Origin of the sequence: Lysinibacillus sp. NPDC092081 (assembly GCF_044755845.1) — a bacterium.
Taxonomy (GTDB): domain Bacteria; phylum Bacillota; class Bacilli; order Bacillales_A; family Planococcaceae; genus Lysinibacillus.
In genome coordinates this window covers 1-57,671 of record NZ_JBIVRU010000019.1, presented here as the reverse complement: position 1 = coordinate 57,671, position 57,671 = coordinate 1, and the positions used below count along the sequence as shown (strand labels likewise).

Below are 57,671 nucleotides of genomic sequence, written 5' to 3'. Positions count from 1 at the left end.
AATGTCACAATCATTTGGATAACTCATAATTTACAGCAAGCACTGACAATCGGACACTATACATGGGTCATGATGGACGGGGAGCTTATCGAAACAGGAAAAAGCTCCTTACTTAACGCACCTAAAAATCCACGTGTCGCTGAATTTGTACAGGGGGTGAATGTATGACGTATACTTCGCTTTCCTTAACGTTAATTTTTGTTTTAATTCCTCTTCTATTGTCAAAAACCTTAAAGCTAGGACTTGAAAAAGATACACTCATAGCTACTATTCGTTCTATTATTCAACTACTTGCCGTCGGATACATTTTAAAATTTGTCTTTGATGCTCAAAGCTATATTTATATTGTACTTATGGTGGCATTAATGATTATAGTAGCAACACTAAATGCTCGTAAAAAAGGGAAAGGTATTAAAGGTATTACATGGAAAATAGCACTGACTCTCATTGTAGTAGAATTTGTTACGCAAGGAGTATTGCTTGGTTTTGATATTGTACCTGCAACAGCGCAGTATATTATTCCAATTAGCGGCATGATGATTGGTAATTCAATGATATTATCGGTTCTCTTTTTAAATCGTTTTACATCGGAAATTGCAAGTCATCAGAACGACATTGAGTTAATTTTATCGCTTGGCGGCACACCAAAACAGGCAATTCATCGACAGCTAATGAATGCGATAAAGGCAAGTATGATTCCTACAATTGAAAGCCAAAAAACAATTGGTCTTGTTCAATTACCAGGTATGATGAGTGGCCAAATAATCGGCGGAGCAGACCCTATTCAAGCGGTGCAATTCCAACTATTAATCATTTTCGCCCTGCTCACAGCAGCGACATTATCGAGCATAATGATAGGTTTTTTAAGCTATCCTGCACTTTTTAATGAGCGCATGCAACTACTTGAAGTGAAATAATTGTTATAGTAAAAACAATGTTTATTTTCTAAATTGTGCTATAATATAGAAAAAAGAAATGCAGTGAGGAGAATGACCATGTTATTACGCGATTTTTTCATCCATTTATCTGAAAACCAACTATTAAATAGTACTGCAAAAAAATACGGACTAAAATTAGGAGCACAAAGTGTAGTAGCTGGTACAAATATTGAAGAAACGATTGCGAGCATCAAAGAGCTGAACGCACATAAAATCTCTTGCACAGTAGATAATTTAGGGGAATTCGTTTCAACTGAAGAAGAAGCAACAAAAGCTAAAGAACAAATCCTTGCTGTTATTGAGGCTATTCATGAAAACGGCGTTGATGCACATATTTCATTAAAGCCATCTCAATTAGGTTTAGATATTGATGTTGATTTTTGCTACGATAATTTATATGAAATTGTAGAAAAAGCAGCAGCATATGATATATTCGTTAACTTTGACATGGAAGACTACGGTCGTTTACAAACATCCTTTGATATGGTGGAAGAGCTATCCAAAACATTTAATAATGTTGGCACTGTTATCCAATCTTATTTTTACCGTGCTAAGGACGATATCGAAAAATTCAAGGACTATCGCCTTCGTATAGTAAAAGGTGCTTATAAGGAGCCTGTAGAGGTTGCTTTCCAAGATAAATTGGATATTGATTTAAATTTCATCGAGTTACTCGAATATCATTTACTACATGGTAAATTTACGTCCATCGCAACACATGACCATAATGTTATTGCACACGTAAAACGTTTTGTAGCTGACAATAATATTCCACTTGATAAATTCGAATTCCAAATGCTTTACGGCTTCCGTACAGATATGCAAAAAGAGCTTGCAAAAGAAGGCTATAACTTCTGTGTATATGTACCATTCGGCGAAGATTGGTACGGCTACTTTATGCGCCGTTTAGCGGAGCGTCCTCAAAATCTTAATCTTGTTACAAAACAAGTATTTACGAAAAAAACGAACACAGTCCTTGCTGTAGCAGCAGGTGCATTCGTTCTTGGACGTTTAACAAAACGTAAAAAATAACCTTTAATAACCTTATCGTCTCTTTTAGGCGATAAGGTTTTTTAGTGTTGGCAAACAAAATGACCAAGGAGTTACGGCACTTTAAATGAGGGTGATTTCCTTCTAAGCTACCGCTTTCGTACGGATTTGCTGAAGTTTCGTTTAGTTTTATAACAATAAAATAAAGTAACATGCCATAAGATACATAACTATGCGTAGTGGTTGATTGGAGTGGAGGCTGGGCGACTCCTTGAGGATCAGCAATAGAGGAACGAAGGCTAAATGCATCACGTCCTGTGATAACGCCTTCGTGACCAACATCGTGTTGGCCCAAGCGGCTCATCGGACGTCCCCAGGAAGCTTTGCTCTGTGCGAAAGCGTAGTGCTAACGTAGCGGCAGCAACAAAGCGCCCAGCCGGAACGGAAATCAACTCCTCGTTTTGCCGAAGAGCCCTACTTTTTTTTTATGATACCTTAATTCATTTACATAATAGTTTTTCAACAACACAAAACCTTATCGTCTTTTATGCGATAAGGTTTATGATGTTTTTTACTTATTCCACCCTTTTTCCTTAAAACGTGCAATGGCTTCAATACGATTTCCAACATTTAATTTTTCTAAAATAGTGGAGATATAGTTGCGGACAGTCCCTGCCGATAAAAATAATTCTGCAGCAATTTCTTTTGTCGTCTTCCCCTCTGCAACAAGTGTCAGTACTTGGCTCTCACGGTCAGTTAAAGGATTTTCACTATCATCCTCATAAACAAAATCAACGAGTTCAGGCGCATATATTCTTTTGCCGTCCATAATAGTGCGAATAGCGCTGACCAATTCTTCTATCGGACTTTCCTTTAGGAGATAGCCACGAACACTAGCTTTTCTTGCACGCTCAAAATAACCCGGCCTTGCAAATGTCGTTAATATAATCACTTTACAATCAGAACCTGTGCTATGAAGTTCCTCGGCAGCATCCAATCCAGTTTTCACTGGCATTTCAATATCCATAACACAAATGTCAGGCTGATACTCTTCAACAAGCGCCAATGCTTCCTCACCATTTTTCGCTAAGCCGACGACCTCCATATCATCCTCCATACTAAGTAATGAACGAAGTGCGCCTAATAGCATACCCTGATCTTCAGCAATTACAATTCGTATCATGTCACACCCTCTTTTCTATATGTTCTTCAGATTCTCTTTGACCTTTTGATGCGTAATCGCCACTGGAATCGACACAGTTAATGTTGTGCCCTCTTCACTTTCGATTTTAAATGAACCGTTTATAAACTCTAACCGTTCTCGCATTCCCTTTAATCCGTTACCAGTTTTCCAAGCTTGCTTTTTGGTGATTCCTTGCCCATTATCACGAACAACTAAATATACTTCCTTAAAATTTTGATGGAAGGCAATTTCGCATTTTTTAGCACCACTATGTTTAACGACATTATTAACGGCCTCTTTTAAACACATAGATAATACATTTTCTACAAGTGGTGGAACTTGTAATTTATCTTTATCACCATCAAATACAAACTCCATTTCAGCGGCCTTTAATATTTGGGAAATGCGCATAAGCTCGTCCTCAAATCTAGTTGTTCGCATACCCGATACTAATTCACGTACCTCTTTTAATGCGATACTCGCCGTTTGACGAATATCCTTAATCTCTATTAGAGCTTGCTGTGGATCACGTTCAATTAACCTTGAAGCTAAGTCACTTTTTAAGCCTATCATCGATAACTTTTGACCGAGCGTATCATGTAAATCCCGAGCAATACGTTGACGTTCCTCAAAAACAATTAGCTCAGCTATTCGTTCATTAGCAGTTTCAAGCTGACCCTCTAAATTTTCGCGTTTATTTTTTGAATAAATCGTTAGTGGGAGAAGCACAACTGCTAGAATCGTTATAACAACAAATGGTAGTTGTGATAAAAATAAATGTAGCTCAACGAAGAAACCAACAACTGTAGAAATAACCGTAAAGCCAATATGTAGTCCATACATAATGTAGAATCCAACAGGTTTACGAATATTTCCAATGAAGAAAGCTGTGAAAATTGATAAGTACACATAGCCATACAATATGGTCATAACGATATTAATGACCATTTCAAAGCTAATCCACATATAAACAAGACCGTTATTCGAATTCATGGAAAATCGATAGAAAATAAAATATAGCATTAAAAATGTAATACCAATTGATATTTCTATATAGGATGATTTTCTAAAAATGAAGAAAAACGGTAGGAAACAGAAAATAATCCATAAATATACACTGAGCATTGGACTATTCGGAATAATACTGTGCCATTTCCTCATTATAATCTCACGCTCTTTCCTACTTTTCCCTCATTATAACAAGAAAATTAATATTATGCCTGCACATGGTTATTAGCGTGACAGCCGTACAATGGCATTTTGCATAGTAATTGCTTCATCTGCCATATACAACTCATTTATGTAAAACAGCCATCCCTTAGAAGAGATGGCTGAAATAATTTTTTACTAAGCAGCAAAACTGTCTTTTGCTTTACGTTTGATTATTTCACTAACGTCTTTAAAAGTGACAAACTTACCTTGATCTTCATCATATAACTTATAGCGTAATGATTCTAAGCTTGTACTTAACGTAATCGTCGTTGCAGTGTGTAATGGCGGTATTTCATTATGAGCTTTTTCAAGATTATAGTTTGGTACACGAGGAGCTAAATGATGTACATGGTGGAAGCCGATATTGCCTGTAGCCCATTGTAATAACTTTGGCAATTTATAATATGAGCTACCTTCGACAGCAGCCTTTACATAATCCCACTCTTTATCATGCTCAAAATAAGAATCCTCGTACGTATGTTGGATATAAAATAACCAAATACCAAGAGAACCAGCAATAAATAATGTTACACCCTGTACTAATAAAAATGCTTGCCAACCCATAAAGTAAACTAAAGATATACAAATTCCGGCAATAACGACATTCGTTAAATATGTGTTAAAGCGTTCCTTCTGTTTAGCGTCCTTACGATTAAAACGGTTTAATATTAAAACCATAAATAATGGTCCTAAACCGAACATCACAAAAGGATTACGGTAAAAACGATACCATAAACGTTGTCCTTTAGATGCTTGTAAATATTCTTCCACTGTCATCATATCAATATCACCGATACCACGCTTATCTAAGTTCGAGCTAGTAGCGTGGTGAATTGTATGTTCACGCTTCCATTTTTCGTATGGGAATGATGTTAACACTCCAGTTACAAAACCAACCCGGTCGTTTGCTTTTTTACTTTTGAAAAATGAACCGTGTGTACAATCATGGAAAATAATAAATGATCGTACGACAAGGCCAGAAGAAATTACACTTAACCCAACTGTTAACCATGGTGAAATATCCATTAACATATAGCCAGCTACCCATAGAGCGATTAACGGTACAATCGTATTGACCATTTGAAAAATACTTTTAGCTGTATCAGATTTCGCAAATGGTGCTACATCCTGGCGCAGTCTTTTTGTTTTTTCTTTATCTGTTGCCATCATTTTTACTCCCTCGTTTCCTTTTCCTTATGACCTCATCATAAAACAAGAATATAATCAAGCACAGACGCAAACATCATAAAAAGGATATGACATTTGTCATATCCTTTTATCTTTTGAATAAACATTAAATAATTTGTATCAATAAACAAAGGTTGATTTTCACTCCGAGTTGGCGCTTTCCGCGGGCTTGGCTTCAATCTCCTTGAAAAATCAACAACTCCTCATCATTAGCATAGGTAGACAAGCTAATCCAAAAGAATATTACTATTTATTACAATATCATAAAGATTAACTATGGAGGAAAATAATACTTTTCGATGCTCCTCACAAAATGCTGAATGTCGGGGTCAATTATTATTCAGCTTTATGCAAATAAACTAGAGTTTGCCTTCAGTTATGAAAGGATATGACATGCCATACCCTTTCTATGCTTTTGGTCCAGTTAACTGTAGTTGATAAAATACAAGATCTAGCCACTGTTCAAATTTATAGCCTGCATTTTTAATTGTACCTGCATATTCAAAGCCTAGTTTTTCATGTATTTTAATGCTTCCGTTGTTTTCACCATCAATACCCGCTACGAGTGTCTTCACACCTTGCTCTTTAGCAGTTCGAATAAGTTCAAGCATTAATTGTGTAGCTATTCCCTTTTGATAATGATCCTTATGCACATATACAGAGTGCTCCATTGTATGCTTATAACCTGGATATGGACGGAACTGACTATATGTTGCAAAGCCGGCTACATTGCCATTTTCGTCAAAGACTAGCAGTGGATTCCCAATCGTTTGCTGCTCCTTGAACCATTGTCTTTTTTCTTCTAACGATTGTGTTTCATATCGATAAACAGCTTTGCTCGTTAAAATAATGTCATTGTAAATATCTAAAACCTCAGGTAAATCTTTCTCTTCCATTAATCGAATCATCATGCTCACGTCCAAACTTTAGAAGGGGTTAATTACTATTAGATTTTACTACTTTTTCTGGCATCACACATTAAAGTACCTCGCATCTGGATGTGCAAAGACGATTGCTGAAACAGAAGCTTCAGGTTCCATCATAAAGCCTTCCGTTAAATGCACTCCAATGTCCTCTGGTTTTAATAAGCCAAACAATTTCTCTTGATCCTCTAAGTTCGGACATGCTGGATAGCCAAATGAGAAGCGCTGTCCTTGATATTTTGCCGCGAAACGATCACGCATCGTAAATTCTGTCGCATCTGGGAAGCCCCACTGGTCACGAATTTCTTGGTGCATACGTTCCGCAAAGCCTTCCGCAAGCTCAAGGGCTGTAGATTGTAATGCATGACTTTCAAGGAATTTCCCTTCCTCTTTTAGCTGACGAGCCTTCGCCATAACCCCTTGTCCTGCCGTTACCACCATTAAGGCAATATAGTCCATTTCACCGCTTTCAACTGTTGTTAGGAAATCTGCAAGACATAAAAACGGTTCAACTTGCTGACGCGGGAAGGTAAATCGTTCAATTTCTGTTTTGCTATCTGCTGGATCGTAAACGACTACATCATCCCCATCGGCTTGGGCAGGGAAAAACTGATACATACCTGATGGTTTCAACAGATCCCTTTGTAAATAATCGTCGACTAAATCTTTTAACTCCGTTGCTCTTGCATCGCCAGCATCAAGTAATTGCTGTACTTGACCCTTTAAACCTAGGTGATGTCCTAGTAATGTCCGCATATTAACATATGGATATAAATGCGAAACAGCATATTCTCTCTTTACATGGCGTCGCACATCAGCTGGAAGAAAGACAGTCGCTTCCTTTACCGTGCGCACAGGCTTTACAGTTATTTCTTTTGCAGGGCGAGCCGCTCTTTTTTCGTCTGCCTCTAAGCGTTTTTCACGCGATTCCTTAATTTCAGCTAAGAAATCTGCACGTGTATCTATCCCCATTAACCGATTTGCCTGCTCTAATCCTTGCATCGCATCCTTTGAATAAATGACAGGTCCATTATATTCGCCGGCAATTTTTGTTTCAGTAAAGCGACGGGATAATGCCGCTCCCCCTACTAAAATAGGTACGTCAATACCTGCTTCCTTGAAATCTTGAGCTGTAATAACCATTTGCTGCGCTGATTTTACAAGTAAGCCTGAAAGCCCGATGAAATCTGGCTTTTCCTTGCGAATCGCTTCTATTAACTGGGCAGGTGTTACTTTGATGCCAAGATCAATCACCCTATAGCCATTATTACTTAAAATAATATCAACAAGGTTTTTCCCAATATCATGCACATCGCCTTTTACAGTTGCAAGTACCATCTTCCCCTTGCCAGCACTCTCTTCATCTTTCTCCATAAATTGCTCTAAATGTGCCACCGCTGCCTTCATAACCCCTGCTGATTGTAATACTTCTGCTACGATCAGCTGATTATCGTTAAATAAGCTGCCAACCTCTGCCATTCCATCCATTAATGGTCCATTAATAATAGCAAGCGGTGTTTCGAAAATTTCACGAGCAGCCTCTAAATCTTCAATAAGCCCTTCTTTTGTACCCTCTAAAATATAGTAAGCTAAGCGACCTTCTACTGTTTTTGGAATATCTGCCTCTGTTTTTTCCTTCTTTTTATCACGATAGAAATCCGTAAAGACTGCTAATGTTTCATCATTTGTATGAAAGAGTAGATCATTTGCTAGCTTAATTTCCTCCTCAGGAATGGATGCATAACGTTCTAGCTTCTCCGTATTCACAATTGCATAATCTAAACCAGCCTGTGTACAGTGATATAAATACACAGCGTTTAATACTTCACGACCTACTGGTGGTAATCCGAACGAAATATTACTTACACCAAGCACCGTTAATGTACGAGGCATTTTTTCTTTAATAAGGCGAATTCCTTCCACTGTTTCAAGCGCTGAGCCAATATACTGTTCATCTCCTGTACCTACAGGGAACATTAGTGGGTCAAATATAATATCTTCAGGAGCAATACCCCATTTTTCTGTTAACAATTTATATGAACGCTCAGCAATCTCTAGCTTGCGGTGTCGATCAACCGCCATGCCTTGCTCATCAATTGTCCCCACAACTAAAGATGCACCATATTTTTTCACTAGCGGTAAGACTGCGTCAAAACGCTCCTCGCCATCCTCTAAGTTAATCGAATTAATGATAGCTTTCCCTTGAGAAAACTTAAGTGCTTCCTCAATTACTTTTTCATCTGTTGAGTCAATCACAAGAGGTACTTTTACTTTTTTTACAACCTCCTGCATAAAGCCACGTATATCCGCTAGTTCATCGCGGTCAGGATTTGCTAAACATATATCGATAACATGTGCTCCATTTTTCACTTGAGCTCGCGCAATTTCTGCCGCTTCCTCAAACTTCCCATCAATAATTAAATTTTTAAACTTACGAGAGCCGATGACATTTGTCCGTTCCCCAATAAATAATGGACGCATAGAATCGTCATACACTAATGGCTCTATACCTGATACTACATGACCATGTGTTGCATCTGGTAATTGACGAGGCTTTTTGTCCTTTAGCACTTCTCGAATAGCGGCAATATGCGCTGGCGTTGTACCACAGCATCCTCCAACTATATTCAGCCAGCCCTTTTCTGCAAAGCCTTTTAGCTTTTGTGACAGTGATTCAGGTGATTCATGATAGCAGCCTTCCTCATCAGGTAAGCCTGCATTCGGATAACAGCTAATATAGCCTGTTGAAAGCTCTGCTAGTGAACGGATATGATCCGTCATAAACTCTGGTCCGGTCGCACAGTTTAAGCCAACTGACAATGGTTTAATATGCTCGATAGAAATGTAAAAAGCATCAATTGTTTGACCAGCCAGTGTCGTTCCCATCGGTTCAATTGTTCCCGATATCATCACAGGTAGCTCTTTTCCAGTTGCTTCAAAGGCACGAGATACTCCCAATGTTCCTGCCTTAACATTTAGCATATCCTGACTAGTTTCTAGCAAAAGGACATCTGATCCGGCTTCGATTAATGCCTTTGCCTGAACATAAAAGTTTTCCTCTAACTCATCAAATGTAATACCACCTGTAACCGACAAGGTTTTTGTAGTTGGTCCCATAGCCCCCGCAACAAAACGTGGCCAATCGGATGTAGAAAACTCATCCACTACTTTGCGTGCAATTTCCACAGCACGTTTATTAATTTCTTCTGCCTTCGCACCAAGATCATATTCATTTAATACAAGTGGTGTACTTCCAAATGTATTTGTACAAATAATATCTGCGCCAGCCTCTAAATATTTTCTATGAACTTTTTCAAGCACATCTGGTCTAGTTAGCACAAGATTTTCATTACAGCCATCATATTCCTCGCCGCCAAAATCCTCTGCTGATAAATTTTCATTTTGTAGCATTGTACCCATTGCGCCATCAAGAATTAAAATTCGTTTCTCTAGTTGCTCTTCAATCAAGTGCTTAGCCATTTATACTTACCCCTTTTTTCTGTTCATCCAATTGCTCAATAAATTTCATCAATTCTAGTGTCATATCATAGCGTAAAAACGGTGTGATGAGGTAAATACCATTGAAATACTCCGCTGCTACTTCTACTAATTCCTTAGCAATTGCAATCCCTTCTAGTGTTGCGCGTTCCTTATCATCGCCACAAGCCTTCATACGGGCTAACGCTTCATCCGATAGTTTGATACCCGGCACTTCATGATGCAAGAACTCCGCACTTTTATAGCTCGTTACTGGCATAATGCCTATATAAATTGGTGTTTCTAAATGCTTTGTTGCCTCGTAAATTTCCACAATTTTTTCCTTTGTATAAACAGGCTGTGAAATAAAATAATCTGCCCCATGTTCAATTTTCTTTTCTAATCGAGAGACAGCGCGATCGAGCACACGTACATTAGGATTAAATGCAGCCGCTACAGAGAAATTCGCCTTTTTACGAAGTGGTTTCCCTGAGAAAGATACACCTTCATTTAACTGTTTTATTAATTGGATGAGCTCCATTGAAGAGACGTCATAAACGCTAGTAGCCCCTGGAAAATCACCTACCTTTGTCGGATCTCCAGTAACTGCTAAAATATCATGAATCCCTAGTGCATTTAATCCCATTAAATGTGATTGTAGACCAATTAAATTACGATCTCGGCATGTTATATGTGTCAATGGGCGTACCCCATGCGTTTCTTTCAGCAAGGCACCCATTGCGACATTACTAATCCTTGGAGAAGCGAGTGAATTATCTGCCATCATGACTACATCCGCGCCAGTTTCATATAACTTTTTTGCACCTTCAATAAAACCTTCGATTTCTAAATGTCTTGGTGTATCTAACTCCACAATAATCGAGCGTTCACGTTTTACTTTTACATGTAATGGCTCATAATTTGCTGGCTCTGCCTCACGTACAACCTCTACTTTTTCTGGCTTTGCATACTTTTCCTCGACCGGGGATAGCTCATCTAAGTACTTTTTCGCTGCAGCAATATGCTTTGGTGTCGTACCACAGCAGCCACCAATTAAACGTACCCCCTGATCACGAAGCTCTACAGCTGCTCGACCAAAATAATCTGCCTCCGACTCATAAACAACACGGCCATCCTCCAAATCAAGGAGAGAGGCGTTCGGATATGCTGACATAAATGCCTTCTTAGGAAGTTCTACTCCTTCGAATGCTTGTATAGTATGGTGAGGACCTAAGCGACAGTTAACACCTACGATATCAGCACCTAGCGCTTCAAGTTTATGTAAGGCGTTATTTAAGCTCATTCCATTTTGCAAAATTCCGGGTTCGTGCATAGAAACTTGAGCAATAATCGGTAATTTCGTTTTACCTCGTAGCATTGTTAAAGTCGCTGTTAGCTCTTCAAAATCATAATAAGTTTCAAGTAAAAGGCCATCTGGATTTCCTGCAAGTAAAACAGTTGCCTGCTCATCAACTGTTGCTAAAATTTCCTCTAACGTTGCGTCACTTTTACGAATACCACGGATTCCCCCAATAGTACCTAAGACAAATTGTCCACCATCTACCGCTGCTCGTTTTGCAATCGTTATCGCGGCTTCATTAAACTGCTGCACACGAGATTCTAATCCATAGCGGGCTAATTTTATGGCATTAGCTCCGTAAGTGTTCGTTTGAATAATATCGGCACCAGCTGCTATATATTCTCTATGAATCTTTTCAATTAATTCCGGTCTCTGTACATTCATTTCCTCATGGCAGTACTCCAAGCCATAGCCGTATAAAACCGTACCAATTGCGCCATCTGCTGTTAGAACATGCGTTTTTAACCTTTCAAGCAATCCCATAAAACTAGCCTCTCTTCCCTTTTCTATCAATTATGCCTCGGCATAATTGCGTCTGGAATCGGCTTTGTGCTTAGGCCTGCATGATGCAGGTTAGTTAGCCGTTATCGCATGGATGCGATGATTTTAGGCTAACATCCTTTTTAGCACTCCTTTCCGATTTCCATGACATCCGCCGGAGGCTTTAACTTCTTTCGGCGGATGTTTGGACACCCGCTGAAACAAGTTAAAATAAAAAAGCCTTCTTTTATAAAAAAAAAGAAGGCTTTACGTTTCGTAATTGTTTTTCCTTCTCATCTTCGACACAACGGTCTTCTGGATTTAGCACCTGACAATAAGTTGGTTGCTGAAGCTTCATAGGGCCAGTCCCTCTGCTTCTCTTGATAAGAATGTAGTATGAATTTTTTAAATAATTAAAAGAATCATATCCTTTACGAACGATTGAGTCAAGACTATTTCACAGAACAGAGGATAATTTTACGAAAAACATTATATTTTGATTCAATTCAAACAATTATGATAGTTTTTCAGCAAGTTCCTCACCAATTTTTTTACCATTTTGAATACATGCACCTATGCCCACTCCAAAATAAGAGCATCCCGCTATTGATAAATTTGGATAGTTTTTCTCAAGCTCTTGAACGAGGCCTTGCAACGCTTCACGATGTGCCAAGTCGTACTTGGGCATTTGGTCGATCCATTTTGTCACGTCAACAACAGTTGGTTTTTCCTCGATCCCCAAGCTTATTCTTACATCCTCTAGAGCAACAGCTGCTAACTCTTCATCAGTCATCATACGCAATCTCTCATACTCAGGGTTAATGCTCTTATAAAAAAGTCGTACAAGTAATTTCCCTTCTGCTGAGGTGTGTTTCCACTTGTGACTTGTCCACGTTGCTGCATTACAAATAACATCCGAATTATGTGACACAATATAGCCTGTTCCATCTGCTGGTAATCTATTATCGGGTACATCAAATCCTAAGTAAATTGTAATGGCGGATGCAGTATTGAATTGTTTAAAATAGCAGTTCAAAGATTCATCCTGCAATAAACTTTGTACCGCTTCATTTGGCAGTGCCATTACAACATGATTTGCTTCCATCATTTTACCGTTTGCTAATGTAACAGAGTATTGATTCTCCTGCTTTTTAACACTAGTAGTGGCTACCCCTTTTATAATTTCTACATCCGTTAATGTTTCTTCAAGTCGATCTATTAGTGATGATAAACCATTTTTAAATGAAATAAATTTTTTATTGGCTGCTTTCACAAACTGTTCTCTGTTTGCATCGAAACCTTTAATAATACTACCGTAATCATTTTTGTAATCGATTAAATAAGGTAACGTGGAAGCAATGGAAAGCTGATTTAAATCTCCTGAATATACACCTGCAAGTACGGGCGCTATTTGGTTTTGAACAAGCTCCTCACCTAAATAGTATGTTAAAAATTCCCCAATAGAGCTTTCCTTTGTAAACACTTCATTTGGCATTGTTAAATCTTTTAATGCTTCTTTTTTACCTTTCTCTGATACAAGCGTGCTTTCTTCAAGAGATTGTAAGCTCATAGGAATACCAAACGTTGAGTCTGCAGGGATGGCATGTAGCTCATTATTTGTGTATATATACGAAATGCCCGTTTCGTTATACACAAGATTTTGTTCAAAATTAAGTTCTTCTACTAACTCCATGACACCTTTATGACGCGCTACAATAGAATCTGCTCCTGTTTCCATGATGAAGCCTTGTTCATATGCAGAGTGAAGCTTGCCACCAAGGTATGTACTCTTTTCAACGAGTACAAGCTTTACATTTAAGTCTTTCTCCTGAACTTGGCGTTGTAAATAATGCATCGTACACAATCCCGTAATTCCGCCACCTAATACAACAACTGTTTTCATATTAACCGCCCCTATTTTTAGTTCTTTATTTCAGTATAAACTTTTTTTATCGAAAATTATGTTAAACCCTTTACAAATTTAGCAAAAATGGAGCTATCCAGCACATTGGATAGCTCCATCTTTTTCATATTCAAATAGCCTATACTCGCTAGAGGCTTTTATCTACCTAACGGAATTTATATATTAACAGTTGATATAGTGTTATTTGTGCCCTAAGTGTGTAGCGCCTAAAAAAAATAGGAAACAACAATTTCTTTGCCTTAATTAATTTAAATTTTGTGTAAAGCTAGCTAATTTTCCAGCAGAATTTTTCACTTCATTAAAGGCAATACCTAATTCACTTAGTACTTCTACTATTGCTTGTACTTCTTTTTCCATCCGACCATTTTGATCTTTGGCTTCAGTCATAGCTTCTAATATGTTAGTAAATTGTCCTTCTGTTTGAACCATATTTTCCTCACCAGAGGCTACCTCTTCTTGAATATTACTAAGCGAATGAACAAGTTTATCTGTCCGTTCATTCGTTTTATGTAGTAAAGTCGCTACCGATGTGACAGATTCCTTTGTTTGAATCGATAGTTTCCTTACTTCATCTGCAACAACACTAAAGCCTTTACCCGCTTCTCCAGCACGAGCCGCTTCTATTGCCGCATTTAATGCCAACAAGTTTGTTTGATTAGCAATATTTGTCACAACATTCATAATCGATTCCATTTCCTTTGACATATCTGACAACTGTGCAATATTTTCCGCAATATCATCAAGCGAATAAATAATATTACTCATATTTTGCGATTGACTCTTTAACCGTTCACGACCTTCTAATGCCTGACTCTCAGCCATAGTCGAAACTTGAAGTGATTTTTTCGCTAGTTGTTTAATCTCATCTGATTGTCCACTTAAGCGATGAAATGAATTGTTCGTTTCCTGAGATATTGTGGCAAGACCTTCTGAAGACTCTACGATTTCTTGCTCTATCGCTTCTTTCCTACGTTCCATTTTTTCATGAAGTTGCTCAATTGTGTGCTCAAATGCCTCTAAAACTAACTGTTGCTCAAAATTAGAAATTTTTGAGATGGCTCGAATTGTATTAAGCTGATCCATTGGATGATTAATATGTTCTTCAACCAAATCAATAAATGATGCTGTTAAATCTTGAAAGGCGCAAATATACCATTGTGTTTTAAGCCCGATATGGACATGCACTTTAGCAATTTTAATTCGTCTTTGATAAAATTCATCATCAATCGTACCATTAAACATTTCAATAATATGACGTCGTAATGTAATTTTCAGCTTCTCCACGGAACTATGTCTATTAATAATATCTACTAAACTACGTTCAGTTCCAATCATTTCATAAAATCGATCAACAATATTATCAATATTGCCTTCTACAAAAGGTTGAAAGGCTTTTAAATATTGTAAATCCCGCTTTGTCAATTTAAGTAAATCAATTTGCTTTTTTATTGAATGGCAATTCGCTATATCCATTTTTACAATGTATTGCTCTAAATCTAACGCCATTGTCTTTCCCTGTTTTTGAAAAATCACACATTTACCCTCTTTCATGCCGTGTACTTTTGAAAAGCTGAGAAAAATCTAAGTCCGTTCATAAAATATAAGAGATCAGAAAGGCTCATCACATAATGTGGAGTTGATTTCCGTTCCGACTGGGCGTCCCAGCCTCCACTCCAATCACCTTATATAGTATATGTTTAATCAATTATGCCTCGGCATAATTGTGTCCGAGGCTTTAACTTTTAGTGATAAGCCATCAGGATGTTGGTTAACCATTTTAATCTATTAGCTAAAAATGGGTATACATAAGCAAAAAATCTTTTTATCGGTCAAAATTAACCCTATATTTTCTTATTTAATATACCCAAGAAGAAAAGCACCATTATTTACGAAAATATTGCGAAAAAACAGTATAACAATAACCTTATACTTTGCTATAGCTACTAACTACTCTTTCAAAATCCCTCATATACCTTATACATTTTATAAATAGCTGTCAATTTTCATTTATACATTTTTTACCATAAAATGTACGAATAGTACCTATTATCTTATTTTTTGTCCAAAGCAAAAAAAAGCTACCACAATACTTTTGGGTAGCCAATTTACATCATCTCTGTTTTTTTTATGCTTATTTTTTCCTTGTTTTAGTTTGTAGTACTATCGCTTTATTATATTAATATTTTTACAATCAGTTAATTATAGTAATATACACTCATCTTATAATCCAAAACAAAAACCTAGGACCTATACAAAAAGAGTTGATAATTGAATCTAAATACCCATTATTTTTTAATTAAAAACACTTACGTTCCTTTTAATTCTTGCAGTAAATTTGCAGCTTCCTCACTTCCTGCATTTGCTGCAAGTCCATACCACTTTATAGCCTCTTTAATATTTCTAGCTATTCCTTCCCCTTTATTGTATATGTGCCCTAGTTGTAATTTAGCCTCCAAATCACCTTGAAGAGCAGCCTGTTTAAACCAATGAATACCCTTTTCAATATTTCGTATACCTGTTAACCCTTGACTCCAAATAAAGCCCAAATCATAAAAGGCATCGACATGATATTGCTCTGCAGCTCGTTCATACCAATATAATCCACGGTTCACATCTTTAGGTCGCCCTAAGTGTCCCTCTAAATAGATTCCTCCAAGCCTGTATTGTGCCTCAACATAGCCGGCTTCTGCAGATTTTTTATAGTAGCTACATGCTTGCTCCTCGTCTTTGTCGATTCCTAATCCCTGCTCGTAAATAATTCCGAGTGTAAACATAGCCTCAGCCACACCTTTTTGAGCGGCGAAGTCGAACCAATTCTTCGCAAGTACCAAATTTTCTGGTACCCCTTCACCGTTAAAATACATGTCTGCTAAATTATTTGCAGCATCTGGATGCCCTTGCTTTGCTGCAGCTTCATACAATGAAAAAGCCCTATTATAGTTTTCTTGAACACCTATACCTTCAAAATAAAAATTACCAAGTGCATATTGTGCATCGGCATTACCTTGAGATGCTGCTAACTCAAACCACTTTACTGACTTTTCTGGTTTAAAATATTCTCCGTCAATTGCACTATAATATTCTCCAAGCTGAAATTGTGCATCGGTATCCTGTTCCTCGATGGCATCTTTGTATAAGTCAATGATTACTTCATGATCTAGATCTTCTTCGTCAAACGCCTCAACCTGTTCATTTTGGTGAACAAAATACCATTCCAATATATCAAGTACATCATCAACAACTTCATTGCAATTGGCTAACTTCTCCAGTGAAGAAATTTGCCAAATGAAAATATAGATAGGGAGTGGAATTGCTTCACGCAGTAAATCATCATATTCAGCTAAAAGTGTTAGCACATTCTCCTGTACTGACTGTGTCTGTTCTGGATGAATAATTTGTAAATGTCGTTGCTGATTTTTTTTCAAAAGTCCTCGCACAACTTGATATAATATTTTGTGCAAGGCTGCTAATTGTACTTCTTCGACTGTTATCAAATAAATGTTTTGCGCAAACCATGTATCTTGTGTTTGCGTGAGCTTTTGTAGGGCTCCAATTCGCTCTTTATTTTGTTTTGCTAAAAATTGCCCATACATACGTTTCCCCCCTAACACACTATCAATTTCGCCTTGGCGTAATTGTTGTTGCTGTTGTTGTTGCTTCGCTTTCACTGCAAAAACATTTACTGAATGAAGAAAAAAACTGCCTCACCACTATTATATGGAAGACAGTTTGAAATTGGTTACACATACGCTCTCAAGATTAAACCAATGAACAATGTAATGAACAAAAAGACAGTGACATGAATCCATTTATACATTTCTAATAAACCAATAAATTCACGCGTAAATGCATTAGGTACATAATAAAAGGCAGTCTTCGAACCAACACCTTGTGCATCAAGCTTCACCTTTTTGGCATAAATACTTGCACGAAAAACATGAAAATTATTCGTTACGAATAAGGATCGATATTTTTTTCCTTGAGCATGCTTATCCATAATTTTTTTGGAGAATGCCATATTTTGTTCAGTATTTGTAGATTGATCTTCCATTAATACTTTTTGAGCAGGTATTTGATGTTCGTCAACTATATATTTTTTCATAGCATATGCTTCTGATACTTTCTCATCACTGCCCTGTCCACCTGAGACGATAATGTAAGGTTGTTCACCATATTTTTGAAATTGCTTTACTGACTCATTTAAACGGCTAGCTAAAAGTGGTGGCACTTTATCTCCAATTAGTCCTGACCCTAGCACAATAATATAGTTAGGTTCATAAAGGATCGGCGTAAAATGATATAGAGTGGCATAGGCCATTATGCTTGTATATAAAAACATTGTATAGCCAAAAACTAAAAATGCATAGAAGAAAAGAATATGCCAAATTTCATGTTCGATATTCGTAAAAATTACAAATACATACCAAATCATCATGATAAAAAAGCTCAAGCCAAAAACAGCTAACAATAGATTACGAACTTTACGTCCTTCTTTTTCAAGTAAAACCTTACTATTAAAAAACGTAGCTATCGATAAAATAAACATCATACTCGGGAAACTTCCAAGTATAATGACAATACCCATCTTCGGCATAATCCCCTGCTCATTTGGGAGAAATAAAGGGTGACTAATTATTGTGCTTAAAATATACAACCCTAAAAAGCCTAGAACTACTACATTAAAAAAACGCCTTTTTTCCGTTATATATAACAGCAAAAAAATTAAAATTAATAGTAATAATGTTGAAATCATCCTCACTCCTTTCTTTTTATATACCATTTTTTAGGGCTTATCATCATAACGGGAAATTGATTTCCGTTCCACCTGAGCCCGTCGCCTAGCATCTACTACAATAACTATTTGCTTAACATACACTACGAGCACATGTCCAACTTTTGGTAACAAGCGATTTTTTACCAATTTCTTCTGACACTACTTGTTCAAATTTGTTGATATTCCTAAATTGATGGAAGCGTTTATTTTATTTTTCGAGATGGTTCATGTAAAATTACTATTAAGAACTAGTTTATGATAAAAACTAAAAATTATATTGGAGGAATGTCAGTAATGAAAAAAATCCTTGCTGCTATTTTTGCAGCGACACTTATGTTTGCGTCTGTTGGTGCAACTTTATACATCTCAGATACACCAACTGCAGAAGCTAAATCCTATAAGTCGGGTAAAAAAGGCTTCTCAAACAATAATCATAACAATAACTCAAATTTCCAAAAATCTCAGGATAAAACTAAAGACCAAAATAATGCAACAACAAATAAAAACAATACAACTTCTACAAACAAAACGGATTCAACAGCTAAGAAAGGCGGCTTCTTCTCAGGCGGCCTTATGAAAGGCTTAATGCTTGGTGGCTTAGCTGGTTTATTATTCGGAAGTCTTTTCAGTGGTATGGGTATGCTTGGTAATATTTTAGGCTTATTAATTAACGTTGTAGCAATCATGGCTATCGTAATGCTAGTTGTAAAAATTGTTAATATGTTTAAAGATAAAAAACGTAAAGAGGAAGCACAATGGCACAAATAATTAATGAGCAAGATATTATTAATGCAATTTGCTTATCTCAGGCCTACTATAAAAACATTCGCCCTGAGGATGTACTTGTAGAACTAACATACGATGATGACACAGGCTTCGGTGCAGAAGTTGAAACTAATGGTCAAATCGAGATGTTTGATACAGCAGCAATGATTGGCGCACTACGTGTATGGATTAAAGACGTCCTACATGGTGATCCATTTTCAACAGGCATCGAACTCGTCCTAGACGATGAGGAAGGCATTATTGCTAGACTATCGTAAATAAGTAAAGAATAGCAGTTCCATAAATCTTATAGATTTATGGAACTGCTTTTTTATTTTTTAAGGCGTTTTTTTGCTTGCTCTTTCTTTTCTTCCTCAATTGAAAAATCGACTATTGATCGGCCGAGCATTATTAGCGTAATAAACATGACGCCTGTTCCAATAAATCAATTATGCCTCGGCATAATTGCGTCCGGAATCGGCTTTGTGCTTGCACAAAGAACTCCTTTCCGATTTCCGTGACATCCGCCGGAGGCTTTTAACTTATTTCAGCGGATGTTTGTACACCTACTGAAAAGTAACTTAAACTCGCATTCATCTCACCAATTATAGAAGTAGAAGACTTGCTGAAAGAAGTTAAATAAATCATTGTAAATATCTTTGAAAAATCACTAGTAGGATACAGTCCCGTCTCAACACCGGTTGGAATTAAACTCACTACTGAAAAATACATGGCATCAAGCCAATGCCAACCTTCCGCCCCTTTATAAAACATAGTTCCTGAAAAAATGATAAAAAATAATGTTGTAAACAAAGATAGAAACTGCGGACGCTTGAATGACTTCCACATGCCTACTATCTTTTCGCAGATAAAATAAATGACAGCATCCCATTCTCCTTTTGATTTACTTTCACTTCAGCGTTATTTACAAATCTAAATGGGTTCATCCACATAAAGTGAGGTTGGTTTCTGTTCCGACTGGGCGCATTCCTGGAGTCGTCCAACCGGAACGGAAATCAACTTATCCATATGGCGTACTTTTCAACAAATGTCATCCCCAACTTTTGATGATGAGCCCCTAAATTGTACTAGATATTCATCGCAATAAAAATAACATATTTAAACGTCAAAAGGTAGAGATTTCTATTTACAATCTCTACCTTAAATTATTTTACTTCTTTAATAGACTGTTAAAGTTCACAAATATTTTTGCTGCATGGCTACGTTTTGTAGGAGCCTCAGGTGAAAATTGCCCTTCGTTACCTCTAACAATATCAAGCTCATATAACATTGTTATTGCATGTTTTGTTTCTTCATTGTAAGAGGCGATATCAGAAAATGGTGCTTTTCCTTTTACAGCATAAGGTTGCTTTTGTTTATGCTCATAAGCACGACTAATCATTAATGCTAATTGAGCGCGAGTAACTGGTAGTCCTGGATTAAACTTCCCATTCGTTCCCTTAATTAGTCCATACGCATAAGCTGCTGCAATTTCTGACTGAGTTCCGACATCATAGCTTGCTATGTCAGTAAATGGTGCCTGTTCCTTCGTCGTTATACCGAGACTTCTAACAAGCATGATAGCGGCCTGTGCACGAGTAACATTTTGCTCAGGTCTAAATGTACTATCTGGATAACCGTTCATAATACCCGCTTCAGCTGCCTTCAATATAAACTCCTTTGCCCAATGATTTTCTATATCAGTAAAGCTTAAAGTTCTTCCTGTAATAAAAGTAACTGTTGGACTTTGAACACTTTCATTACCAGCCGCATCAAGCGCTTTAACAGCTACTGTGTATGCTGTATTCTCAGTTAAATTATCCAAAGTTATCGCTGTTGTCTCAGCATTTTGTGTAAATGTTAACTTACCATTTACATATATGTTGTAACTAGTAACACCTACATTATCTCTCGCTTCCTGCCAGCTTATTTTTACAGTTGTACTATCTTTCATATTTGCTTGAATCGTTTTAGATACATCCCATAACGTACTTGTTTTAATCAATGGTAAAAACCCATCGTTCGCTACTGCTAAATAGCCTGCTTCGCTTAAATGAATATTTTCGGGATTTGGTAAATAGCTTGGAACATCTTTTGCTACAATATCGTACGTCGGTACAAAGACGGCACCCGCTTTTTCAACTGTTGTTTTAATCGTTGCATTCATAACTTTTAATAGCATTATAAATTGTTTCTGTAAATTCTCACTATAATACGGAAAAGAATTGTAATAACCCATCACATAAATTTGAGCGTTCGGATTAACTTTCTTAATTTCTTCTAAAATAGCAGCAATATTTTTTATTGCCTCTTGGGAAGCTTTTAACATCGCTGCTGCACTAATACCCGTTGTCTGAGACTCTTTTAAAATAGGTATTAAATCATTGGCACCGGCAGTTAAAGTAATGATTTCAGCCTCTTTAATAGATGTGCGAAGCTTTACCTTTTCACTTTGATAACCGAATCCTACCACTGGCTTTTCCACATTATTTTGTATATCTTCCAATACATCTTTCGTGGTATAGCCTGAATAAGCAAATCCCTTATTATAAGAAGTGATGAAACCATCTTGCTGTAAAGTTTGTGCAATAAAATCTGTATAACCTAACCCGATCATACCAACCTCATTCATACCATGCGCTAAGGAATCGCCTAGTGCTACATAATCTGCTTGAACAACCCAACTTGGCGATATGAAGTCTCTTTGTTCTTCAGCATTTACACCTATTGGTACTACTAGTTGGCATGCCAGAACGCTAGCCGCTAAAAACCGAAATTTCTTTGATAATTGCATACACCCACTCCTCCAATTTTTACTAATTACTAGTTTAATATAAGGAGGATAAAAACGGGTTAAATAAGAGTAATTGTTTTTTTATTCCAGTTGGATCTTCCCGTAAATGCCGCCACCACCAACTTCGATTGCCAATTGCCCCGTTCTTGCTAAATCGATCATCTTGGCAATTTTATGCGGCACGAGTTGTTCGATTTGCTCTAGAGTAACTCGATGCAAGATGTTCATCTCTGTACCAAATGCTTGTACTAATCGTTCCATCATTTTTGGACCTAATCCTGGAATAAAGTCTAGTGGTACTTGGTGAATATACGGTGGTCGTGCACGTTTATCTGTAACTTGCTCTGAAAGCTCCTTAATACGTGTTGCAACACCTTTTATAATTTGCGGGCTTTCACAGTTTGTACAGATTGTTGCCGAATTGCCAAGCTGCTCACCACATTTTGCACAGACAGTCTGATGATATTTACCAAGCAAAGGATTTAAGCCATAATTTGCTGTTACTGCTCGACCTTCTTGTTCATGAAGTGCCATCTTTAATTCTGTAAAATTTGCATTAGATAGTCTTAATTTTTGATACTCACGTGCAATTTTCCCAAGTGAATGTGCATCAGAGTTGCTGACAAATGTATATGCTTGCAGTTCTCTAATGTTACTCACCATATTGGTATCAGAGCTTAAACCAAGCTCTATCGCATCTATAAGCTGCGGGTCAAAAACTTCTGTTAAACTACGATATACGCCTTTACCGAACAAACTTTTAAATGGTGTAAACACATGAGCAGGAATAAAAAGCCCTCCTAATTCATGAACCCTTTGCTGCAATGTTCGACCATCACAATAAATTCGCTGAGAGCTTAAATGAATATTTTTCATATGATTAGACATCCAATTTGAAAATTCCCTCATGAGCAAAAGTGTTGGAAAATAAGCCAGTGCATGAATTGGTCCAAGGCAATGATGATCATAAATCTCAATTTCAGTACCTGGAATAAGTGTTGTTTCTTGAAATCGAAGTCCACCCTGTTCCAGCTCCTTCAGTTCGCCCCGCTCTAACATCTCTGCCATTTCATCCAGTACTTCTGGTGAATGGCAATCAATAATCCCGATAATATCAAGTCCCTTTCTTGCACTTGAAGTCTCTAAAATTCTTGATAACGTTAACGTTTTACTGCCAGTAATTTTAACAGCACGTCCACTTGAAGTGCGTCCAATATGAATATGTAAATCTGCATAGAAATCCTGCATCATTGTAACCCCCTATTATTTTTTTAGATAAAATAAAAAGCCTCACATTGCTGCAAGGCATTTTATTCTTAATTATGATGGATGATTGCCGTGAGTATTATTATTTGACTCAAAGGCACCCGATCCCTGTGATGGCATTGTCGAAGAATCATATGCCACTAATGTCACTCCCATGTTCTTTTCTAGCTCATTAATTTTTTCAAGCTGTTGCTGATCTAGTTGGGCAATTTTTATCTCTTCCATTTTCAACAAATCCTTTCACGAATAAAATTCCCCAAATAAGAACATATATACACAAAAATAATAACTGATTGTCAGTCATTTTCCTTTGACTTTATTTCAGCTTTTTTGTAACATATTAAATAAGCAGGCTAAAAGCGAGGGATTTCATGTCAAAGGAAGAGAAAATTATTCAAGCTGCAATTGAAGTTTTCCGTGAAAAAGGAATTGAAAAGACAAAGGTTTCTGATATCGTAAAAGCTGCAGGTATCGCACAAGGGACATTTTATCTTTATTTCCCATCTAGGCTTTCAGTTATGCCAGCCATTGCGAAAGTTATGGTTGAGAAAATTATTGCTGCTATTAACGATGGTATTTCAAAACAAGAGCCTTTTGCAAAGCAACTTGAAAAAGTAGTCGATATAATTTTTTCTCTAACAGAGGAATATCGAGATGTATTTGCACTTATCTATGCCGGTATTACACAAACTGAGCATATGAAAGAATGGGAAAATATATATTCTCCCTATTACGAATGGATGAATAATTTCTTATATGAAGCTCAACAACAAGGGACGATACGTGCTTCTCTAAATACTACACGTTCTTCTAAACTTATCATAGGTCTAGTAGAATCTGCCGCTGAACAAATTTATTTGTATGACGACAGTGAAGAAGAATCAATTAGACTTCAAAAGCTTGAGCTAATCGACTTTTTACATCATGCACTCGGTTTACGTCACACCTAAGTGACGTTCTCTTTTACATTAAAATGACTGAATGTCAGTCATAATGATAGGAAGGAATTTAACTATGCAAAAAGATTGGATTTATGTTGGATTAACTAGTTTGTTTGAATTATTTTGGATATTTGGTTTTAATGTTGCAAATGCTTGGTGGCATTGGATTATTATTGTGTCTCTAATTGCGATCGATTTCCATTTCTTATCGAAGGCTTGTGAGAACTTACCTACAGGCACCGTTTATGCCACTTTTGCTGGGGTCGGAACAATTGGTACTACATTAATGGATATTTTTATTTTTGAAGGCGAGTTTAATGCTATTAAAGGCATTTTTATGTTTATTTTAGTACTGGGTGTTATTGGTCTTAATTTAGCTGATAACCCTTCAAGAGATCATGATGAAAAGAAAGGAGCTAATGCATAATGGGTTGGTTACTTGTTTTATTAGCTGCAATTTCAGAAATTATCGGTGTTGTAGGTTTACGCTTTTATAGTCAGGAAAAAAATATACGTAATTTATTAATATATGTAGGCGGCTTCGGAATGTCCTTTGTACTTTTATATGCATCCTTTAACTATTTACAGTTAAGCATCGCCTATGTAGTTTGGGTTGGTATTGGTACAGTCGGTGCTGTTCTCGTGAATATTATATTCTTCGGTGAATCTAAAAACCTGACTCGAATTATTAGTATCATCGCCATTATCATTGGTGTGGCAGGCTTAAAAGCAGTATCTTAATTTGATTTCATTTCTTTAATATTGTGGATAAGCCTTTTGAAATTAACTTTTTCATGGAAATTTTATTTTATAACTATTTAATAGATACATCTAGAGGATGAAGTTTCGTTTTATCACTATTAATTAGAGTGACAGGCCAGAAGATATATACTATATGAAGAGGTTGATTGGAGTGGAGACTGGGCGACTCCTTGGGGATTAGCGATAGAGGAACGAAGGCTAAAACCATCACGTCCTGTGATAACGCCTTCGTGACCAACATCGTGTTGGCCTGAGACCCTGCAGCGAAGCGACAGCAACAAAGCGCCCAGTCGGAACGGAGATCAACCCCTCGCTTTGCCAAAGACCATAGTAACAACCTTAATTTTTTTGACATAATAGGCTTTAATATATCAATCACTTTATGTAATTTCTAAAGTTTCCTATGTGAATTGCTCTGGGATATACATTAAATATGGTTTACCTGTAAGTGGATGTGTTTGAATATCGGCATAAACACCAAATACATCTTGTAATAATGCCGGTGTAAGTACTTCTTCTGGTGTTCCAAAACAAACAATTCGACCTTGCTGTAAAACATAAATTTGATCACAATACATAGCTGCAATGTTTAAATCATGTATTGCAGCAACAACTGTTAATTGTAAGGTTTGGATTAAATCCATGAGCTGTAATTGATGCTGAATATCTAGATGATTTGTTGGCTCATCTAAAATCAGCACCTGCGCTTGCTGAGCGAGGGCACGAGCAACCATCACACGCTTTTTTTCTCCACCCGAAAGAGAGCTAAAACTACGTTTCTCTAAATGAGCGATACCTGTTTGGTTCAGTGCATCTTTTACAATTTGAAAATCTCGTTCTTGATCAAGCTCCAATAGTTTTTTATGAGGTGTTCTACCCATACTCACTAAATCATGTACTGAAAAATCGAATAAGACTGGTGTTTCTTGACTCACAACTGCTAAATTTCGAGCAATGCTTTTACTCGGTTGCTTTAAAATATCCTGTTCATTTAATAATACTGTTCCACCTTCTGGTTTTAATAAACGATACATATTCTTTAATAGCGTTGACTTCCCACTACCATTAGGACCGATTAGACCAACAAATTGCTTGTCCTTTATTCGAATACTTACTTCATGTAATATACGTTCATCAGAAATGGAGAATGATACTTGTTTCGCTTCTAATGTCATATGCTTTAATCTCCTTCACCGAATGAATAATTGTTACTACGTAGCAGCCAAATGAAAAATGGACCTCCGCAAAAAGCTGTGATAATTCCAATTGGCATTTCCTCAGGGGCGATTAAAATTCGAGCAAGTGCATCTGCCCAAACTAAGAAAATCCCTCCTAATAATGCGCTAATCGGTATGACATATTTATGGTTTGAACCTACAATTAGCCGCACAATATGTGGAATGATTAAGCCGACAAATCCAATTGAGCCACTTACAGCAACTATCACACCCGTTAATAATGAAACTAATAAAATAAGCTGTATACGAAATTGTTGTAAGTTAACCCCTAATGTGACTGCTGCTTCTTCCCCAAGGAGTAATAAATTTAAGCTTCGATAGTGAAGCCATAACAAGGCAAATACTACAATAAAAATAATAGTAGGAATTAAAAGATTACTCCACTTAGCACCAGCTAGGCTTCCTAGCATCCAAAACATGACCGCCTTCATTCCGCCCTCTTGCTTCGACATCATTAATATAAAGTTTGAAATAGCAGATAAAATAAAAGACACCGCCATCCCTGAAAGTAAAAGCCGAAAGACGGAAATCCTACCTCCAACACGTGATAAGAAGAAAACTAACCCCATTGCCGTGAGAGAACCTAAAAATGCAGATACAGAAAGAGCATAAACGCCCAGAAATGAAAAAGCACCTAAAATGATGACGGCTGTAGCACCAACCGTCGCCCCGGAAGAAATCCCTAAAATATATGGTTCTGCAATCGAATTACGAACAAGTGCTTGAATGGCTGCTCCAGCAATTGCCAAGCCTGCTCCTACAATAGCAGCGAGTAATACACGCGGAGCTCGTATTTGCCAAATGATAATTTCCTGCGAGCGACTCCAATCTTCTTCGATTGAATTTTGTATAATTGGGATTTTAGAAAGGATGACCTTCCATACATAAAATGGCGTAACGGAAACCGATCCAACCATAATCGCAATTGTCATTGAAATGATAAGTACTAGAAAAAGAGTCATTGAGAGTAGCATAAATTTTTTATTCATCTGTTTATTAACTCCTAATTATTAAAGATTAATTTCGCCTTGGCTTAATTGTTGTTATTGTTGTTGTTACTTCGCTTTTGGTACAAAAAGAAGTACTGAATAAAGATTAATGAAACGAAAAAGGGTATTCTATGCAAACGCGCATAGAAATACCCTTGATTAAACAACATTAGAAAGATTTCCTTCTACTATTGTCCGTAATTGCTTTCATCCTCGTGGGCATTACAGGAATTACTAATTGGCAGGTCTCCTGGCTTCGAATCAATGTTACTATGATTGCCTTCCCATTCTAGAACAGTGGCTAAATCTCATAGAACTCCTCTTTACAGTTGCGGGACAGCGTTGGATTTGCACCAACTTCCCTTTTAAGTGACACATTGTACAAGATGTCACACCATTAGCATCGAATATTTAAAATTATGACGATTCTATCATATATTTTAATAGTTAGTCTATAACTAACCATTATTTATCAAGTTAAGTAGGAAAAATACATTTACGTTAACCACTAATGATTTTCAAGTTGACACAAAATCATTATTTTTTTACACTAATATTATCAACATTACTTTTTAGGGGTGAAATAATGACAACAGTTGCGGAACACACGCATCACAAATTAAGAACAGTCGATCTTGCATACATTGGACTATTTTCAACATTGATGATGATAGGAGCTAATATTACGTCCATTATACCTTTCATGGTGGTTGGCGGAGTACCTATCACATTACAAACATTTTTTGCTATTTTAGCAGGACTTATTCTTGGTAGTAGAAAAGGGGCACTCGCTTGTACTGTTTATATGTGTATCGGTTTAGCAGGTGCACCTGTATTTGCACGATTCAATGGAGGCTTTGGACAAATTATAAGTCCTACATTTGGTTTTATTGTCTCTTTTATAATAGCTGCATTTGTCGCAGGGCTTATTGTAGAACGCAGTGGAACGAAGAAAAGCTATGTAGTTGCAGCATTAGTTGCAACAGCTATTAATTATTTACTAGGAACAAATTGGATGTACTTTGCCTACAAGCTATGGGCTAGTGCTCCTGATGCTTTCACTTATAAGGTAGCATGGCTTTGGATGATGCCTCCTTTACCAAAGGATATTATTTTAGCTATATTTGCGGGTATTTTTGCACACCGCCTTCAAAAGGTGTTAAAAATAATTCCGATTAAATAAGCTAATCACTATAACGTGGGGTTGATTTCCGTTCCGGCTTGGCGCTTTGTTGCTGTCGCTTCGCTTTCGCACAGAACAGAGCTTCCTGGGGGCGTCCGATGAGCCCCATGGAGTCGCCCAGCCTCTACTCCAATCAACATATATAAATAGCATACGATTATCCACAACTTTTTTGTTAAAGGATAAAATAAACAATTTATCTCCTAAAAATGCCCCTCTTTAGTGTAATGCTAAAAGAGCGTTTTTACTGATTGTTCTATTTGTCGCTTTGACTCTTTTATCGTCTTAAACCCAACAAACAAAAAAATGTCCCATAAGTATATTGCATACTTATGGGACATTTTTTTTATTTTCAAGCGTATTTTTTCACCCAGTTTAAGAAGTTATCAATAACTACATCTAGGAATTTGATAGTACCCTCATCTGTTAAATTGCCTTCTGTATCAAATTTAGTGTGTACTGCTCCAATATAAACATCATTACCACTAAGCAACGGTGAATTTACTCCAGGTGAGAATAAAATATCTCGTAAATGTAATTGTGCTTTAACAGTACCTAAGTTACCCATTGATGCTCCCATCATGAATGATGGCTTGCCAATCATTACTTTATCAACGCGAGATAACCAATCGATGGCGTTAACCATAACACCTGGCACTGTACCATTATATTCTGGTGTTAACCATAGTACTGCATCTGCCGCTTTTACTTTTGCTTTAAAATCAAGTATAGGTTGTGGTGCTTCATTTTCGATATCTTGATTATACATTGGTAAATCATTTAAGCTTAATATTTCAAGATCAATTTTCTCTGCATAACGCTTTTGAACAAATTTCGCTAATTGCATATTATAAGATTCTTTACGGATACTACCTACGATTGCTACTACTTTCACAATATTTCCTCCTAAATGTGCATTAATTTTATTATTTGTAAACAGTTTTATTTTATACCGCCCTAATAGTAGGTTGCAAATTCCTCAACCGGTTTACGGTAACCACGCAATCGGCGACTAGTTTCTTTTTCTTTACCTATAGTAATCATTAGTGCAATTTCATGTGTTTCTGGTACGTTAAAAAGTGCTCTCATTTGTTGTTGATCAAAGCCGATCATTGGACATGTATCCCATCCACGATTTTTAGCTGCCAGCATAAATAACATAGCTGAAAGTGAAGCGTTACGAATAGCTTCCTCCTTCTTAAATTCCTCGCCACGTTCTTCATAAAATTTAGTATTTTCATCGACAAGATTTTCTAACTCACAAGCATTAATAATGCTTAAGTCTACCATTCCTTGATTAAGGTTAGCAGTGTTTTTATAGGCTTCTTTATCTCCTAAAACAAGTATAACTGCTGAGGCAGAGTGCACTTTATACTGCCCGTATGCCACCTCTCTTACTTGTTCTTTTTTTTCTTCATCTAATACAACGATGTAATTGGCATGTTGTAAGTTAAAGGCTGATGGAGCAAACTTAACATCCTCCAAAATGGAACGTATATCTTCTTCGCTCATCTTGATGCCCTCTATAAAATTATTCGCAGAACGTCGCTTATCTATTACCTTTGCAAATTCCATCCAACTGACCTCCAATCATTTTTCTGTTAAGAGTATGTAATTCCCATTCAACAGATGCTCTCTATCTCTGCTGAATGGAATGAAAGTATTACTCCTATTCTTTATCGAACGTAATCGTACTTCTTACAGTGTCAATAGGGCGAACAAGCTTTTCAATTTGTGCACGCTTTGACTCTAAAAATGGTGGCAACGATAATTTTTCACCTAAAGTTTCATAAGGCTCATCCCCCATAAATCCTGGGCCATCAGTAGCTAGCTCAAATAAAATTTGTGGTGCTACTCGTGTATAAAGTGATTCAAAGAAATGGCGATTTACGTAACCAGAAGTATGGAAGCCAAAGCTTTCAAATCGTTCAGTCCATTCATTTAGTACAGCTCGATCCTCTACGCGGAATGCAGCATGATGTACTGTACCGAAGCCTTGACGAGCTACTGGTAAAACTGTGTTAAGTTCTACAACGATTTGTGCACCGTTTCCACCTTCGCCAACCTCAAATAGGTGGAAATCCCCTTCTTCTGCAATTTCTGTAAAGATCATCACCTTTTCTAGCATCTCTTTGAAATATTTAAAATCAGCAACTCTCACAAAAACCGGACCTAAGCCTGTAATTGCATATTCAAGAGGAATCGGTCCATCTTGCCATGGAGTGCCTGATGCAACACCTGTATTGTTTTCATCAGAAATAAGTTGATATTGTTGATCGTCAAAATCGACGAAAGATAAAGTTTTTTTGCCGAACTGCTCTTTAATACCTGTATGTTTAACATTTAATTGATCGAAACGTTTTACCCAATAGTCCAACGCCATATCTGTTGGCACGCGGAATGAAGTTTTGGAAATTTCATTTGTTCCATGCACACCTTTTGGAATGTTTGGGAAATCGAAAAATGTCATATCAGTACCAGCGCTACCTTTATCATCTGCAAAGAATAAATGGTATGTTTGGATATCATCCTGATTAACCGTTTTTTTCACTAATCGCATCCCTAACACATAAGTAAAAAATTTATAATTCTCTTCAGCACTGCTTGTAATAGCAGTAACGTGGTGAATTCCTTTTAAATGATTCATTTTCTGTTCCTCCTATTTATCTCGATTTCGAGATATTTGCGTAAAATTTTTTATTTATTAACTGCGTTTAAACCAACCTTTTTCAGAGACAGAATCATTGTGTCCTTCTCCTGTTGATCTAATACTGCAAAAATCTCGTTAATTTTTTGTTCATGCTTTGGAAATATTTCTTCCATCAACGTTTGTCCTTCACATGTTAATAAAACATATGTGACACGACGATCCTTCGGGCAAGCACGTCGATACACAAAACCTTTTTGTTCGAGCTTATCAATAACATACGTAATACTACTACTTGCGATTAAAATTTTCTTTCCAATCACTTGAATTGGCTGCTCACCATGGTGATATAAAAACTCAAGTACCGAAAATTCGGTTTGATTTAATTCGTATTGAAGTAAATCTCTCTTTGTTGCATCCTGAATCGTTTGATACGCCCGGAACATTACCGTAAAAGCTTTTAAATTACGATTGTCTTCCTTCATACGACTCCCTCTTTTCATTTATCTCGAATTCAATCATATTTAATTCGAGATAATAATAACATATAAGCTTCTAAACAGCAATCCTTTTGTTTTACTGTAATCAAAAAGGATATCCCCTAAAAAACAGGAGATACCCTTTCATTTAGAAATTATCGATTATTAATAGTAATTGCGGCCGCTGTTATTCTCATAAACAGCCTTTGCTAGACGAACTGTAGATACAGCCAAATCTGCATATGTCACTTTCTCAGTAGCATTGAATTTATTTTGCTGTCCATCAATTAGTCCCATTGCACTCGCTAATGCAACATAACCTGCGTACGCTGGGTCAATAGAGCTTGCATCAGTAAAGTTTAATTTGTAAATGTCACTATGCTTAGCAGCATTCTCTAAATTCAGTACGCGTACTAACCATTCTGCAAGCTCTTGACGAGTCAATGTTGTATCTACTGCAAATTGATCTGCCGGTTGTAAAATACCCATTCTTACAGCTTGTTCAACAATTCCGTATAATGGATGCTTTTTGTCAATATTATTGAAGGATTGCTTATCGTTGTCTCTTCCATACGGACCGAAATCATATCCGTATGATAATGATTTAACTAAAATTTTCAAAGATTCTCCCTTTGTTACAGCTGTATCAGCATTAAAGTTTGCTGGGTCTTTAACCTCTAATACATTTTGGCGTAGTAAATAAGTTAATTCTCCTCCAGCAGTTGGATGTGAAATGGCTGGTTTTTCTTTGCCATCATCCATTTTTTGAAGCCATTCACCAGTAATTGCATCAATACTATTGAACAAGCTTCCACTATAAACTGGAGCGTATACTAAATCATAGTGGTGATTATCCTCACCATCCTGTTTTGCATACTGGAGCTCCAATTTTAACCCTTCACTGAACGTTGCTTTTGCTTTATCAGCAGGAATAGCTTTGTTTACAGACGGCCAATTATCAATCTTACGATTATTAACATGTAAAGCACTTAATTTTCCATCTGCACTGATACTAACAGAAATTTCATCCCCTTCTACAGCAATGCCATTAACAATACGTGGGAAGGAGAAGTAATACTGTTTGCTGTATTTGTCATATACTGTATCTTCTAATGGTTTTGAATAGTTATGAATATATGACGGAGCCCACTCTTTTAAGTAGTCTATCGCTTTTGCTAATGCAGCATCTTTTGAAATTGGTTCTACTTTAGCATCTGTCTCCGTGAAATCTCCACGCATATCCCAGTAGTTTATAATCTCACCCGTCGCCTTGTTCACTTCAAATGATGAGCCCGTGCCATGATTCCCAAAATCATACATATAATTCACATCGTAAATTGTCTCGCCATTTTCGTTTTCTCTTTCATTAACTGAATCAATTTGTAGCTTTACTTTGTCTGAATCAACTTTTAAGAATGATTTAGCCAACTCTTCTACTTCTGCTACTGTAATATCCTTCTTTCTAGGCGCAAGTGGTTGCGATGCAAGTTTTTCTACCCCTTTTGCCTTTGGTGCTTGAGAAGTGAAACCATTCATTGATTGCCATTGCCCATTTATTGCATGTACACTATTGAAGCTTGTTGAAGGCATATACACAAGCTTAGCACCAGCTTCACCTGTTTGGTAGTTATAGTCCACCATATAACGTAAATCTACTGACAAATTTTCGCGAACTTGTGCAAGTATATCTGACTCATTCTTTTTCTGTTCTAAGTTATCAAATGTTGCCTTACTAGCTGACTCAGTATTACGATACATACTTGTAACTTCACCATTCGCTAGAACTGCAATATTGATAGACTCATTACTAAGTGGTACACCATTATGTGTTGGTGAATAAGTGAATGAATACGTAATTGGTTCAGATAAAGGTCTACTAAAACTTACACCAAAATCACCAAAACTACTGTCTTCACGAAGCTTGTAATTCGCAGTATTCGGCAATTTCTTTAGGAAGTCTTGGGCAATTTTCTTTGCATCCCCCTCTGAATACTTCACTGGGTACAATGCATCCGCGATATTAACAGGTTGATAGTAGAAATTTTCTAATTCTAAATCTTCGCCTTTAAAAGTAAAACTACCAAAAACGTCTTTGCTATTGATCATCTTATGGAAGCTTAAATCATAGCGTATCGTTTTATCATCATTAAAGTAATGCGCTTCCCCCATTGAAAAATCTTTCTCTGTTACAAAATTGAACTTGTCTGGAAATAATGTATTCAATTGCTTAATAAGCATACTTTTTGTTACTTTTGTTTCTGTTGAAGCAACTTGAATTGCAACTCTCTCTTGCGGTTCTTTTACATTTGCTGAAGCTTGTGCCATTGGCGAAAGTACACTAACAGAAAATGCAGTAGATGTTAGTATAATTCCTAACTTTTTAAATTTTCCCAAAATATCCCTCCTAGATTATCATTTACCATAATTATAATATAGATTACCAGAAATGGAAATGATGTTTTCGAATTATTTATATTTTTAAGAAAATAGAATGGACATAGAGCTACTTTTTATTGCTCCAGAAGATTCTCATTTCTTCACTACATCAAAATTTGACCCGATTAATAACCAATTTTGCGGGAAGGGTAGACCCAGTTTCCAATAGCCTACTCCTCGAAGTTTGTACCGTTTGATTAAATTGAACTTCGCTTGAATGGATCTTGCATCCTCGAACCACACCACATGTGCTTTACCTTGCTCATCATAGTATTCAAAGAATGGTGCTTGAGATCTCGAATCAAACTGAATAGCAGCATTATATTTCTTAGCAATCTCGATTGCTCTTTGTGGACTAACTGCTTCTGCGTTAGGCCCCCCCCGTACAAAAGGTAGTGTCCAGTTATACCCATATAAATTCTGTCCAAGTATAATTTTGTTCCGAGGTATCTCACTTACTGCATATTTAACAACCGCTTCTACCTCAGGAAGTGGCGATACTGCCATAGGAGGACCTGCAGAATACCCCCATTCATAAGTCATTAACATAACAAAATCTACTATTTCCCCATGTGCTTTATAATCATGCCCCTCTGTCCACGGACCTCGCTCACTAGCACTTGTTTTGGGAGCTAGCGCTGTCGATACGGTATACCCCTGTGGATGGAATCGACTCACAGCTCTTCTTAAAAAGTTGTTATACGCTTCTCGTTGATCGCCCGGTAAATTCTCAAAATCAAAATGAATATCTTTTACGGTCCCTAAACGCTTTGCCTCTTCAAGAATATTATTAAAGAGCAAATCCTGTACTGCTGTACTTTGAAAAATATCTCTCGCCAAATCACCGCTAAAACTAAAATTCTCCAAATTTGAGACAACCATCGCTAGAGAAGCACCTGTATCATTTGCAATTTGTGCCACACCTTGACTCGGAGGTATCTTAAGCGTCCCATCTCGCCTTGCCTCATAGCTAAATAGAGCAAGATAAGTTAAAAATGGACCTGCTTCTCTTGCTTGACTCAGTAATGCCTCACTAACGAATGTCCCTTTCGGCTCTAAATATGCCAATGTTTCAGCTCTTGTTTTTGGTTGAGGTGGAATATAAAGTCGCATACCAATCGATAAAGGTTGACTCGGACTAATATTGTTTACCTGAGCAAGTGTTAAATAATTAATGCCAAAGCGTTGGCCAATTGAATATAGACTATCTCCTGACTGCACATAATAGAAATTTCCGACAATCGGTATCACAAGCGCTTGCCCTATAACTAATCGATTTGGTTCAGGAATTTGATTGGCATCTACAATACTTTGAACTGTTGTCCCATATGCCTGCGCAATACCCCATAAGGACTCCCCTGCCCGTACAACATGTATTTGAATGTCAGTGCCTCCTTCTAGCTTGATAAAATCACACCTGTAAAGCTTATGAATTAGGAAATGAAAAGATGTCATTGCTCAATAAGAACAGATTCCCTCAAACAAAAAAGATCCACCGCTTATTCTAGCGAATGAACCTTATTTTCTTTGATTTTCTTATAATATTTATGACACGTTCGACAAAGGTTTATTAACTATGTATTCCACTGCTGTATTACGTGCAATTGATATGATCCAAGTTTTTACTTTATCATTATCCTGTAAATTGTCTAACTTCTTCATCGCTTTAAAAAACGTTTCTTGCGTAATATCCTCTGCCTCTTGTTTGCAATTTGTATAATACAGCGCAAAATGATACACATCACGATGATAGCAATCGTACAAACGTTCTATTTTTAATCTATCATGATGCAAAACTTCACCCCACTTTCTACACCCCCTAATAAGTCGTTGCAACAAATTATTTGTTACACTTTTCCCAATTTTTCTTTTACACAACTAGCGTAAAATGCCTCATTCTTTTCACTGTTTACTCTCTTGTATAATGAAATTACTGTAAGGAGGTGTTAGGTTGCGTTTATTTTACCAACAAAAAATGATCGGCAAAAAATCGCGTAAACTTCAAAAGATTCCATTCACTATTGAAGAGCCTGTCCATACTTTAAAAGATTTACTTAAGCAACTCGTCACACAGGAGGTACATAATTATAACGAAAAAGCGGTGGATACTCCGCTTCATATTTATATAACTGATCAGCAGTTAGAGGATGCAGCACAGCATGGCAAAGTACATTTTGGTGAGAAAAAAAATGCCGCTACGCAGTCTGTAGATCAAGCAATATCCACAGTTTTTCAAGCCTTTGAAGACGAACTTTTTTTAGTATTACAGAACGAAGAACAGTTACATTCACTTAATGAACCTTTAGCAATACGAGAAGATGATGTTTTTACATTTATTAAACTGACAATGCTAGCAGGACGAATTTGGTAAGGAGGATTTCCATGACACTATCAAACGATCAAAAAAACCAATTCCAAAGTAAAATAGAAACTGCACCATTGGCCATTCAACCAATGGCTACAGCATTACTTCAATATATGGGTGATCGCGATTATTCCATTAAACAGAAAATTGCTGATTTGGAGATCACGACACTTGAGGAGCTATTTACCGGAACCCTTTTCGATGTACTAACACTATTTTCATCGCAAGAACGTGCTCAAACTATTAAGAAATTAGTATTACGTTACGATACAACAATGTTTCAGACTGACATTATGCGTAGGTCATTTCGATCGACACACTCCGTACAGGACCACCTTTTTCAATGCTTACAATTAATTGTAGAAATGCTGACATTTGAAGAAATGAATCTACAGGAATTATTGATGAATCACAATCAATATGAGCATGGTTCATACCCTAACTACAGCTGCTTTGTGGTTAAAAATGAGAATATGAAGGTAATGCCTTTTAATGTTTTTGAACAAATGCTTGCTGAAGAACTGTCATTAGAAAACCCTGCTATGGAAGAAGCAGTTGAACATATTTTATTTGACGAGCATCAGGGCAGCTTTTTTGGTTATCCACTAATAAGAGGGATTTTCAAATCAACAAATACTCGTCTACATGAGGCGCTCGGTAAACTATTAGTTGCTGCTGCACGACAAGAGGGACTACGCCAAGCCATTGTTGAAAATATTGATCATGGCACATTAGAGGCACAGCTTACCATTATGAAGCTTATTCAGGAGCATCAGCTAACTCGTTTCTCCTCAGTTATTCGCGCAGTCGATACTTGGATGGGGCTTGGCTATAATAGCTTTGAAAATCAAAAAGTAACAGAGGAAGTATTGTCGTTAGCGATTCGAGCAATTGAAGACGATCATTTCACCCTTGAGCTATTAAAAAGTGAACGAACGATTGATATTTATGTAGCACTATGGACAATTTCAACGAAGGATTATTCGAAGCTCGATACTATTTTGCCAGAGTTGTTACAACGCGAAAAGCATATCCAGCTGACAACACTCGCATTTTTGAAAAATCTAGGGAAACTTTCCTTCACTGCTCCGTTTGTTAAGGGTCTCATTTTAACAACAAAGGATATTGAGCTATTTACATTTGCTTGGGGGAATTTCCTAAACGCAAATAACTATATTAATAGTGAATATGCTTGGGCTAACGATTGGATTACGGATATACAAAAGTTCTTGCAGGAAAATACCCAGCTGCAAGGCATTGAACACCTTCTATTTGAACAGCTTGAATGGGCAAAAGGTGAACTTACGAAAGATGGTATAACGATTGCAGGAAAACCTTTATCATTCGTCTATGCACACCTGTCATTAGAAGATTTAATTTCCACACAAATAATTTTGGCCTATCATTTACAAGATGAAGAGCTGTTTCAACGTATTATTGCGAATGCAGATTCTTACTCTCCTACAAGTAGAATCGGCCTACTTAATATTTATTGTCTTGATATTACTACGCAAGGAAAACGTGATTTTCTATTTAGCGCTTTACGAGATCGAAGCTCCATTAATCGTTCCCTTGCATTGAAAAAGATACAATCACTAACACTTACAGACGATGAAATTTTAAAAATTGAGGACCTTTTAGCGAATAAATCAGGTTCACTTCGTAAGGAAGCTATTTCCCTCTTAAAGCTACAGTCGCAGGAGAGAATATTGCAAAGTGCTGAGCGACTTATTCAGGACAAGAAGCAGTTGAAGCGACTTGGAGGGCTAGAATTGTTGTTAGAGGCCTCTAAAGAATATCACCTAACTAGCGAACAAATAACAGCATTATGCGACCAGCTTCCAAAAATAACAAAAACTGAGCAAGTGTTGTTAGATCAATTGTTAACTAATGATGTACCAGAATATAACGAGGACAATGGCTTTGGTTTATATACGCCACACCCTCCTATTCAATATGACAGCATTTCAAAAATAGATATAAAGATGAATGGCGTGGAAGCATGGCAGCAACTAGTTCCTTTATATTTACAAGAAACAATGCCACTCGAAAAATTCTTTGATTATGATATAGAGAAGCTTTTATTAAAGCTCGAGCAGCTCATTCAACTATTAGATGCTAATGCCCAATATGAGTATGAGACATATCAATATCAATGGGAAGATACGCCAATCACAACAACATTAGGACAAACATTTAATATCGTTGCGTCAAAAGCAGAAAATAATCGAAAGGCAAGTCTTGATGTATATCCGATACCAGATGAAATTCTTCAGTGGATCAAGACATCAAAATTCAGTGCAGAGGATTTAGCTTATTTTAACTTTTACAACAATCTCTCTGAATATCCTGCGGCACACGAGCTGAGCGAAGCAGCACAAACCTTAATCACTCCATTCATTAACTATGTAGAAATAAAAGATCTCGTTACTAAGTTCCAAGCATTAAAATATCAGCGAACAATGAAACAAATTTTCACTGTTCTCACACTTGATTTAAATAATATTGTTGGAGAGCAGGAGCTTCATAAAAAGGCTATCGCATTACTTGAAGAGCATTCGCCAGAATTTAACGCTTTTGAGCAAGCCATCGGTATTATGCTTCAGCTTTTAACGCAAATACCTGCTGAACAGTGGAAGCTAGAGGTACGAGCTAAGGACTATTTTCATCGCTCTACTTCAACATTAGTAGATTTAGATGTTATTGATACCTTTGTTGATCGATGTTGCTTAGACTATTCGATTTATAGTGAATATGTCAAAATGCTCGCTATCAATGCAGAGTTAACAAAGAGGATACAAAAGGAGCAATATAGCCCGGGCATATACAATTTAAACCTTACCCAATATTTAGATGCCTTTAATGTAGGTTTATTCACGCAGGATCATTTATTTGAAGCCATCTTCACGAATACGCTAGCATCTGAGATATTGGTTGCTCCAAACAAATTAATAGAACATTATAAAGAGTCATTTGAAGACTTATCGAAATTCCTTGCTGTTCGTGAGCTGGCTATTGATCGAATTTTAGAAATAGAGCTTATGCGCGGTGATATTCCTACAGCAGTAACGGAGCTCACTAGTAGCATGTCCTATGTCGAGGGAATTGATTATTTCTTAAAAATTTTACAAGCACTTGACGGTGAAAAGCTTGCTCGTGGCTATATTTGGCAGGCTGAAACGAAGAAGGATGTTTTTTCTCGTCTCCTTGCAAGCTGCTATCCTAAAAAAGATGAAACTGCACAGCAATTAAAAAATGCATGGGAAAAAACAGATATTTCAAAAGAGCGCCTAATTGAAGCAATGATGTATAACCAGCATTGGATAGACCTTGTTAGTGAAGTAATTGGCTGGGAAGGATTAAAAGAATCGGCTTGGTACTTTATCGCCCATACGACCGACCATTTATCGGATTTTGCTAAAGATCAGATTGCCCTTTTCTCAAGTATTACTGCTGAGGATTTCCGTGATGGTGCCTTTGATTTAGCTTGGTTCCAAAGTGCTTATCAAACACTAGGTGCTAAACAATTCAAACTCGTCTATGATGCAGCAAAATACGCTTCGGAGAGAGCTAACCACCGTCGGGCACAGCTTTATGCAGATACAGCTATAGGTAAGCTTAGCCCAAAACCGTTAATGGAAGAAATTCATGATAAACGTAATAAAGATAAATTACGTGCGCTCGGTCTTATTCCATTAGAAAAATCGGATCAAAAAGATGCATTAACACGCTATCAATTCATCCAGCAATTTGTTAAGGACAGCAAACAATTTGGAGCACAGCGTCGTGCGAGCGAAGCACGTGCAGCTAGCATTGCGCTTGAAAATTTGGCGCGAAATGCAGGAGATGGCGAAACAACACGCTTCACATGGCGGATGGAGCTATCAGCCTTTACCGATATAAAACATTTATTCCATGCACAACAGATCGAACATATTACTGCACATTTACAAATTGAAGAAGATGCAAATGTTACGATTATCGTTGAAAAAGGTGGAAAACGACTAAAAAATATTCCGGCTGCTCTGAAAAAGCAGGAGCAAGTTATAGCATTACAACAGGCGCGAAAAGAATTGCTGGAGCAATATAAACGAGCACGCCCCGCACTTGAACAGGCAATGGAACTTGAAACTAAATTCTCTGCCGAAGAGCTGATCAATTTATTAGAGCATCCGATTTTGGCTCCGCTTCTTCAAAAACTCGTCTTTAAAAATGAAGGGCATTTCGGACTACTAACTGCGGATGGTTTAAAGCTACTATCGAACGAGATAGTTTCACTTGCCCCGACAGCAACATTAACGATTGCCCATCCATATCACCTACTCGAAAGCAGTCAATGGCGTCAATGGCAAGCTTCAATGTTTGAACAGAAAATAAAACAGCCATTTAAGCAAATTTTCCGCGAGCTGTATGTGATGAATGCAGATGAAAAAGGGCAAAAAAGATCATTGCGCTATGCGGGACATCAAGTCAATCCGTCTCAAACGGTTGCACTTCTAAAAACACGAGGATGGCAAATTAGTCATGATGAAGGACCACGAAAAGTGTATTACAAGGAAAACATCGTTGCCTCCTTGTATACGCAAGCAGATTGGTTTACACCAGCAGATATCGAAGCACCAGCAATTGAGGGCGTCTATTTCTACAATCGTTTAACAGGTAAAGACATAGCATTAGATGATATTCCTGCAACGATATTTTCTGAAGTGATGCGGGATATTGACCTCGTTGTAAGTGTTGCACATGTTGGTGGTGTCGATCCTGAGGCAAGCCATTCTACAATTGATATGCGCAGTGTCATTGTAGAGGAATTAACGAAATTATTAAAGCTAACAAATGTTGAAGTGAAAAAACAACATGCACTTATTGAAGGCAAACTTGCTAGCTATACACTGCACTTAGGTAGTGGTGTTGTGCATCAAGTGGGCGGATCAATGATTCCAATAATCGCCGTACAATCTCAGCACCGCGGACGCATTTTCTTACCAATGGTAGATGACGACCCACGCACAGCCGAAATTATGTCAAAGCTTTTACTGTTAGGTGAAGATACAAAAATAAAAGATCCAGCTATTTTAGGACATATACGCAGCTATGAGCAAATGCATTAAAAAAGGAGACGACCGTTAGCTCTTCGGCAAAACGAGGGGTTGATTTCCGTTCCGACTGGGCGCTTTGTTGTTGCTGTCGCTACGCTTTCGCACAGAGCAAAGCTTCCTGGGGGCGTCCGATGAGCCGCTTGGGCCAACACGATGTTGGTCACGAAGGAGTTATCACAGGACGTGATGGTTTTAGCCTTCGTTTCCCTATCACTGATCCCCAAGGAGTCGCCCAGTCTCCACTACAATCAACTATTTCACTAGTATGTATCTTCATGCTCTCACTCTAATTTATAGTGATAAAATACTTTAGCAAAGGGGTTTGTCTGTGCGAAAGTGAAATAACAACAACAGAAATATTAAGTCTATTATGAAGAGCAACCATTTGTTCACTTTTGAAATGCATAGATTTTATAAAAGTTCTACACCATTGCTGATTGGAGTGGAGGGCTACTCGACTCCCGCGGGAAAGCGAGACAGACGAGACCCTGCACGGAGCGAAGCGGAGGAAGCGGCTAGACGCTCGCCCGCAGGAAAGCGAGTAGCCTGGAACGGAAATCGTCATTCACAAAGATTACCTTAGCCATTTTGTTTTTCAGCACTATGCAATGCCCTCCACTGAACATCGGAGGGCATTTTATTGTACATCTGATTTAATCATTTCAAATAATAACGGTACATTCGTTCCGCGCTGTAACGAATTACAGCCCTCCATTAAAAATGACCAGCTCATTTTCATTTTTTCTTTATACGGAAGCTCTGGGTTAACTGGGAGATATTCTTTTAAAAATTCTTCTATGGAGCTCGATAAACTTTCCATAAATTCATCAGCCTTTTGCACCTTTTCCGTCGCTACTTCATTACGCTCATTCCATAGTACATGCTCTAAGTTTGTAGAAAAATAGAATAGCTGATACGGTATTTTTAATCGATGAATACTAAAATGATCATTCGCCATAAGGATTTTGGCATTATTCGCCTTCATTTCATTTCGTTGTTCGATTTGCTCCTTACGCTTCTCAGATTTCACCAATATTGCATCTTCTGTATAGAATAAATTTTGCTCAATACCTTCTTTCACCTTGACAAATTCGGGGGCAATAAAACAACCGTCTGCATCAGTAATATGAACGACAGCGGTTAAATCCTTCGCTAAAAACTTATACTTCTCCAAATAGTTCTGAATCACTCGCGTAACACTATTTTTAATATTAGGTATCCGTTTATTAGCATCCCATTTCGTTAAAATATCCTCCCGTTGTACATCGAAGCGAATCGTAGAATTTGCAAAATGTTCATCTAGAAAATCTTCTAAAACAATTTGCTCTGTCTGCCCTTCTACAATGATTAAAAGAACCTTTTTAGTCACGCTGTACACCTGCTTTTCTAAAGGCACGCTTAATTTTAAATGTCTTCGTTTCCTTATAAACCTCTTCATCCTGTCCGCCCAACTGAATTGCACGTAGATAAACATCTCGAGCATTATTTACCTCTTTAATACCCTTTAGCTGTATATAACGACAATCCTCATTCGTTGTCGTAAACCATAAGTTTTTAATAGCTAGCACCTCTAACACACGTAAATTGTGAGACGTAAAAATAAGCTGACCTTTTCCGCCCTCATCAATCACTGTTAACAACTCACCTAACAAATATTCAAAAACACCAGAATCTAATTCATCAATTACTACACAAGCATTTGGGTTATTATAAACTGCAATGAGCACACTGAGTACAGAAATAATTTTCAAAATTCCTTCTGACTCTGTCCGTAGTGGTAATTCGCGTTCCCCTCGCTGCGATAAAAATTCAAAACGAATTCCTTTTTCCCCATTATCCATAGTTTGTTTTGTTAGTACATTAATCTTTATAGACAGACCTGGAATAATCGCTGATAATACTTGATTACTTTGCTCTATTACTTCACATAACACGTAAAACGCGTCCTCTGGCAATAACGCTGGCCCCTTCAAATTGTAAGGGATAGAACCACGAGTTTTTTCAAGATGGATACTAAAGGGCATACTGCGCTCTTCAAATAATGGTGCGATATTTTGATTATTAACGACATGTAAATCCCTATTAAAATCTATTGCTAAGTTATGAAGCAATTGCATTTCTAGCTCTGACAACCTATCCTGTAATAATGGCTTTAAATCTTTGTGAAAGACAAAGGACATATATTGTTTTTTAGCTAATTGATGAGTGACTAGTAATTGAATACGCATTTTTTCATTCATATCAGAAAGATTTGCTTTACGTAGTTGTATGTCTTCCTCTGTCACATTAATTAGAACCTTTGAACGCTTCCCTTTCTCGTTTTCTCTGTAAGCTATACGTTCAACCGTTGTGTACAGTCTGTTTTCATCTTCTTGTAACTCTACATAATAATTGAGAAAAAATGTGCCAAATTGATTCTCTACTAGAAACTCGAACTCAATACTTGCCGTATCCTCCCCTGCCATAATTAATCTCTTTTCCTGAGATGGTAATTTAATTTCAGCAATCCAGCCAGAGATAAGTGCCTTTAACAAGCCGAATGCATCAACAATAGTTGTTTTTCCTGAACCGTTTTGTCCGTATAAACCTACAACATTTGCCTTAAAAAACATCTCGAAATTCACCGCTAACACAATTTCACCATGTCGTACATTTCGTAAATTTTGTACTTTTATTTTCTTGATTTTTATAATGGCCATTTATTTAAACATCCTTTAATAATATTTCCTACTATTATAATTAAATTTGATATATTTTATAACATTTTCTATTTTAATAAATCATACCTTTATCAATCATTCGGCTAGTTTAATGCCTATGACAAACATAATAGTGGACATATGTTAGAAAAGAAAAAAGAAGAAAGGTGTGTTTCATTGTTCAACCCTAGATTAAATCCCGAAGATGTAGATGTTAACATTCCGTTTCACCCTACCATGCCTTCTGGTAGCCCGAATCCACCGCGACCTCCACAGCCATATCCACCACGACCATACCCACCGCGACCTCCGCAGCCATACCCACCACAACCATATCCACCGCGACCTCCGCAACCATATCCGCCACAACCATATCCACCGCGACCTCCGCAACCATATCCGCCACAACCATATCCACCGCGACCTCCGCAGCCATATCCACCACAACCATATCCACCGCGACCTCCGCAGCCATATCCACCACAACCATATCCACCGCGACCTCCGCAGCCATACCCACCACAACCATATCCACCGCGACCTCCGCAGCCATATCCACCACAACCATATCCACCGCGTCCTATGCCATTTCCAGGCGGGCAATCTCCTGGCTTACCGGGCCTACCAGGTTTACCAGGATTCCCCGGATTGAATCTACCGGGAATGTAGATGTCACCTGACATATTTGGAAGTCCTAAATAAAAGACTGTAGCAAAAAGGCTATCCAGAAGTTCAAACACGAACTAGTGGATAGCCTCTTTATTGTTTATTAGAAACTATTATTGACTGATAAAAAAACTAAGGAAGTGGAAACATGTCTATAAAATTTTCAGCAATACTACATATTCCCTCATTTAATGAGCAAAGTATATAGAGAGGTGAATCTATGTTTAACGTAAAAAAAATAACTTTATGTATGATTAGCCTAATATTAATTAATTTGAGCATTGTATCTTCTTTCGATGCAAAAGAATCAAATAAAGTTAATGGACTTAAAGCACAAATAAAAGGCTTAGAGAATCGTTTGAAAAGCCTTGAACCGATAAAACCCCAAACAATTGCTGATCCTCCTTTTCCAGAATTATCTCCCCCATCAAAATTTGGTACACTTTCACAGGTGATAGAGAATGGCACTACTATTCCTTATGAGTTTATCGTCAATAATCCTGGCTATAAGAGACCCGCTTATGAAGAATATTGGCATAGCTCAATCGGTCGGTGGAGCTATATTCCAACTAGAATTCATTATGCACTGCATCGACTATTTACGAATTACGATGTTGCTCTTTCTGACTGGTACGACTTTGAACAAAATATGGGGTTCACGATTCCAATGTTTCAAAATAAAACTGATTTAGATTTATATATTGTCGCGTTCCAATCTGATATTAAAGCAGTTTATACGTTGGGGAATCAGGTAGTCGTTGTTGGAAATTCAAGAAGAACCGGTGTTCAAGTGATTACTATAAAAACAAGCGCTATACATCCCACAAATACCGACGAATCTTTACTTGTGCAATTATCAACTCAAGGAGGAGAAGAAATGGATTATGCTCTTATCTCTTATATTTCTCCTGATTTTAGGTTGAAGCAAAAAGAATAACTCTAAAGCTACTTTTTCGGAGTTTTCTATTAGCGGGTTTGCTACTCATTATCAGCAATTGTTGGGCTTTTATCAGCGGTTGTTGGAGGTTTATCAGCGATTGTCCATATTCTATCAGCGATACACTGAAAAATACTCACAAGAGCAAAAAACCACTTCTCAAATTTTGAGAAGTGGTTTTTATTTGGCTGGAGCCGTAGATTACATCATTCCGCCCATACCGCCCATACCAGACATATCTGGCATTGCTGAAGCTGGTTCTGGGATGTCTGCTACAACTGCTTCTGTTGTTAAGAAAAGAGCAGCTACAGATGCTGCGTTTTGTAGAGCTGAGCGAGTTACTTTCGCTGGGTCTACTACGCCCGCTTCCATCATGTTTACCCATTCGCCTGTTGCAGCGTTGAAGCCTACACCGATTTCTTCGCGTTTTAGGCGATCCACGATAATTGAGCCTTCAAGACCAGCGTTGTTTGCGATTTGACGAACTGGCTCTTCTAAAGCACGTAGAACAATTTTCACACCAGTTGCTACGTCGCCTTCTTCTGTATCTGCAACTTTTTCAACTGCTGCATATACGTTAAGAAGTGCCGTACCACCACCTGATACAATACCTTCTTCAACTGCTGCGCGAGTTGAGTTAAGAGCATCTTCAATGCGTAGTTTACGTTCTTTTAGTTCAGTTTCTGTTGCAGCACCAACTTTGATTACTGCTACACCGCCTGCTAATTTTGCAAGGCGTTCTTGTAATTTTTCTTTATCGAATTCTGAAGTTGTTTCAGCAAGCTGCGCACGGATTTGACCAATACGGCCTTCGATTGCATCTGCACCGCCAACACCTTCTACGATTGTTGTATTGTCTTTTGTAACAACAACTTTCGCAGCGCGACCAAGTGATGTAATATCAGCTGATTTAAGGTCTAAGCCTAATTCTTCTGTAATTACTTGACCACCTGATAAAATTGCGATATCTTCAAGCATTGCTTTACGACGATCGCCAAATCCTGGAGCTTTAACCGCTACAGCATTGAATGTACCACGAAGTTTGTTCACTACAAGTGTTGCAAGAGCTTCACCTTCAACATCTTCAGCGATGATTAATAGTGGACGACCTTGTTGTACCACTTGTTCTAATAATGGTAATACTTCTTGGATGTTTGTAATTTTTTTATCAGTAATTAAAATGTATGGGTTATCTAATACCGCTTCCATTTTATCTGTATCTGTCACCATATAGTGTGATGCATAACCACGGTCGAATTGCATACCTTCAACTACATCAAGCTCAGTTGTGAAGCCTTTAGATTCTTCAATTGTAATAACGCCATCGTTACCCACACGTTCCATTGCTTCTGCAATTAATTGCCCTACTTCATCATCAGCAGCAGAGATTGCCGCAACCTGTGCGATTTCCTCTTTGTTGCTTACTGGGCGAGAAATAGCGTGTAATTCTGTAAGGGCTGCTGCAACTGCTTTGTCGATCCCTTTACGAATACCTACAGGGTTTGCACCAGCTGTTACGTTTTTCAAGCCTTCACGAATAATTGCTTGCGCTAATACTGTTGCAGTTGTTGTACCGTCACCAGCGATTTCGTTTGTTTTAGAAGCAACTTCTGCTACTAATTTTGCCCCCATGTTTTCGTATGGGTTTTCTAGCTCGATTTCTTTTGCAATTGTTACACCATCATTTGTAATAAGCGGTGAACCGAATTTTTTTTCTAAAACTACGTTACGACCTTTAGGCCCTAAAGTAATTTTTACTGCGTTTGCTAATTTATCTACACCTTGTAGCATTAATGCACGTGCTTCTTCTGAGAATTTAATATCTTTTGCCATTTGAATTTACCCTCCTGAAATGGAATATTCGTTAAGCTTCATCAATATATTTATAGAAATTTCGCCATACTGTCATTGCCATCTATCTATTTGTTTATCTAAGACAATCACTAAAGGCATTTACTTTAAAAGTATTAACTTATTCAATAATTGCAAGAATATCGCTTTCGCGTAAAATTAGGTATTCATTACCTTCATATTTAACTTCTGTACCAGAGTATTTAGAGAAAATAATGCGGTCGTCAACTTTTAGGTCAAGCTCTACACGTTGTCCGTTCTCTAAAATGCGACCCATCCCAACTGCTACAACTTTACCTTCTTGCGGTTTTTCTTTTGCAGAGTCTGGCAGTACAATACCGAATGCAGATTTTTCTTCTACCTCGATTAGTTCGATTACAATACGATCTCCTAGTGGTCTTAACAAGTGAAACAACCTCCTATTAATTAAATATATGTTTGAAAGTCTATTAGCACTCTATCTAGTCGAGTGCTAACACAATTATTATGATAATCAATCACACTTTTTTTTGCAAGTCAGAACTTCGAAAAATTTTGTTTTCTTTCCATATTCCTCTACAATAGAAAGGTAGCATAAAGAATGGAAAGGATTTTGACTGTGAACAATTCTCAAAAAATAAATAAACATAAAAAAACAGCCCTTTATGTTTTACTGATCTATATCCTCATGCAAATATCAGGTAGATGGCTGGCACAACCGTTTCACAAATTTGTTATGAGTACCACCGGTTTACCTAGTGAGCAAGCTGCTCCGCTTACGCAAGGCTGGTATATCGCACTTAGCTTTGCCATTGCGTTAATTCTAAGCTTAGTCATAACATCTCGCGATAAAGCTTTTTGGGATATTTATCAAGGAAAGAAAGAAACTATACCACTATCAATTATGTGGGGAATCATAGGTTTCTTCTTAGTTTTCATCGGCCAAATGATTGGCGCAGCTATCGAAATGGCTGTATTCGGTATCCAAGGTGGATCACAAAACACAGCCGATATTGTAGCTATTGCAAAAGGCGCTCCTATTGCGATATTAGCAATTGTCGTATTTGGACCAATATTAGAAGAGTTCGTCTTCCGCCGTGTTATTTTTGGATCGCTTGTCCAAACAACTAATTTCTGGATAGCCGGTATAGTAAGTGCCATTTTCTTTGCACTTATTCATTTCGACTTCTCTCATATCTTGCTTTATACAATCTGTGGATTGATTTTTGCCTTCTTATATCACAAAACAAAACGCATTTGGACATCTATTATCGCCCATGTCATGCTGAATGGTTTTGTGACACTTGTACAATTGTATGCAGAACCATTGCAAAAGTTTCTTGAACAACTAGAAAAAATGCAATAAAAATCAGCGAGTTTTTCTTCCCACTGATTTTTAGTTGAATGTAAGTATATGTATTACGACGAAAAAGCTCGATGCTACTAATATGCATCGAGCTTCTATTTTTTATTGATTTAATTCTTCGATTTGACGCCGCTGTTGTTCAAGTGCGTCTTCAATCTGTCGTTTTTGCTCAGCTTCTTGTTCTTCCTTTAAACGTAACTCTTCTGATTTTAAGTATTTACGATAGCCTATCCTAGCAACCCAAATACTAAATTCATAGAGCATAAACATCGGCACTGTTACGATTAAGTGACTCATTAAATCAGGAGGTGTAATCATAGCCGCTATCACAAAAAGTGCAAAATAGGCGTACTTTCTGTTTATTGCCATTATTTTTGGATTTAAAATTCCAAGACGAGCAAAAAATAAAAGTATAATCGGTAATTGGAATATAAATCCAAAAGGCAAGGTTATTTGAAATAAAAATGAAAAGTATTCATTAATTCCAATAGTTAACTGCACCCCGAGGCGAGCAGATAACTCAATCATAAAGTTTAATACATACGGAAATAAAATAAAGTAAGAAAAAACAATTCCAGATACAAATAATATAAAAGTGAATGGTATATAACTTAATGTGACTTTACGTTCTTTTTCATATAATCCTGGTGAAATAAATGCCCATAGCTGATATAAAATAATCGGAGAAGTCAACAAAAAAGCAATATAAAGAATCATTTGAAAATAAATTTTAATAGAATCTGTGATCCTGAAAGCGTTTAACGAGAAGCTTTGTGCTGTTTCACTACTTTGTAAAAAATGAATAAGCGGCTCCGATAAAAAAAACGCCCCAACAATCGCAATAACAAAGAAAACGACTGCAAAGTAAAGTCGTTTCCTTAATTCTTCTATATGCTCAATGACAGTTTGATCGTTTGTATTCATATTAGGAAGACATCCTTCAGTTACTTATCATCGTGTTCGATGACTTTCTTTTTATCATCGTGTTCGATGACTTTCTTCTTATCATTATCTTCATCGTCTACTAACCCTTTAGTAGCATTTTTAAACTCACGAAGTGTAGAACCCATAGCTTTCCCTAACTCTGGTAACTTTTTAGGACCAAAAATTAAGATTGCTACAATTCCGATAATGACCATGCTCATAGGACCGATACCCATTTCAGCCACCTCCTCTTATATATGATTCATTTTAACTCATATATGATTATTTGGCTAACTAATAATATGTGAAATTTTTTCGTCACTTTCGCATTTTACTTCATACCTATTTTACAGAAACTGTGAGAGCTATACTTTAAATTATGTACAATTATCACTCTTCCTGATTACGAATTAAATAAATAAGTGCCTGCAACTCTACCGACAAATCGATTGTTAAAAGTTGCATTTTATCTGGTACCGTAATACGCTCTGGCGTAAAGTTCAAAATCCCTTTTGCATTCATTGCCACTAATCTATCAGCCATTTTCTGTGCAGAGCGTGGTGAAACTGTTAAAATTGCAAGCTCCGCTCCATATTCTGCATACTTTTCTTCCAATAAATCCGGATGAAAAACTGGAATATTGCTAATCATCTTCCCTTCTTTTGGGGCCTTTGAATCAAATGCCACAACGATATGGGTATTATGATTTTTTTGGAAATTGTATTTTAATAAAGCACTACCTAAATTCCCTACCCCAATTAACGCTACTTTTGTCGCTTCATGTTGATCGAGCGTTTGGCTAAAAAACTGTAAGAGATGCTGCACATCATAGCCATATCCCTTTTTCCCAAGAGCACCAAAATAAGAAAAATCACGGCGAATAGTTGCAGAATCAATTTTCATCGCTTCACTCAGTTCTTTCGACGAAATGCGTTCCATGCCTTCTTGTGCAAAGTTTTGGATAAATCGATAGTAAAGAGGAAGTCTTTTCGTAGTGGCTTGTGGAATTTTTAATTCTTGTTTCAAACTTTTTCCTCCTTATAGAGTATCAAATCTATTTATGATACACGCTTAATTAACTATTTCTCAGTTTATAATATTCACTGTAGTATTTCCCTTTAGTTAATGGCGCTTTTACGCCACTAACTAAAGAGAAATCGTTTCAATCTTACATGACAGCTTGGAATAAGTAAAGCACCGACATTGCATGCAAATCGTACATCTATTACACTAAGGAAGAATTGAGGTGTCGAGAATGATTGTTTTACAAGTCAATCAACTATATAAATCCTTCCTTGCAGATGAAATTTTGAGTGGCGTAAAATTAGAGGTTCAACATCGTGACCGCGTTGCATTAGTAGGTCGTAACGGTGCTGGTAAGTCCACTTTACTTAAAATAATTGCTGGTCAACTGTCATATGACTCTGGCGATATTATTATCCCTAAAGGTATACAAATTGGATATTTGGAGCAGCATGCTGGATTAAACTCAACATTGTCGATTTGGGATGAAATGATGACAATTTTTGAGCCGCTTATTGCCCAAGAACAAGCACTCCGATCATTAGAACAACAAATGGCCGACCCAGCTGTTTATGAAAATCCTACTTTATATGCAAAAATAATGTCTGAATACGATCATTTGCAGCATAATTTTAAGGATGCGGGTGGCTATCAATTTGAATCTGATACACGTTCTGTACTTCATGGCATGCAGTTTTATCCTGAGGATTACGAAAAGCCAATTAGCTCACTATCAGGGGGACAACGAACTCGGTTAGCACTTGCTAAGCTTCTGTTAAGTAAACCTGACCTATTAATACTCGATGAACCTACTAACCATTTAGATATTGAAACCCTCTCTTGGTTGGAATCATATTTAAAAGGCTATGAAGGGGCTATTCTAATTGTTTCTCATGACCGCTACTTCTTAGACCAGGTTGTTTCCATTGTCTACGAAGTTTCTCGTCATCGCGTCACAAAATATACAGGCAATTATAGTGCCTATCTAGATGAAAAAGCGAAAAATTATGAGCGTGATTTGAAGGTTTATGAACGACAGCAAGATGAGAAGGCCAAGCTTGAAGAATTTGTTCAAAAAAACATTGCTCGTGCTTCTACTACTAAAATGGCACAAAGTCGTCGAAAAATGCTTGAACGAACAGAATGGCTGGAATCCCCTGAGGGTGATGAAAAGTCAGCAAGCTTCGGTTTTACAATTGAACGTCAAAGTGGTAACGATGTATTATCTATTGATGACTTAGCTATAGGTTATAGTGATAAGAAAATATCAAGCGGCATCACATTACGCACTTTCCGAGAAGACCGCATTGCACTTGTTGGACCCAATGGTGTTGGTAAATCAACTTTATTAAAAACCATCGTCAAAGATTTACCACCACTCTCCGGAGAGATTCGCTATGGTACAAATGTTCAAATTGGTTATTATGACCAAGAGCAGGCAAAGCTGTCGAGCAATAAAAGTGTTCTAAAAGAGCTATGGGATGAATGGCCATTAATGAATGAAAAAGATATTCGCTCGGTACTAGGCCGTTTCTTATTCAGTGGAGTAGATGTAGATAAAATCGTGTCGTCTTTATCTGGTGGCGAAAAGGCTAGACTTGCATTAGCTAAGTTAATGATGCAAAAGGCCAATCTCTTAATTCTCGATGAGCCTACCAACCACTTAGACTTGGATAGTAAAGAGATATTGGAAAACGCACTGATCGATTATCCTGGAACGCTCTTATTTGTATCGCATGACCGATATTTCATCAATCGAATTGCTACTAAAGTAATCGAACTGTCTGGCGATGGGTCCTTTGAGTATTTAGGTGACTATGATTATTATCTTGAAAAGAAACAAGAGCTATTAGAAATTGCACAAATGAAGGCTGCCGCTCAACCACAAGTACAAGCTGATGTACCTGAGAAGATCTCTACCTCTACAATTGATAAAGAGGCTAAAAAACGAGAGCGCCAAATTAGACGCACGCTTGAGGAACTAGAGGGGAAAATGCAGCAAGTAAATCTTGAAATAGCTCGCTTAGAAGAAGCTCTTTGCGATCCCGAGATTTTCACAGACCACGAAAAAATTACACAGCTTCAAGAGGAATTATCAACCGCTAAGGAACAGTATGAGTTATTCGAAATGGAATGGCTTGAGCTAAGTGAAGAACTTGAAAATATTATTTTATAACATCCCTCTTGAGGTGTGATAAAACTTGTAAAGCCATGTGCCTTGTCGCATGGCTTTTTACTTTACTCGCGTTGATTTTTCATATATATTGGTCAAGTGCTATTTTTCGACAAAAAATGCCCACAACTTTATACACACTATAAATCTAGTAATATCAACATATCAACAGACTTTTCCACATTGTCCACAATTCAAAAATATTTTATTCACATCATTTTATACAAAATAGGCTACTATATATTGAATAATCACAAGTTATGCACAAGTTATCAACATTTTGTGCATAAGTACGGATGTTCGCTGTTTTATTTCTATCTTACCTGTGGATAATTTTCTGAAAAATTTGTCAACTGATCGGATTCAAATTTTCTTATAGACACTGTTTTCTCAACAATTTTTTCACAAAAGCAAAAAGAGGTATTTTAGAATCAAATCTAAAACACCTCTTTTCTTCTTACACCCAGGATTTTAACTCCATTCCAGGGCGACCGTTCATTGATAAATTGCCTCGAATACCTGCTTTAAACATAGGTGTTGCTGCTGCCCCTATCATAGCGGCATTATCTGTACACAGTTTTAATGGTGGCACGAAAAATGGTATGTTTTCTTCAGCAAATACCTTCTCAAGTGATGTACGCAAGCCCTTATTAGCCGCTACACCACCTGCTGCAATAACCTGTTTCACTTTATATTCGCGAGCTGCCCGTAAGGTTTTCGCTGTTAACACTTCCACTACGCTTTCCTGAAACCCTTTGGCAACAGCAGTCGGACAAATTTCTTCACCACGTTGGTCCATGTTATGTTTATAATTAATAACCGCTGATTTCAAGCCGCTAAAGCTAAAATCATAAGAATCTTCCTCTAACCACACTCTTGGGAAAGATACTGCCTCATCTCCCTCATGTGCTAATTTATCAATTCGCGGACCACCTGGATACGGTAAGTCTAAAACACGCGCAACCTTATCATAAGCTTCACCAGCTGCATCATCTCTCGTCTCACCGATGACTTCAAAAGAGCCATGCTCTTTCATATAAACTAGCTCTGTATGACCACCTGATACCACAAGTGCTAACAATGGGAATTCCATTGGCTGCACGAGTGCATTAGCATATATATGTCCAGCTATATGATGCACACCTAAAATTGGTAAATTATTAGCGAATGCAAAGGCCTTCGCGGCATTAATCCCAATTAACAATGCACCTACAAGACCAGGGCCCTCAGTAACTGCCACAGCATCTAAATCAGCCGGCTTCATATTTGCCTGTGCTAATGCTTCTTCTATGACCACTGTAATTTGCTCAACATGATGACGAGATGCAATTTCAGGTACAACCCCACCAAATCGTTTATGACTTTCTATTTGAGATGCAACTACATTTGAAACAATTTTAGAGCCATTTCGAATAATCGCTGCTGCTGTTTCATCACAGCTCGATTCTATTGCTAATATCATTCGATCTTCCATCATAAATTCACCCACATGACAAGGGCATCCTCCCCGTTATCTGTATAATATCCTTTACGTATGCCGCCATCTTCGAAATCAAGCTTTCGATAAAGATTTTGAGCAACTGTATTTGTAACTCGTACCTCTAAACTCATGACTTCCATACTATGCTCTCTAGCAATACGCATTGCCTCTCGCATTAAACCTTCACCAATTCCGCGACCTCGAGCAGCCTCTATAACGGCTACGTTCGTAATTTGCGCCGCGTCTATAACCATCCACATTCCACAAAAACCGATAATGTTATTATATTCATCTATAGCTAGCACATAATGTGCATACTGATTTTCATGCACTTCATAATAAAAAGAATCTAACGTCCATGGTGTTGGAAATGTAGCAAGCTCAATTTCATACACTACTGGGACATCTTCAGATACCATTTTACGATATGTTACATTACTACTCATGTGCCTTCTCCTTTTGTTCCTTCAGCCAATTCGCCTCCGCCTCGGCAATACGTTTGTATTGAGGGACAAAATGATGAACTGCATCCACACTTGGTAGCTCCACTTTCGTCGCTAATCGAACTGTTTCACTTGCTCGTGGTAAGTCATTACTAAATGGTGTGCGCTGCGCATAATCACCTAGCACTTCTACAATTTTATGCCAAAAAATATCTACATCTACTCCAACAAATAAAACCGGTGCCTCTAAAGCCCGTAAACGTTCTAACAAGCCATCAATATCATCGTGATAATCATCAATAATCGCTTCAAGCTCACAACCTTTATAAACGGCCGTATAGACATTGCTTCTTCGCGCATCAAAAATAGGACAAATAAACCCATCATATAGTGCTGCATTTGCGGCCAATGACTTTAAGCTAGATATTCCAACTAAAGGCTTTTTCAATGTCCATGCTAATGTTTTAGCAAGCGTCACACCTATTCGTACACCGGTATAAGAACCAGGTCCTTCTGATACCGCAATCGCATCCAACTCACTTGGCTTTATGTCTGCCTTTGCTAGCACTTCTTCAATGGCTGGCATAGCACCTGCCGAATGCGTTAATTTTATATTTTGTACAATCTCTGCGATCACTTTTCCATCCCTTATTACAGCTATAGAAAGTGGTGCATTCGCTGTTTCAATCCCTAACCAAATCATTTCATTAGCTCCTCACATAATGCCTCATATCGCTTTCCAAGAGGTGTTAATACAAATCGTCGTTGATTTTCTCCGATTCGGTAAATTTCTATTCCAAGACGCTCCTGTGGTAAATCCTGTTCAATCAAATGAGCCCATTCGACAACTGATACCGCATCACCATAAAATAGTTCGTCCCATCCAAGATCCTCATCACTTTCTGCTAAGCGATAAACATCTAAATGATTAAATGGTAAACGCCCCTCATATTGCTTTACAATCGTAAATGTCGGGCTATTGACCGTTCTCTTCACGCCAAGTCCCTTCGCTAATGCTTTCGTAAATGTCGTCTTACCAGCGCCCAAATCACCCTCTAATGTAATTGTATCCTGGACTTCTAGTAAGCTTGCTAGCTTCAACGCAAAATGCTCAGTATCATCAAGTGAATTCATTATTTTTTCATACATCATCTCTTTTTCCTCTCTTAGCTCCATTACTTCTAGTTTACCGAAACAAGCGTAAATGTTCAAAACATCCAGTGATTAAAAAAAAAGATCTGTGCTGTCGCTTTGCTTTCGTTATAAAACATGTGCTAAATGAAGATAAAACACGTCCCCTTTTATAGAAGATGTGTTATTTTCTTGTTTAACGACTCTTTACCTCAATAATCTCTTTATTTATCAATTTATCATCTTTAAATCGTACTATATAGGTTTTAGTCATAAGTATTTCATCATTCCAGCGGTATTGATCTTTTTTTACCATTTCTCCTGCTCCCCCTGCAATTTTTACTACTTCCATATATGACATACCTTCTTTTAATTTTTCAAATTCTGCTTCATTCATATTTTTCTGCCAGTGGTACGCATTGGACTCCTCTATGTCTAAAATAGGATCTCCACAGCCTGCTAGTATTACAATAGCACCTATAAGTAAGCTTATGTTAAGACGTTTTATGTAGAAATAATTTCTCATGCTAACACCTCCAAATTCCTTTACACGAGAAGAATCGATAAAAAATAGTCGCCCTCATTAAGTCTCCCACCTCTATAGGTGGTGAGATGAATGTGGGTTTAGGTTACATTTCAGCGGGTGTACCCACATCCGCTGAAATTGGGGAACTCAGTCTAAGAACGCCACTTCCTGTGGCAACGACTAAGTGAAAACTTCGTGTTGGCACAAAGCCGATTCTGGACGCAATTATGCCGAGGCATAATTAATTCTAAAAATCTATGGATATCCCAACAAATATAATAGAACCAATTTTATCGATATCCACCAATTCCCTTATATTAACAATAAAAAAAGTTCTTATGATTTAAAAGCATCATAAGAACTATATTATCGTTTATAATGGCGGTCCCGACCGGGATCGAACCGGCGATCTCCTGCGTGACAGGCAGGCATGTTAACCGCTACACCACGGGACCTCTTTAAGACATTTATAAATATATCATAGAAAAATAACATATGCAATATTTTTTTATAATTTTTTTCATTTTTATATTCTCTATCTTTTGGGCATCGAATTTGCAAGTAAATTAAGTAGATTCCACAAACATTCTTTGGAAGTTTTATTGTGAGATCTTAGAGATATTGGTTCTTTTCTTAAAGGAAAGCGAAATTAGATCCTTAATAGTACATAGAAAAAGAGCAACTACAATAACTAGTGTTTTGTAGTTGCTCTTTATATTATTTCATTGTCATCAGCTTTAGCTTTAATAATTACTTTAATAAAAAAACAGCCAGCACTCAGCTGACTGTTTTTATTGCCTAGCGACGTCCTACTCTCACAGGGGGAAGCCCCCAACTACCATTGGCGCTAAAGAGCTTAACTTCCGTGTTCGGTATGGGAACGGGTGTGACCTCTTTGCCATCATCACTAGACTATTAACGGCTTTCAATATACGTCGTATCTTGAAACCCTAAAATGAAAGGGTTTGTTCTTTCAAAACTGGATAAACGGTGCATTGAATGTTTCAAACTTTTTTGGTTAAGTCCTCGATCGATTAGTATTCGTCAGCTCCATGTGTCA

Annotated in this window: 50 protein-coding genes, 1 tRNA gene, 1 rRNA gene and 2 riboswitches (1 of these 54 running past the window's edge); of the genes, 14 read left to right on the top strand and 38 right to left on the bottom strand. The window is 37.3% G+C overall.

The genetic code is table 11. The features are described 5' to 3' along the window. The 3 genes from ACIQLB_RS20380 to ACIQLB_RS20370 all read left to right on the top strand — a co-directional run. On the top strand, positions 1–168 hold the 3' portion of the coding sequence (locus ACIQLB_RS20380) for an ABC transporter ATP-binding protein (RefSeq protein WP_400730022.1). 564 nt of this gene lie to the left of the window's left edge; only the last 168 of its 732 coding nucleotides appear in the window; the start codon falls outside the window, past its left edge; the stop codon is at positions 166–168. Continuing rightward, positions 165–917 (top strand): ABC transporter permease, encoded by a 753-nt coding sequence (locus ACIQLB_RS20375; RefSeq protein ID WP_400730019.1) that lies wholly within the window; start codon positions 165–167, stop codon positions 915–917. The genes ACIQLB_RS20380 and ACIQLB_RS20375 overlap by 4 nt, the downstream gene beginning before the upstream one ends. Positions 918–995: 78 nt before the next feature. Continuing rightward, a complete protein-coding gene (locus tag ACIQLB_RS20370; RefSeq protein ID WP_400730016.1) occupies positions 996–1,970 on the top strand; it encodes a proline dehydrogenase family protein in 975 nt (324 codons plus the stop codon). 529 nt (positions 1,971–2,499) lie between these two features. Here ACIQLB_RS20370 and ACIQLB_RS20365 read toward each other — a convergent pair. The 10 genes from ACIQLB_RS20365 to ACIQLB_RS20320 form a co-directional block, all read right to left on the bottom strand. Continuing rightward, a complete protein-coding gene (locus ACIQLB_RS20365) occupies positions 2,500–3,111 on the bottom strand; it encodes a response regulator (RefSeq protein WP_400730013.1) in 612 nt (203 codons plus the stop codon). 15 nt (positions 3,112–3,126) lie between these two features. Continuing rightward, a complete protein-coding gene (locus ACIQLB_RS20360; protein ID WP_483869707.1) occupies positions 3,127–4,272 on the bottom strand; it encodes a sensor histidine kinase in 1,146 nt (381 codons plus the stop codon). A 186-nt stretch (positions 4,273–4,458) separates the two neighbouring features. After that, the gene (desA, locus tag ACIQLB_RS20355) at positions 4,459–5,490 is read right to left on the bottom strand and encodes a Delta(5) desaturase DesA (RefSeq protein ID WP_400730094.1); all 1,032 of its coding nucleotides are present in this window, start codon (positions 5,488–5,490) and stop codon (positions 4,459–4,461) included. 428 nt (positions 5,491–5,918) lie between these two features. Further along, positions 5,919–6,419, bottom strand: coding sequence for a GNAT family N-acetyltransferase (locus tag ACIQLB_RS20350; protein ID WP_400730090.1), 501 nt, complete (start codon positions 6,417–6,419; stop codon positions 5,919–5,921). 63 nt (positions 6,420–6,482) lie between these two features. Further along, positions 6,483–9,914 (bottom strand): methionine synthase, encoded by a 3,432-nt coding sequence (gene metH / locus ACIQLB_RS20345; protein ID WP_400730011.1) that lies wholly within the window; start codon positions 9,912–9,914, stop codon positions 6,483–6,485. After that, positions 9,907–11,754 carry a bifunctional homocysteine S-methyltransferase/methylenetetrahydrofolate reductase gene (locus tag ACIQLB_RS20340; protein WP_400730008.1) on the bottom strand — a complete coding sequence of 616 codons (1,848 nt, stop codon included), beginning with the start codon at positions 11,752–11,754 and terminating at the stop codon, positions 9,907–9,909. Before ACIQLB_RS20340 ends, metH begins: the two co-directional genes overlap by 8 nt. A gap of 287 nt (positions 11,755–12,041) precedes the next feature. Continuing rightward, positions 12,042–12,141, bottom strand: a riboswitch (SAM riboswitch). Between the two features lie 124 nt (positions 12,142–12,265). Then, positions 12,266–13,654 (bottom strand): protoporphyrinogen oxidase, encoded by a 1,389-nt coding sequence (locus tag ACIQLB_RS20335; protein WP_400730005.1) that lies wholly within the window; start codon positions 13,652–13,654, stop codon positions 12,266–12,268. 264 nt (positions 13,655–13,918) lie between these two features. Next, the gene (locus ACIQLB_RS20330; protein WP_400730003.1) at positions 13,919–15,208 is read right to left on the bottom strand and encodes a protoglobin domain-containing protein; all 1,290 of its coding nucleotides are present in this window, start codon (positions 15,206–15,208) and stop codon (positions 13,919–13,921) included. Positions 15,209–15,981: 773 nt separating this feature from the next. Beyond that, positions 15,982–17,343: an SEL1-like repeat protein gene (locus ACIQLB_RS20325; RefSeq protein WP_400730000.1), complete on the bottom strand. Its 1,362-nt coding sequence runs from the start codon at positions 17,341–17,343 to the stop codon at positions 15,982–15,984. Between the two features lie 71 nt (positions 17,344–17,414). Next, complete coding sequence (locus ACIQLB_RS20320) at positions 17,415–18,269, bottom strand: YdcF family protein (protein ID WP_400729997.1); 855 nt, start codon at positions 18,267–18,269, stop codon at positions 17,415–17,417. Positions 18,270–18,743: 474 nt separating this feature from the next. Between ACIQLB_RS20320 and ACIQLB_RS20315 the strand changes: the two genes are divergently transcribed. Further along, the gene (locus ACIQLB_RS20315; protein WP_400729994.1) at positions 18,744–19,217 is read left to right on the top strand and encodes a hypothetical protein; all 474 of its coding nucleotides are present in this window, start codon (positions 18,744–18,746) and stop codon (positions 19,215–19,217) included. Next, positions 19,205–19,492, top strand: coding sequence for a DUF2653 family protein (locus ACIQLB_RS20310; RefSeq protein WP_400729991.1), 288 nt, complete (start codon positions 19,205–19,207; stop codon positions 19,490–19,492). The genes ACIQLB_RS20315 and ACIQLB_RS20310 overlap by 13 nt, the downstream gene beginning before the upstream one ends. A 259-nt stretch (positions 19,493–19,751) precedes the next feature. Here the strand turns inward: ACIQLB_RS20310 and ACIQLB_RS20305 are convergent, their stop codons facing one another. From ACIQLB_RS20305 to ACIQLB_RS20290, 4 genes are all read right to left on the bottom strand, one after another. Beyond that, the gene (locus ACIQLB_RS20305; RefSeq protein ID WP_400729988.1) at positions 19,752–20,027 is read right to left on the bottom strand and encodes an ion channel; all 276 of its coding nucleotides are present in this window, start codon (positions 20,025–20,027) and stop codon (positions 19,752–19,754) included. A gap of 358 nt (positions 20,028–20,385) precedes the next feature. Further along, on the bottom strand, positions 20,386–22,008 hold the full coding sequence (locus ACIQLB_RS20300) for an S-layer homology domain-containing protein (RefSeq protein ID WP_400729985.1): 1,623 nt from the start codon (positions 22,006–22,008) through the stop codon (positions 20,386–20,388). 81 nt (positions 22,009–22,089) lie between these two features. Beyond that, positions 22,090–23,256, bottom strand: a complete 1,167-nt coding sequence (locus ACIQLB_RS20295; RefSeq protein WP_400730087.1) for an endonuclease Q family protein — start codon at positions 23,254–23,256, stop codon at positions 22,090–22,092. 72 nt (positions 23,257–23,328) lie between these two features. After that, positions 23,329–23,499: a hypothetical protein gene (locus ACIQLB_RS20290; protein WP_370047208.1), complete on the bottom strand. Its 171-nt coding sequence runs from the start codon at positions 23,497–23,499 to the stop codon at positions 23,329–23,331. A 146-nt stretch (positions 23,500–23,645) separates the two neighbouring features. On the opposite strand from ACIQLB_RS20290, the gene ACIQLB_RS20285 reads away from it, so the two are divergent. The 3 genes from ACIQLB_RS20285 (at position 23,646) to ACIQLB_RS20275 (ending at position 24,956) form a co-directional block, all read left to right on the top strand. After that, a complete protein-coding gene (locus tag ACIQLB_RS20285) occupies positions 23,646–24,224 on the top strand; it encodes a TetR/AcrR family transcriptional regulator (protein WP_400729980.1) in 579 nt (192 codons plus the stop codon). A 64-nt stretch (positions 24,225–24,288) separates the two neighbouring features. Then, entirely contained in the window at positions 24,289–24,642 is a 354-nt protein-coding gene (locus tag ACIQLB_RS20280; protein ID WP_400729978.1) for a DMT family transporter, read from the top strand. Continuing rightward, positions 24,642–24,956, top strand: a complete 315-nt coding sequence (locus tag ACIQLB_RS20275; protein WP_400729975.1) for a DMT family transporter — start codon at positions 24,642–24,644, stop codon at positions 24,954–24,956. The genes ACIQLB_RS20280 and ACIQLB_RS20275 overlap by 1 nt, the downstream gene beginning before the upstream one ends. A 422-nt stretch (positions 24,957–25,378) precedes the next feature. On the opposite strand, the gene ACIQLB_RS20270 is transcribed toward ACIQLB_RS20275, so the two are convergent. Both ACIQLB_RS20270 and ACIQLB_RS20265 read right to left on the bottom strand, forming a co-directional pair. Further along, a complete protein-coding gene (locus ACIQLB_RS20270; protein ID WP_400729972.1) occupies positions 25,379–26,152 on the bottom strand; it encodes an ABC transporter ATP-binding protein in 774 nt (257 codons plus the stop codon). Between the two features lie 5 nt (positions 26,153–26,157). Beyond that, positions 26,158–27,204 carry a FecCD family ABC transporter permease gene (locus ACIQLB_RS20265; protein ID WP_400729969.1) on the bottom strand — a complete coding sequence of 349 codons (1,047 nt, stop codon included), beginning with the start codon at positions 27,202–27,204 and terminating at the stop codon, positions 26,158–26,160. A gap of 222 nt (positions 27,205–27,426) precedes the next feature. Further along, a riboswitch (cobalamin riboswitch) is annotated at positions 27,427–27,618 on the bottom strand. Between the two features lie 172 nt (positions 27,619–27,790). On the opposite strand from ACIQLB_RS20265, the gene ACIQLB_RS20260 reads away from it, so the two are divergent. Further along, positions 27,791–28,387 carry a biotin transporter BioY gene (locus ACIQLB_RS20260; protein ID WP_400729966.1) on the top strand — a complete coding sequence of 199 codons (597 nt, stop codon included), beginning with the start codon at positions 27,791–27,793 and terminating at the stop codon, positions 28,385–28,387. 352 nt (positions 28,388–28,739) lie between these two features. Here the strand turns inward: ACIQLB_RS20260 and ACIQLB_RS20255 are convergent, their stop codons facing one another. The 7 genes from ACIQLB_RS20255 to ACIQLB_RS20225 all read right to left on the bottom strand — a co-directional run bounded on the left by ACIQLB_RS20255 (position 28,740) and on the right by ACIQLB_RS20225 (position 35,743). Further along, a complete protein-coding gene (locus tag ACIQLB_RS20255; protein ID WP_400729964.1) occupies positions 28,740–29,282 on the bottom strand; it encodes an NADPH-dependent FMN reductase in 543 nt (180 codons plus the stop codon). 62 nt (positions 29,283–29,344) lie between these two features. Beyond that, positions 29,345–29,962 carry a nitroreductase family protein gene (locus ACIQLB_RS20250; protein ID WP_400729961.1) on the bottom strand — a complete coding sequence of 206 codons (618 nt, stop codon included), beginning with the start codon at positions 29,960–29,962 and terminating at the stop codon, positions 29,345–29,347. Positions 29,963–30,056: 94 nt separating this feature from the next. Continuing rightward, entirely contained in the window at positions 30,057–31,034 is a 978-nt protein-coding gene (locus tag ACIQLB_RS20245) for a ring-cleaving dioxygenase (protein WP_400729958.1), read from the bottom strand. Positions 31,035–31,084: 50 nt separating this feature from the next. Continuing rightward, positions 31,085–31,519: a MarR family winged helix-turn-helix transcriptional regulator gene (locus ACIQLB_RS20240; RefSeq protein WP_400729956.1), complete on the bottom strand. Its 435-nt coding sequence runs from the start codon at positions 31,517–31,519 to the stop codon at positions 31,085–31,087. A 159-nt stretch (positions 31,520–31,678) separates the two neighbouring features. Continuing rightward, on the bottom strand, positions 31,679–33,907 hold the full coding sequence (locus ACIQLB_RS20235; protein ID WP_400729953.1) for a PepSY1/2 domain-containing protein: 2,229 nt from the start codon (positions 33,905–33,907) through the stop codon (positions 31,679–31,681). Between the two features lie 135 nt (positions 33,908–34,042). After that, positions 34,043–35,215 carry a glycosyl hydrolase family 18 protein gene (locus ACIQLB_RS20230; RefSeq protein ID WP_483869708.1) on the bottom strand — a complete coding sequence of 391 codons (1,173 nt, stop codon included), beginning with the start codon at positions 35,213–35,215 and terminating at the stop codon, positions 34,043–34,045. Positions 35,216–35,494: 279 nt separating this feature from the next. After that, complete coding sequence (locus tag ACIQLB_RS20225) at positions 35,495–35,743, bottom strand: RNA polymerase sigma factor (protein ID WP_400729950.1); 249 nt, start codon at positions 35,741–35,743, stop codon at positions 35,495–35,497. Positions 35,744–35,900: 157 nt separating this feature from the next. Between ACIQLB_RS20225 and ACIQLB_RS20220 the strand changes: the two genes are divergently transcribed. Then, on the top strand, positions 35,901–36,320 hold the full coding sequence (locus ACIQLB_RS20220) for a hypothetical protein (RefSeq protein WP_400729947.1): 420 nt from the start codon (positions 35,901–35,903) through the stop codon (positions 36,318–36,320). An 11-nt stretch (positions 36,321–36,331) separates the two neighbouring features. Next, positions 36,332–41,425: a DUF4132 domain-containing protein gene (locus ACIQLB_RS20215; RefSeq protein WP_400729944.1), complete on the top strand. Its 5,094-nt coding sequence runs from the start codon at positions 36,332–36,334 to the stop codon at positions 41,423–41,425. A 625-nt stretch (positions 41,426–42,050) separates the two neighbouring features. Here the strand turns inward: ACIQLB_RS20215 and ACIQLB_RS20210 are convergent. From ACIQLB_RS20210 to ACIQLB_RS20200, 3 genes are all read right to left on the bottom strand, one after another. Then, the gene (locus ACIQLB_RS20210; RefSeq protein WP_400729942.1) at positions 42,051–42,782 is read right to left on the bottom strand and encodes a hypothetical protein; all 732 of its coding nucleotides are present in this window, start codon (positions 42,780–42,782) and stop codon (positions 42,051–42,053) included. Then, positions 42,775–44,112, bottom strand: coding sequence for an AAA family ATPase (locus ACIQLB_RS20205; RefSeq protein ID WP_400729939.1), 1,338 nt, complete (start codon positions 44,110–44,112; stop codon positions 42,775–42,777). Before ACIQLB_RS20205 ends, ACIQLB_RS20210 begins: the two co-directional genes overlap by 8 nt. A gap of 227 nt (positions 44,113–44,339) precedes the next feature. Further along, positions 44,340–44,795, bottom strand: coding sequence for a hypothetical protein (locus ACIQLB_RS20200; protein WP_400729936.1), 456 nt, complete (start codon positions 44,793–44,795; stop codon positions 44,340–44,342). A gap of 203 nt (positions 44,796–44,998) precedes the next feature. On the opposite strand from ACIQLB_RS20200, the gene ACIQLB_RS20195 reads away from it, so the two are divergent. Then, a complete protein-coding gene (locus ACIQLB_RS20195) occupies positions 44,999–45,715 on the top strand; it encodes a hypothetical protein (RefSeq protein ID WP_400729933.1) in 717 nt (238 codons plus the stop codon). A gap of 201 nt (positions 45,716–45,916) precedes the next feature. On the opposite strand, the gene groL is transcribed toward ACIQLB_RS20195, so the two are convergent. Further along, positions 45,917–47,548: a chaperonin GroEL gene (gene groL, locus ACIQLB_RS20190; RefSeq protein WP_400729931.1), complete on the bottom strand. Its 1,632-nt coding sequence runs from the start codon at positions 47,546–47,548 to the stop codon at positions 45,917–45,919. A gap of 139 nt (positions 47,549–47,687) precedes the next feature. Continuing rightward, entirely contained in the window at positions 47,688–47,972 is a 285-nt protein-coding gene (gene groES / locus ACIQLB_RS20185) for a co-chaperone GroES (RefSeq protein WP_400729928.1), read from the bottom strand. A gap of 174 nt (positions 47,973–48,146) precedes the next feature. On the opposite strand from groES, the gene ACIQLB_RS20180 reads away from it, so the two are divergent. Beyond that, positions 48,147–48,911 (top strand): CPBP family intramembrane glutamic endopeptidase, encoded by a 765-nt coding sequence (locus ACIQLB_RS20180; RefSeq protein WP_400729925.1) that lies wholly within the window; start codon positions 48,147–48,149, stop codon positions 48,909–48,911. A 102-nt stretch (positions 48,912–49,013) separates the two neighbouring features. Here the strand turns inward: ACIQLB_RS20180 and tatC are convergent, their stop codons facing one another. The 3 genes from tatC to ACIQLB_RS20165 form a co-directional block, all read right to left on the bottom strand. Continuing rightward, positions 49,014–49,835, bottom strand: coding sequence for a twin-arginine translocase subunit TatC (gene tatC / locus ACIQLB_RS20175; protein ID WP_400729922.1), 822 nt, complete (start codon positions 49,833–49,835; stop codon positions 49,014–49,016). Between the two features lie 20 nt (positions 49,836–49,855). Then, the gene (locus tag ACIQLB_RS20170) at positions 49,856–50,071 is read right to left on the bottom strand and encodes a twin-arginine translocase TatA/TatE family subunit (RefSeq protein ID WP_400729919.1); all 216 of its coding nucleotides are present in this window, start codon (positions 50,069–50,071) and stop codon (positions 49,856–49,858) included. Between the two features lie 154 nt (positions 50,072–50,225). Next, complete coding sequence (locus tag ACIQLB_RS20165) at positions 50,226–50,861, bottom strand: redox-sensing transcriptional repressor Rex (protein ID WP_400729916.1); 636 nt, start codon at positions 50,859–50,861, stop codon at positions 50,226–50,228. A 229-nt stretch (positions 50,862–51,090) separates the two neighbouring features. Here ACIQLB_RS20165 and ACIQLB_RS20160 point away from each other — a divergent pair, with 229 nt between their 5' ends. Further along, positions 51,091–53,034: an ABC transporter ATP-binding protein gene (locus ACIQLB_RS20160; protein WP_400729913.1), complete on the top strand. Its 1,944-nt coding sequence runs from the start codon at positions 51,091–51,093 to the stop codon at positions 53,032–53,034. Between the two features lie 454 nt (positions 53,035–53,488). Here the strand turns inward: ACIQLB_RS20160 and tsaD are convergent, their stop codons facing one another. The 7 genes from tsaD to rrf form a co-directional block, all read right to left on the bottom strand. After that, the gene (gene tsaD / locus ACIQLB_RS20155; protein WP_400730081.1) at positions 53,489–54,505 is read right to left on the bottom strand and encodes a tRNA (adenosine(37)-N6)-threonylcarbamoyltransferase complex transferase subunit TsaD; all 1,017 of its coding nucleotides are present in this window, start codon (positions 54,503–54,505) and stop codon (positions 53,489–53,491) included. Next, positions 54,505–54,957 carry a ribosomal protein S18-alanine N-acetyltransferase gene (rimI, locus tag ACIQLB_RS20150; protein WP_400729911.1) on the bottom strand — a complete coding sequence of 151 codons (453 nt, stop codon included), beginning with the start codon at positions 54,955–54,957 and terminating at the stop codon, positions 54,505–54,507. The genes tsaD and rimI overlap by 1 nt, the downstream gene beginning before the upstream one ends. Then, positions 54,950–55,657, bottom strand: coding sequence for a tRNA (adenosine(37)-N6)-threonylcarbamoyltransferase complex dimerization subunit type 1 TsaB (gene tsaB / locus ACIQLB_RS20145; RefSeq protein WP_400729908.1), 708 nt, complete (start codon positions 55,655–55,657; stop codon positions 54,950–54,952). The genes rimI and tsaB overlap by 8 nt, the downstream gene beginning before the upstream one ends. Continuing rightward, complete coding sequence (tsaE, locus tag ACIQLB_RS20140; protein ID WP_400730078.1) at positions 55,654–56,103, bottom strand: tRNA (adenosine(37)-N6)-threonylcarbamoyltransferase complex ATPase subunit type 1 TsaE; 450 nt, start codon at positions 56,101–56,103, stop codon at positions 55,654–55,656. The genes tsaB and tsaE overlap by 4 nt, the downstream gene beginning before the upstream one ends. 178 nt (positions 56,104–56,281) lie before the next feature. Then, positions 56,282–56,611 (bottom strand): hypothetical protein, encoded by a 330-nt coding sequence (locus ACIQLB_RS20135; RefSeq protein ID WP_400729905.1) that lies wholly within the window; start codon positions 56,609–56,611, stop codon positions 56,282–56,284. A gap of 379 nt (positions 56,612–56,990) precedes the next feature. After that, positions 56,991–57,066, bottom strand: a tRNA-Asp gene (locus ACIQLB_RS20130). Between the two features lie 341 nt (positions 57,067–57,407). Then, positions 57,408–57,523 (bottom strand): 5S ribosomal RNA (gene rrf / locus ACIQLB_RS20125). Between the last annotated feature and the right edge of the window lie 148 nt (positions 57,524–57,671).

Coding starts and splice junctions, on each gene's coding strand:
- ACIQLB_RS20320 (WP_400729997.1), bottom strand. CDS start 18,269: ATGCCGAAGATGGGTATTGTCATTATACTTGGAAGTTTCCCGAGTATG.
- desA (WP_400730094.1), bottom strand. CDS start 5,490: ATGGCAACAGATAAAGAAAAAACAAAAAGACTGCGCCAGGATGTAGCA.
- tsaB (WP_400729908.1), bottom strand. CDS start 55,657: ATGATTTGGTTAGGGATTGAAACAGCGAATGCACCACTTTCTATAGCT.
- tatC (WP_400729922.1), bottom strand. CDS start 49,835: ATGAATACAAACGATCAAACTGTCATTGAGCATATAGAAGAATTAAGG.
- ACIQLB_RS20200 (WP_400729936.1), bottom strand. CDS start 44,795: ATGTCAGGTGACATCTACATTCCCGGTAGATTCAATCCGGGGAATCCT.
- ACIQLB_RS20245 (WP_400729958.1), bottom strand. CDS start 31,034: ATGAATCATTTAAAAGGAATTCACCACGTTACTGCTATTACAAGCAGT.
- ACIQLB_RS20215 (WP_400729944.1), top strand. CDS start 36,332: ATGACACTATCAAACGATCAAAAAAACCAATTCCAAAGTAAAATAGAA.
- ACIQLB_RS20270 (WP_400729972.1), bottom strand. CDS start 26,152: ATGACATTAGAAGCGAAACAAGTATCATTCTCCATTTCTGATGAACGT.
- ACIQLB_RS20260 (WP_400729966.1), top strand. CDS start 27,791: ATGACAACAGTTGCGGAACACACGCATCACAAATTAAGAACAGTCGAT.
- ACIQLB_RS20170 (WP_400729919.1), bottom strand. CDS start 50,071: ATGGGTATCGGTCCTATGAGCATGGTCATTATCGGAATTGTAGCAATC.
- ACIQLB_RS20195 (WP_400729933.1), top strand. CDS start 44,999: ATGTTTAACGTAAAAAAAATAACTTTATGTATGATTAGCCTAATATTA.
- ACIQLB_RS20135 (WP_400729905.1), bottom strand. CDS start 56,611: ATGAGAAATTATTTCTACATAAAACGTCTTAACATAAGCTTACTTATA.
- ACIQLB_RS20360 (WP_483869707.1), bottom strand. CDS start 4,272: ATGAGGAAATGGCACAGTATTATTCCGAATAGTCCAATGCTCAGTGTA.
- tsaD (WP_400730081.1), bottom strand. CDS start 54,505: ATGGAAGATCGAATGATATTAGCAATAGAATCGAGCTGTGATGAAACA.
- ACIQLB_RS20265 (WP_400729969.1), bottom strand. CDS start 27,204: ATGAATAAAAAATTTATGCTACTCTCAATGACTCTTTTTCTAGTACTT.
- ACIQLB_RS20370 (WP_400730016.1), top strand. CDS start 996: ATGTTATTACGCGATTTTTTCATCCATTTATCTGAAAACCAACTATTA.
- ACIQLB_RS20340 (WP_400730008.1), bottom strand. CDS start 11,754: ATGGGATTGCTTGAAAGGTTAAAAACGCATGTTCTAACAGCAGATGGC.
- metH (WP_400730011.1), bottom strand. CDS start 9,914: ATGGCTAAGCACTTGATTGAAGAGCAACTAGAGAAACGAATTTTAATT.
- ACIQLB_RS20335 (WP_400730005.1), bottom strand. CDS start 13,654: ATGAAAACAGTTGTTGTATTAGGTGGCGGAATTACGGGATTGTGTACG.
- ACIQLB_RS20180 (WP_400729925.1), top strand. CDS start 48,147: ATGGAAAGGATTTTGACTGTGAACAATTCTCAAAAAATAAATAAACAT.
- ACIQLB_RS20315 (WP_400729994.1), top strand. CDS start 18,744: ATGAAAAAAATCCTTGCTGCTATTTTTGCAGCGACACTTATGTTTGCG.
- ACIQLB_RS20350 (WP_400730090.1), bottom strand. CDS start 6,419: ATGATTCGATTAATGGAAGAGAAAGATTTACCTGAGGTTTTAGATATT.
- ACIQLB_RS20240 (WP_400729956.1), bottom strand. CDS start 31,519: ATGAAGGAAGACAATCGTAATTTAAAAGCTTTTACGGTAATGTTCCGG.
- ACIQLB_RS20250 (WP_400729961.1), bottom strand. CDS start 29,962: ATGGAATTTGCAAAGGTAATAGATAAGCGACGTTCTGCGAATAATTTT.
- ACIQLB_RS20295 (WP_400730087.1), bottom strand. CDS start 23,256: ATGCAGGATTTCTATGCAGATTTACATATTCATATTGGACGCACTTCA.
- ACIQLB_RS20275 (WP_400729975.1), top strand. CDS start 24,642: ATGGGTTGGTTACTTGTTTTATTAGCTGCAATTTCAGAAATTATCGGT.
- ACIQLB_RS20280 (WP_400729978.1), top strand. CDS start 24,289: ATGCAAAAAGATTGGATTTATGTTGGATTAACTAGTTTGTTTGAATTA.
- groL (WP_400729931.1), bottom strand. CDS start 47,548: ATGGCAAAAGATATTAAATTCTCAGAAGAAGCACGTGCATTAATGCTA.
- ACIQLB_RS20160 (WP_400729913.1), top strand. CDS start 51,091: ATGATTGTTTTACAAGTCAATCAACTATATAAATCCTTCCTTGCAGAT.
- ACIQLB_RS20365 (WP_400730013.1), bottom strand. CDS start 3,111: ATGATACGAATTGTAATTGCTGAAGATCAGGGTATGCTATTAGGCGCA.
- ACIQLB_RS20290 (WP_370047208.1), bottom strand. CDS start 23,499: ATGGAAGAGATAAAAATTGCCCAACTAGATCAGCAACAGCTTGAAAAA.
- ACIQLB_RS20285 (WP_400729980.1), top strand. CDS start 23,646: ATGTCAAAGGAAGAGAAAATTATTCAAGCTGCAATTGAAGTTTTCCGT.
- ACIQLB_RS20375 (WP_400730019.1), top strand. CDS start 165: ATGACGTATACTTCGCTTTCCTTAACGTTAATTTTTGTTTTAATTCCT.
- tsaE (WP_400730078.1), bottom strand. CDS start 56,103: ATGTATGAAAAAATAATGAATTCACTTGATGATACTGAGCATTTTGCG.
- ACIQLB_RS20205 (WP_400729939.1), bottom strand. CDS start 44,112: ATGGCCATTATAAAAATCAAGAAAATAAAAGTACAAAATTTACGAAAT.
- ACIQLB_RS20310 (WP_400729991.1), top strand. CDS start 19,205: ATGGCACAAATAATTAATGAGCAAGATATTATTAATGCAATTTGCTTA.
- ACIQLB_RS20300 (WP_400729985.1), bottom strand. CDS start 22,008: ATGCAATTATCAAAGAAATTTCGGTTTTTAGCGGCTAGCGTTCTGGCA.
- rimI (WP_400729911.1), bottom strand. CDS start 54,957: ATGAGTAGTAATGTAACATATCGTAAAATGGTATCTGAAGATGTCCCA.